This is a genomic window from Kineococcus sp. R86509, from assembly GCF_042466365.1.
Lineage (GTDB): Bacteria > Actinomycetota > Actinomycetes > Actinomycetales > Kineococcaceae > Kineococcus.
Genome location: NZ_JAXHCE010000001.1, coordinates 1,661,365 through 1,718,245, shown reverse-complemented (window position 1 = coordinate 1,718,245; position 56,881 = coordinate 1,661,365). Strand labels below are relative to the sequence as shown.

56 protein-coding genes and 2 riboswitches (2 of these 58 running past the window's edge) are annotated in these 56,881 nt (G+C 73.2%); of the genes, 33 read left to right on the top strand and 23 right to left on the bottom strand.

The window, feature by feature from the left end:
- Positions 1–447: the 3' portion of a LysR family transcriptional regulator ArgP gene (locus SJY07_RS08160; protein WP_380158308.1), read on the top strand. 408 nt of this gene lie to the left of the window's left edge; the window shows 447 of its 855 coding nt (coding positions 409–855); the start codon falls outside the window, past its left edge; it ends in the stop codon at positions 445–447.
- A gap of 26 nt (positions 448–473) precedes the next feature.
- The gene (locus tag SJY07_RS08155) at positions 474–956 is read left to right on the top strand and encodes a DUF427 domain-containing protein (RefSeq protein ID WP_380158306.1); all 483 of its coding nucleotides are present in this window, start codon (positions 474–476) and stop codon (positions 954–956) included.
- 20 nt (positions 957–976) lie between these two features.
- Here SJY07_RS08155 and SJY07_RS08150 read toward each other — a convergent pair whose 3' ends face one another.
- From SJY07_RS08150 to SJY07_RS08120, 7 genes are all read right to left on the bottom strand, one after another.
- A complete protein-coding gene (locus SJY07_RS08150) occupies positions 977–2,245 on the bottom strand; it encodes a cation:proton antiporter (RefSeq protein ID WP_380158304.1) in 1,269 nt (422 codons plus the stop codon).
- 5 nt (positions 2,246–2,250) lie between these two features.
- Entirely contained in the window at positions 2,251–2,517 is a 267-nt protein-coding gene (locus SJY07_RS08145) for a GlsB/YeaQ/YmgE family stress response membrane protein (RefSeq protein WP_380158302.1), read from the bottom strand.
- 187 nt (positions 2,518–2,704) lie between these two features.
- Positions 2,705–3,325, bottom strand: coding sequence for an L-threonylcarbamoyladenylate synthase (locus tag SJY07_RS08140; RefSeq protein ID WP_328294745.1), 621 nt, complete (start codon positions 3,323–3,325; stop codon positions 2,705–2,707).
- Between the two features lie 84 nt (positions 3,326–3,409).
- Positions 3,410–4,108, bottom strand: a complete 699-nt coding sequence (locus SJY07_RS08135; RefSeq protein ID WP_380158299.1) for a GNAT family N-acetyltransferase — start codon at positions 4,106–4,108, stop codon at positions 3,410–3,412.
- Positions 4,105–4,569, bottom strand: coding sequence for a hypothetical protein (locus SJY07_RS08130; RefSeq protein WP_380158297.1), 465 nt, complete (start codon positions 4,567–4,569; stop codon positions 4,105–4,107). The genes SJY07_RS08135 and SJY07_RS08130 overlap by 4 nt, the downstream gene beginning before the upstream one ends.
- Positions 4,566–6,548 (bottom strand): primary-amine oxidase, encoded by a 1,983-nt coding sequence (locus SJY07_RS08125; RefSeq protein ID WP_380158295.1) that lies wholly within the window; start codon positions 6,546–6,548, stop codon positions 4,566–4,568. Before SJY07_RS08125 ends, SJY07_RS08130 begins: the two co-directional genes overlap by 4 nt.
- Positions 6,545–8,056, bottom strand: coding sequence for an APC family permease (locus SJY07_RS08120; protein WP_380158293.1), 1,512 nt, complete (start codon positions 8,054–8,056; stop codon positions 6,545–6,547). Before SJY07_RS08120 ends, SJY07_RS08125 begins: the two co-directional genes overlap by 4 nt.
- A 223-nt stretch (positions 8,057–8,279) precedes the next feature.
- Between SJY07_RS08120 and SJY07_RS08115 the strand changes: the two genes are divergently transcribed.
- Together SJY07_RS08115 and SJY07_RS08110 are read left to right on the top strand one after the other, a co-directional pair.
- On the top strand, positions 8,280–9,710 hold the full coding sequence (locus SJY07_RS08115; RefSeq protein WP_380158291.1) for an APC family permease: 1,431 nt from the start codon (positions 8,280–8,282) through the stop codon (positions 9,708–9,710).
- The gene (locus tag SJY07_RS08110; RefSeq protein WP_328294751.1) at positions 9,707–10,333 is read left to right on the top strand and encodes a helix-turn-helix domain-containing protein; all 627 of its coding nucleotides are present in this window, start codon (positions 9,707–9,709) and stop codon (positions 10,331–10,333) included. The genes SJY07_RS08115 and SJY07_RS08110 overlap by 4 nt, the downstream gene beginning before the upstream one ends.
- A 9-nt stretch (positions 10,334–10,342) precedes the next feature.
- Here the strand turns inward: SJY07_RS08110 and SJY07_RS08105 are convergent, their stop codons facing one another.
- The 3 genes from SJY07_RS08105 to SJY07_RS08095 are packed head-to-tail and all read right to left on the bottom strand — an operon-like array spanning position 10,343 to position 14,364.
- Positions 10,343–11,272 (bottom strand): NAD-dependent epimerase/dehydratase family protein, encoded by a 930-nt coding sequence (locus SJY07_RS08105; RefSeq protein WP_380158288.1) that lies wholly within the window; start codon positions 11,270–11,272, stop codon positions 10,343–10,345.
- Positions 11,273–11,281: 9 nt separating this feature from the next.
- Positions 11,282–12,949 carry a dihydroxyacetone kinase subunit DhaK gene (locus tag SJY07_RS08100; RefSeq protein ID WP_380158286.1) on the bottom strand — a complete coding sequence of 556 codons (1,668 nt, stop codon included), beginning with the start codon at positions 12,947–12,949 and terminating at the stop codon, positions 11,282–11,284.
- Entirely contained in the window at positions 12,946–14,364 is a 1,419-nt protein-coding gene (locus tag SJY07_RS08095) for an aldehyde dehydrogenase (NADP(+)) (protein ID WP_380158284.1), read from the bottom strand. Before SJY07_RS08095 ends, SJY07_RS08100 begins: the two co-directional genes overlap by 4 nt.
- A 121-nt stretch (positions 14,365–14,485) precedes the next feature.
- On the opposite strand from SJY07_RS08095, the gene SJY07_RS08090 reads away from it, so the two are divergent.
- The 4 genes from SJY07_RS08090 to SJY07_RS08075 all read left to right on the top strand — a co-directional run bounded on the left by SJY07_RS08090 (position 14,486) and on the right by SJY07_RS08075 (position 18,834).
- On the top strand, positions 14,486–15,109 hold the full coding sequence (locus SJY07_RS08090; RefSeq protein WP_380158282.1) for a hypothetical protein: 624 nt from the start codon (positions 14,486–14,488) through the stop codon (positions 15,107–15,109).
- A 281-nt stretch (positions 15,110–15,390) separates the two neighbouring features.
- Complete coding sequence (sucC, locus tag SJY07_RS08085) at positions 15,391–16,563, top strand: ADP-forming succinate--CoA ligase subunit beta (RefSeq protein WP_380158280.1); 1,173 nt, start codon at positions 15,391–15,393, stop codon at positions 16,561–16,563.
- A gap of 3 nt (positions 16,564–16,566) precedes the next feature.
- Entirely contained in the window at positions 16,567–17,466 is a 900-nt protein-coding gene (gene sucD / locus SJY07_RS08080; RefSeq protein ID WP_328294757.1) for a succinate--CoA ligase subunit alpha, read from the top strand.
- A 120-nt stretch (positions 17,467–17,586) separates the two neighbouring features.
- Positions 17,587–18,834: a DUF6350 family protein gene (locus tag SJY07_RS08075; protein ID WP_380158278.1), complete on the top strand. Its 1,248-nt coding sequence runs from the start codon at positions 17,587–17,589 to the stop codon at positions 18,832–18,834.
- Here the strand turns inward: SJY07_RS08075 and SJY07_RS08070 are convergent, their stop codons facing one another.
- Positions 18,835–19,590, bottom strand: a complete 756-nt coding sequence (locus SJY07_RS08070) for a VOC family protein (RefSeq protein WP_380158276.1) — start codon at positions 19,588–19,590, stop codon at positions 18,835–18,837.
- Between the two features lie 47 nt (positions 19,591–19,637).
- On the opposite strand from SJY07_RS08070, the gene purN reads away from it, so the two are divergent.
- The 3 genes from purN to SJY07_RS08055 are packed head-to-tail and all read left to right on the top strand — an operon-like array spanning position 19,638 to position 22,119.
- Complete coding sequence (purN, locus tag SJY07_RS08065) at positions 19,638–20,213, top strand: phosphoribosylglycinamide formyltransferase (RefSeq protein WP_380158274.1); 576 nt, start codon at positions 19,638–19,640, stop codon at positions 20,211–20,213.
- 18 nt (positions 20,214–20,231) lie between these two features.
- Positions 20,232–21,812, top strand: a complete 1,581-nt coding sequence (gene purH, locus SJY07_RS08060) for a bifunctional phosphoribosylaminoimidazolecarboxamide formyltransferase/IMP cyclohydrolase (protein WP_380158272.1) — start codon at positions 20,232–20,234, stop codon at positions 21,810–21,812.
- Positions 21,813–21,834: 22 nt separating this feature from the next.
- Complete coding sequence (locus SJY07_RS08055; RefSeq protein WP_328294762.1) at positions 21,835–22,119, top strand: DUF3017 domain-containing protein; 285 nt, start codon at positions 21,835–21,837, stop codon at positions 22,117–22,119.
- 89 nt (positions 22,120–22,208) lie between these two features.
- On the opposite strand, the gene SJY07_RS08050 is transcribed toward SJY07_RS08055, so the two are convergent.
- From SJY07_RS08050 to SJY07_RS08040, 3 genes are read right to left on the bottom strand one after another with little or no spacing between them, the layout of a single operon-like run.
- Positions 22,209–23,123 (bottom strand): MetQ/NlpA family ABC transporter substrate-binding protein, encoded by a 915-nt coding sequence (locus tag SJY07_RS08050; RefSeq protein ID WP_380158269.1) that lies wholly within the window; start codon positions 23,121–23,123, stop codon positions 22,209–22,211.
- Positions 23,113–23,874: a methionine ABC transporter permease gene (locus tag SJY07_RS08045; protein ID WP_328294764.1), complete on the bottom strand. Its 762-nt coding sequence runs from the start codon at positions 23,872–23,874 to the stop codon at positions 23,113–23,115. Before SJY07_RS08045 ends, SJY07_RS08050 begins: the two co-directional genes overlap by 11 nt.
- Positions 23,871–24,866: an ATP-binding cassette domain-containing protein gene (locus SJY07_RS08040; protein ID WP_328294765.1), complete on the bottom strand. Its 996-nt coding sequence runs from the start codon at positions 24,864–24,866 to the stop codon at positions 23,871–23,873. Before SJY07_RS08040 ends, SJY07_RS08045 begins: the two co-directional genes overlap by 4 nt.
- A gap of 167 nt (positions 24,867–25,033) precedes the next feature.
- A riboswitch (SAM riboswitch) is annotated at positions 25,034–25,144 on the bottom strand.
- Between the two features lie 169 nt (positions 25,145–25,313).
- A riboswitch (SAM riboswitch) is annotated at positions 25,314–25,397 on the top strand.
- A 9-nt stretch (positions 25,398–25,406) separates the two neighbouring features.
- Between SJY07_RS08040 and sfnG the strand changes: the two genes are divergently transcribed.
- Complete coding sequence (gene sfnG, locus SJY07_RS08035) at positions 25,407–26,552, top strand: dimethylsulfone monooxygenase SfnG (RefSeq protein WP_328294766.1); 1,146 nt, start codon at positions 25,407–25,409, stop codon at positions 26,550–26,552.
- Positions 26,553–26,576: 24 nt separating this feature from the next.
- Here sfnG and SJY07_RS08030 read toward each other — a convergent pair whose 3' ends face one another.
- Positions 26,577–27,503, bottom strand: coding sequence for an alpha/beta fold hydrolase (locus SJY07_RS08030; RefSeq protein ID WP_380158266.1), 927 nt, complete (start codon positions 27,501–27,503; stop codon positions 26,577–26,579).
- Positions 27,504–27,543: 40 nt separating this feature from the next.
- On the opposite strand from SJY07_RS08030, the gene SJY07_RS08025 reads away from it, so the two are divergent.
- Both SJY07_RS08025 and idi read left to right on the top strand, forming a co-directional pair.
- Positions 27,544–28,356, top strand: coding sequence for an N-acetylmuramoyl-L-alanine amidase (locus SJY07_RS08025; RefSeq protein ID WP_380158264.1), 813 nt, complete (start codon positions 27,544–27,546; stop codon positions 28,354–28,356).
- Between the two features lie 19 nt (positions 28,357–28,375).
- On the top strand, positions 28,376–28,921 hold the full coding sequence (idi, locus tag SJY07_RS08020; protein WP_328294768.1) for an isopentenyl-diphosphate Delta-isomerase: 546 nt from the start codon (positions 28,376–28,378) through the stop codon (positions 28,919–28,921).
- Here idi and SJY07_RS08015 read toward each other — a convergent pair.
- The 4 genes from SJY07_RS08015 to SJY07_RS08000 all read right to left on the bottom strand — a co-directional run bounded on the left by SJY07_RS08015 (position 28,878) and on the right by SJY07_RS08000 (position 34,630).
- The gene (locus SJY07_RS08015) at positions 28,878–31,532 is read right to left on the bottom strand and encodes an AAA family ATPase (protein WP_380158262.1); all 2,655 of its coding nucleotides are present in this window, start codon (positions 31,530–31,532) and stop codon (positions 28,878–28,880) included. The two genes, idi and SJY07_RS08015, sit on opposite strands and share 44 nt — an antisense overlap.
- Entirely contained in the window at positions 31,529–32,668 is a 1,140-nt protein-coding gene (locus SJY07_RS08010) for an exonuclease SbcCD subunit D (protein WP_380162220.1), read from the bottom strand. Before SJY07_RS08010 ends, SJY07_RS08015 begins: the two co-directional genes overlap by 4 nt.
- 109 nt (positions 32,669–32,777) lie before the next feature.
- Positions 32,778–33,029 carry an acyl-CoA carboxylase subunit epsilon gene (locus SJY07_RS08005; RefSeq protein ID WP_328294771.1) on the bottom strand — a complete coding sequence of 84 codons (252 nt, stop codon included), beginning with the start codon at positions 33,027–33,029 and terminating at the stop codon, positions 32,778–32,780.
- Positions 33,026–34,630 carry an acyl-CoA carboxylase subunit beta gene (locus SJY07_RS08000; protein WP_380158260.1) on the bottom strand — a complete coding sequence of 535 codons (1,605 nt, stop codon included), beginning with the start codon at positions 34,628–34,630 and terminating at the stop codon, positions 33,026–33,028. Before SJY07_RS08000 ends, SJY07_RS08005 begins: the two co-directional genes overlap by 4 nt.
- A gap of 116 nt (positions 34,631–34,746) precedes the next feature.
- Here SJY07_RS08000 and SJY07_RS07995 point away from each other — a divergent pair, with 116 nt between their 5' ends.
- From SJY07_RS07995 to SJY07_RS07985, 3 genes are all read left to right on the top strand, one after another.
- Positions 34,747–35,961, top strand: coding sequence for an NADP-dependent isocitrate dehydrogenase (locus tag SJY07_RS07995; protein ID WP_328294773.1), 1,215 nt, complete (start codon positions 34,747–34,749; stop codon positions 35,959–35,961).
- A gap of 109 nt (positions 35,962–36,070) precedes the next feature.
- A complete protein-coding gene (locus SJY07_RS07990; RefSeq protein WP_380158258.1) occupies positions 36,071–37,063 on the top strand; it encodes a nucleoside hydrolase in 993 nt (330 codons plus the stop codon).
- The gene (locus tag SJY07_RS07985; protein WP_380158255.1) at positions 37,060–37,749 is read left to right on the top strand and encodes a tyrosine-protein phosphatase; all 690 of its coding nucleotides are present in this window, start codon (positions 37,060–37,062) and stop codon (positions 37,747–37,749) included. Before SJY07_RS07990 ends, SJY07_RS07985 begins: the two co-directional genes overlap by 4 nt.
- A gap of 3 nt (positions 37,750–37,752) precedes the next feature.
- On the opposite strand, the gene SJY07_RS07980 is transcribed toward SJY07_RS07985, so the two are convergent.
- Entirely contained in the window at positions 37,753–38,805 is a 1,053-nt protein-coding gene (locus SJY07_RS07980) for an ABC transporter substrate-binding protein (protein ID WP_380158253.1), read from the bottom strand.
- 134 nt (positions 38,806–38,939) lie between these two features.
- Between SJY07_RS07980 and corA the strand changes: the two genes are divergently transcribed.
- Positions 38,940–40,070 (top strand): magnesium/cobalt transporter CorA, encoded by a 1,131-nt coding sequence (gene corA / locus SJY07_RS07975; protein WP_380158251.1) that lies wholly within the window; start codon positions 38,940–38,942, stop codon positions 40,068–40,070.
- Here the strand turns inward: corA and SJY07_RS07970 are convergent.
- Entirely contained in the window at positions 40,048–40,863 is an 816-nt protein-coding gene (locus SJY07_RS07970) for a PrsW family intramembrane metalloprotease (protein WP_328294778.1), read from the bottom strand. The two genes, corA and SJY07_RS07970, sit on opposite strands and share 23 nt — an antisense overlap.
- Before the next feature lie 80 nt (positions 40,864–40,943).
- On the opposite strand from SJY07_RS07970, the gene yidD reads away from it, so the two are divergent.
- The gene (yidD, locus tag SJY07_RS07965; protein ID WP_380158249.1) at positions 40,944–41,246 is read left to right on the top strand and encodes a membrane protein insertion efficiency factor YidD; all 303 of its coding nucleotides are present in this window, start codon (positions 40,944–40,946) and stop codon (positions 41,244–41,246) included.
- 19 nt (positions 41,247–41,265) lie between these two features.
- Here yidD and purU read toward each other — a convergent pair whose 3' ends face one another.
- Complete coding sequence (gene purU / locus SJY07_RS07960) at positions 41,266–42,123, bottom strand: formyltetrahydrofolate deformylase (protein WP_328294780.1); 858 nt, start codon at positions 42,121–42,123, stop codon at positions 41,266–41,268.
- A gap of 24 nt (positions 42,124–42,147) precedes the next feature.
- On the opposite strand from purU, the gene SJY07_RS07955 reads away from it, so the two are divergent.
- The 11 genes from SJY07_RS07955 (at position 42,148) to SJY07_RS07905 (ending at position 53,656) form a co-directional block, all read left to right on the top strand.
- Complete coding sequence (locus SJY07_RS07955; protein ID WP_328294781.1) at positions 42,148–43,281, top strand: isochorismate synthase; 1,134 nt, start codon at positions 42,148–42,150, stop codon at positions 43,279–43,281.
- Between the two features lie 245 nt (positions 43,282–43,526).
- The gene (gene glyA / locus SJY07_RS07950; protein ID WP_328294782.1) at positions 43,527–44,825 is read left to right on the top strand and encodes a serine hydroxymethyltransferase; all 1,299 of its coding nucleotides are present in this window, start codon (positions 43,527–43,529) and stop codon (positions 44,823–44,825) included.
- Entirely contained in the window at positions 44,822–45,709 is an 888-nt protein-coding gene (locus SJY07_RS07945) for a bifunctional methylenetetrahydrofolate dehydrogenase/methenyltetrahydrofolate cyclohydrolase (protein WP_328294783.1), read from the top strand. The genes glyA and SJY07_RS07945 overlap by 4 nt, the downstream gene beginning before the upstream one ends.
- Positions 45,710–45,806: 97 nt before the next feature.
- On the top strand, positions 45,807–46,631 hold the full coding sequence (locus SJY07_RS07940) for an exodeoxyribonuclease III (RefSeq protein ID WP_380158245.1): 825 nt from the start codon (positions 45,807–45,809) through the stop codon (positions 46,629–46,631).
- Between the two features lie 61 nt (positions 46,632–46,692).
- Positions 46,693–47,376, top strand: coding sequence for a GntR family transcriptional regulator (locus SJY07_RS07935; RefSeq protein ID WP_380158243.1), 684 nt, complete (start codon positions 46,693–46,695; stop codon positions 47,374–47,376).
- A complete protein-coding gene (locus SJY07_RS07930) occupies positions 47,373–48,890 on the top strand; it encodes an MmgE/PrpD family protein (protein WP_380158241.1) in 1,518 nt (505 codons plus the stop codon). The genes SJY07_RS07935 and SJY07_RS07930 overlap by 4 nt, the downstream gene beginning before the upstream one ends.
- A 9-nt stretch (positions 48,891–48,899) precedes the next feature.
- Positions 48,900–49,811 carry a methylisocitrate lyase gene (prpB, locus tag SJY07_RS07925; protein ID WP_380158239.1) on the top strand — a complete coding sequence of 304 codons (912 nt, stop codon included), beginning with the start codon at positions 48,900–48,902 and terminating at the stop codon, positions 49,809–49,811.
- 16 nt (positions 49,812–49,827) lie between these two features.
- Positions 49,828–50,979, top strand: coding sequence for a bifunctional 2-methylcitrate synthase/citrate synthase (locus tag SJY07_RS07920; RefSeq protein WP_380158237.1), 1,152 nt, complete (start codon positions 49,828–49,830; stop codon positions 50,977–50,979).
- 106 nt (positions 50,980–51,085) lie between these two features.
- The gene (locus SJY07_RS07915) at positions 51,086–51,964 is read left to right on the top strand and encodes a heavy metal-binding domain-containing protein (RefSeq protein ID WP_380158236.1); all 879 of its coding nucleotides are present in this window, start codon (positions 51,086–51,088) and stop codon (positions 51,962–51,964) included.
- 85 nt (positions 51,965–52,049) lie between these two features.
- On the top strand, positions 52,050–52,823 hold the full coding sequence (locus tag SJY07_RS07910; protein ID WP_380162218.1) for a heavy metal-binding domain-containing protein: 774 nt from the start codon (positions 52,050–52,052) through the stop codon (positions 52,821–52,823).
- Entirely contained in the window at positions 52,820–53,656 is an 837-nt protein-coding gene (locus SJY07_RS07905; protein ID WP_380158234.1) for a hypothetical protein, read from the top strand. Before SJY07_RS07910 ends, SJY07_RS07905 begins: the two co-directional genes overlap by 4 nt.
- 17 nt (positions 53,657–53,673) lie before the next feature.
- Here the strand turns inward: SJY07_RS07905 and SJY07_RS07900 are convergent, their stop codons facing one another.
- Complete coding sequence (locus SJY07_RS07900) at positions 53,674–54,966, bottom strand: dihydrolipoyl dehydrogenase family protein (protein ID WP_380158232.1); 1,293 nt, start codon at positions 54,964–54,966, stop codon at positions 53,674–53,676.
- 82 nt (positions 54,967–55,048) lie between these two features.
- Between SJY07_RS07900 and SJY07_RS07895 the strand changes: the two genes are divergently transcribed.
- The 3 genes in view from SJY07_RS07895 to SJY07_RS07885 are tightly spaced (each overlapping or abutting the next) and all read left to right on the top strand, a layout consistent with a single transcriptional unit that may run on beyond the window.
- Entirely contained in the window at positions 55,049–55,996 is a 948-nt protein-coding gene (locus SJY07_RS07895) for an ABC transporter ATP-binding protein (RefSeq protein WP_328294793.1), read from the top strand.
- On the top strand, positions 55,989–56,873 hold the full coding sequence (locus tag SJY07_RS07890) for a hypothetical protein (protein WP_328294794.1): 885 nt from the start codon (positions 55,989–55,991) through the stop codon (positions 56,871–56,873). Before SJY07_RS07895 ends, SJY07_RS07890 begins: the two co-directional genes overlap by 8 nt.
- On the top strand, positions 56,870–56,881 hold the 5' portion of the coding sequence (locus SJY07_RS07885) for an ABC transporter ATP-binding protein (protein ID WP_380158229.1). 927 nt of this gene lie beyond the right edge of the window; only the first 12 of its 939 coding nucleotides appear in the window; its start codon is at positions 56,870–56,872; its stop codon lies beyond the right edge, outside the window. Before SJY07_RS07890 ends, SJY07_RS07885 begins: the two co-directional genes overlap by 4 nt.

Below are 56,881 nucleotides of genomic sequence, written 5' to 3'. Positions count from 1 at the left end.
GTCGTCGCGGCCGTCACCGCGCAGGCCGAAGCGGTCGCGGGGTGCTCGGTCACCCGCCTCGGGTCCGTGCACTACCAACCCTGCGCGTCGGTGGACTTCGCCCGCCGGTGGTTCCCCGGCGGGGTCGACCGGGACGCGCTGGCGCGGGCGCCCGTGGTGGTCTTCGACCGCGACGACGACCTGCAGGACGACTGGTTGCGCGGGTTCGGGCACCCCCTCCCGCCCCGTCACCACGTCCCGGCGACGGCGGACTTCGGCGAGGCCGTCCGGCGGGGCTTCGGCTGGGGGATGCTGCTCCCGGCGCAGATCGGGGCCGCCGGGGCGGGGGAGCTCGTCGACCTCGCGCCCGGCGGCGGGGTCGACGTCGTCCTGCACTGGCAGCGGTGGAAGATCCGTTCCCCGTCGCTGGACCGGCTCGGCGACGCCGTCCTCGCCGCCTGGCGCTGATCCCGTCCCGGCCGCACGCTGTGCGGGTGAGCGAATCCTGCTGGGACTACCCCCGTCCGCCGCGCCTGGAAGTCGCGACGCGACGGGTGCGGATCCACGACCCCGAGGGTCGGCTCCTCGTCGACGTGGCTCCCGAGGAGGGGCGAGCGTGGCGGGTCCTGGAGACCTCGCACCCGCCGACGTACTACGTCGCACGGGACGCGGTGCCCGCCGACGCGATCGCCCCCGGGGACGGCAGGTCGTGGTGCGAGTGGAAGGGACAGGCGTCCTACGTGGACCTGCTCGGCGCGGACGGGCAGGTGCTGCGACCCCGCGCCGCCTGGACCTACCCGCGGCCGACCCCGGGTTTCGAGGCCCTGACCGGCGCGCTGGCGTTCTACCCCTCCGGGGTGCGCTGCCTGCTCGACGACGAGGAGGTGCTGGCGCAGGAGGGCGACTTCTACGGCGGGTGGATCAGCTCCGAGGTGACGGGCCCCTTCAAGGGCGCACCGGGCACCATGGGCTGGTGATCGAGTAATTGGGTGACCCGTCAGAGGTGGGTGCCCGCGACGTCCCCGCGGTGGTCGGTGGGGGCGTGGCGGAACCTCGCCGCGTCGAGCCTGCGCACGATCGGGCCGGCCGTGAGGCCGTGGACGAAGACCGACAGGGCGATGGTGAAACCGACTGCGGCCCAGAGCTCCTCGCCGGGGAACTCGCCCTCCCCGAGGGCGTAGGCGAGGTAGAACAACGAGCCGATGCCGCGGACCCCGAAGCTCCCGATGACCCAGCGCTCGCGGGGTCCGCCGGCGGTGCGGGCCAGGCTCAGGTACCCCACGACGGGGCGGATCACGACGATGAGCAGCACGCCGACCAGGGCCAGGCGCCACGTGAGGGCAGCCAGCAACCCGTCGGTGAGGGCCGCACCGAGCAGCAGCAGCAGCCACGACGTGAGCATGCGCTCGATCTGCTCGACGAACTCGTGCGCCACCTTGTGCGCCCCGTGGGCCCGCTCGGCGGAGCGGATCGTGCAGGCGGCCACGAAGACCGCGACGAAGCCGTACCCGTGGACGAGTTCGGTGACCCCGTAGGCCAGGAAGGTCACGGCGAGGGCGGTGAACCCCTCGGCGTTGTCGGCGAGGCGCAGCGACGGGAGCGGGGAGTGGAAGAACAGTCGCCCCAGGACCCAGCCGATGAGCAGGCCGGAGGCCACGCCGACGACGCCACGGAGGGCGACGTCCTCGAGGAACCAGTCGCGCAGCGCCACGACGGACAGTCCCGTGCCCGCGAGGACGACGGCGAGGTGCACGATCGGGAAGGCCGCACCGTCGTTCAGGCCGGCCTCGCTGGTCAGGGCGAAGCGGACCTCGTCCTCGGTGTTGTCCTCGTCGGCGGGTTCCCCGACCTGGACGTCACTGGCGAGGACGGGGTCGGTGGGGGCGAGGGCCGCGCCCAGCAGCAGGGCCGCGGCCACCGGCAGACCGGCCAGCCACCCCGCCCACGCGACGGCCGCGATCGTCAGCGGCATCGCCACGGCGAGGAGCCGCCAGGTGGACGCCCAACGGCGCCACCCGACGGCTCGGTCGAGAGCGAGACCCGCCCCCATCAACGAGATGATCACGACCAGCTCGGTGACGTGCTGGGTGGCCTCGCGGTGCTTCAGCGGGTCGACCGACGGCAACCCCGGGACGAGGCCCAGCAGGACCCCGGCCCCGAGGAAGGCCATCGGCAGGTTGACCGGGAGCCGGTCCACCACCCGCGGCAGCAGGGCCGCGACGAGGGCACTGGCCCCCGCGAGGGTGAAGAGGACCGGCGACAGCACCTGGGTCAGCGACGACGGCCGCGGAGCGACCCGACGATCGTGACGCCGACGGCCGCGACGACGACCTGGAGGATGATCTCGATCCAGTCGATGCGCGGCGTGTTGTCCACGCCGATCGCGCGGGCCAGCGCCGTGCCGATGAAGGCCGCCACGATGCCAACGATGATGGTCAGCAGGATGGAGATGTTCTGGCGGCCGGGCAGGACCAGGCGCGCGAGGACGCCGATGATCGCTCCGATGACGATGGCCGAGATGATTCCGTCGACGTGCATGTGTTCCTCCAAGATCAGTTCAGCCCACGGGATCCTGTGGGCCTGGCGCAGAGACGGTGTTCGTCTCCGCGGCGCGGCCGAACCCTGTCACGAATTAGCCGTGATCGCCCGCTGAACCTGGTGTGACACACGCGGTCACGACTTGGTCACAGGTCCCGGCGACCCCCGTCGCCCGCCCGGACCCGGGTCAGGAGAAGCGGTCGGGGTCGCCGGCTCCGACCCGGACGACCTCGGGATATCCCTCCGACCAGTCCACGACGGTCGTCGGCGACGTCCCGCACTCACCGGCGTCGACCACCGCGTCGACGACGTGGTCGAGTTCCTCCTTGATCGTCCAGCCGTCGGTCAGGGGTTCCTCGTGGCCGGGCAGCAGCAGGGTGCTGGAGAGCAGGGGTTCGCCGAGTTCCGTGAGCAGCGCCCGGACGAACCGGTGGTCCGGGATGCGGACGCCCACGGTCTTCTTCTTGGGGTGCGCGAACCGCCGGGGGACCTCCTTGGTCGCCGGCAGGATGAAGGTGTACGGGTTCGGCGTCGCGGCCTTGATGGCACGGAACTGCGCGTTGTCGAGGTGCACGAACTGCCCGAGCTGGGCGAAGTCCGAGCAGATCAGCGTGAAGTGGTGCTTGTCGTCCAGCTGCCGGATGCGACGGATGCGGTCGGCGCCGGTGTGGCTGTCGAGGCGGCAACCCAGCGCGTAGCAGGAGTCCGTCGGGTAGGCGATGAGGCCGTCCTCCCGCAGCACCGCCGCGAGTTGCGCGATCGACCGGGGTTGCGGGTTCTCGGGGTGGACCTCCACGAAACGCGCCATGACCCGACTCTAGAGGAGTGCGGTCCGGGTCACCGCCGCGCCGGGACGGACACGGGCCTGCACCCACCGCCGCCTCCCGCTCGTTCAGGGAGCGGGCGTCCCGGGGGTGCGGACGGTGGCGAAGTCGAGCGTCCGTCGCAGGGCGAAACCCAGGCTCTCGTAGAGCCGGATCGCGCCGGTGTTGTGCGCGGCGGCGTGCAGGAAGGGGAGCTCGCCGCGGTCGCGGACGCCCTGGGCGACGGCCCGGACCAGCGACGTCGCCAGCCCGCGGCCGCGGGCGCTCGGATCGGTGCAGACGGCGCTGATCTCGGTCGCCCCGGTGGGGTGCAGGCGTTCGCCGGCCAGGGCCAGCAGCCGGCCGTCCTCCCGGATCCCGAGGTAGCGGCCCAGCAGCCGGGTCCGCCGCCCGAACGGGCCGGGTTGCGTGCGCGAGACCAGGTCGAGCATGTCGTCGACGTCCTGGTCGTCCAGTTCCACGGCGTGCGGCGAGGGTTCGGTCCGCAGCGCGTCGGTCGCCACCAGCTGCACGCCCGGGAGGCGGGCCGTCACCGTGAAACCCTCCGGCGGCGTCACGGCCAGGGCGGGGACGAGGAGCAGGACGCCCGGACCGGCGACGTCGGCGAGGTCGTGCCAGCCCCGGGGGTCGCCCTGGTCGGCGACCCCGGAGAAGGGGGACACGTCCACCGGGAACCGCCGGCCCTCGCCCGTCCCCTCGGCGAGGTGGGCGTGGGTCGTCGCCAACGACGACCAGACGGGGTTGTCGAGGGGGTGGTGCTGCGTCACCCCCGCATCGTTCCACGCTCCCGCAGGAGGTGGGGCCGGCCGACCAGGAGGTGGAGGCACGTCGCGACCTGGGCCAGCGTGAGGACCGACACCAGCGCGAGCAGGACGGGCGAGTGCCAGGGATCGGCGAGGGTCGTGGTGTGACCGGCGTGCCCGCGGAGGGAGAGCACCGATGCGGAGCCGCCGGCGGGGGTCACCAGCAGGGCCGCGTGGGTCAGCAGCACCACCGTGCCGACAGCGGCGACCAGGGCCCACGTCCGGTGGGACGGGCTGCGCCACAGGTGGCCCGCGCACGGCAGGCAGACCAGCGACATCACCAGCAGCACCCCCGCCAGGGGGAGGGAGGCTCCCGCGTGGGCGATCGCCAGCGGCACGTGCAGGACCGCTGCGACCACCCCGGTCACCGCGACCCACCGGGAGGCGTGGGCCTCCCGGTGGGTCGCGGAGCGCGGACGGTTCACGAGGTGCAGCATCCCCCTCCGCCCGACCCGTGGGAGGGCTTCGCCACCGGCACGCCGAGCGCGGGGTTGCGGTCGAAGAACCCGACCGGCTTCAGGGTGAACCCCGCGTAGTCGACCGGCATGATCGGCCAGTCCTCCGGGCGGGGGAAGTGCGTCAACCCGAACGTGTGCCACAGGACCAGGTCCTGGCCGTCGAGGTCGCGGTCACCCGCGACGAACGCGGGCAACCCGGCCCCGCCCGGGTTCTGGTTCACCAGGTCCCCCGCCGGGTAGCGCTCCTCCGGGTCGTACTGCGTCACCCACAGGTGCTTCGTGCCGAACGTCGCCCGGTCGTGGACCGAACTCGTCTCGTCGGCCAGCAGCAGCGGCTGGTGCTCGGGGTGCAGGGCGTAGCCGGTGGGCTGTCCCAGCGCGTTCTTCCGCTCGGTGTTCAGCACGTGCCACACCCGGCCCGCGGCGCCGTTGGCCTCGCGCTGGGCGTGGGCCTCGCTCGTCAGCCGGGTCGCCTTGCGGGCGAACGCGTTGCCGTAGGGGTTCCCCTCGCCGCGGGGGACCCGCACCGCGTCGACCTCCTCGACGGCGTTCGCGAGGCCGTCGACCATCATGTCGAGCCGGGCCGAGAAGAGGTGCTGGTGGAACGGTGCGGCCAGACCGGGGGCGATCTCGGTGGAGAACTCCAACCCCTCCTCGGGGTAGGCGGCGGTGAACACGACCCCGGTGGCCTTGGCCTCGAGCTCGATGGTGCCGTCGAGGTAGAGGTACCAGTAGAACCCGTAGTCGTAGTTCCCGATGGTGGTGAAGAAGGAGATCACCAACCGGCGCTGACGGCGGGTCTCGTTCATGCCGTTGAACATGTCGGAGTGCTTCCAGAGCACCCCGTAGTCCTCCTCGTGCAGGCAGATCGCGTTCTGCACGTCCTTCGGGTGACCCGTCTCGTCGGCCATCACGGCGTCGAAGTAGTGGATCTCGCCGAGGCAGTCGCAGCCCAGCGCGAGGGAGTTCACGAACCGGCCGAAGAGGTACTCGCCGGTGTCGAAGTAGTTCTGCCAGAACCGCACCGGCGACGGGTCGGCGTAGGGCACGACCATCTCCGCGATCGAGGCCCGGTACACCACGTCGCGACGGGCCTCCGGGTCCGGTCCGGTGACGTCGGCGACGGAGAGCTGGTGCAGGGTCAGCCCCTCTCGCGGGTCGAAACCGACCCGGACCTTCCAGCCCTGCCAGGTGACGACGTCGCCGTCGACGGAGAAGCTCGGACCCTCGGGCTGGGTGATCGAGATGGGTTTGAGGTCGGTGCGTTCCGGCTGGGCGTGCGGGGCCTCGTTCCAGTTCCCCGTCTGCTGCGGGACGGTGAACCGCTGGTGGTCCAGGACGTGCAGGACCTTCTGGGCGGAGAGGTCGACGTAGGCGACGACCCCGTCGACGGGGTGCGCCCAGGGCAGCGCCTGCGCGTCCGGCTGCTGGAACGCGAACACCCGCATGATGCGGGAGGCGCCCGGGTCGGTCGCGGGGATGTCGTCGTAGTGACCGGCCGAGAGCGGGACGGTCACGACGTCGGAGACGGTGAGGCCACGGGCGGCGAGGGCGGCGACCCAGCGTTCGTCGGCCGCGACGATCGGGTCGATCGCCGCGAACTCCTCCTCGAGGATCGGGACGTGTCCCTGCGTCGGGCCGTCGATCGTGTGGTCGGAGAGGACCCGGTGCTCCGACAGCGAGACCCGCACGTCGCGCCCGACGCCGGTCGCGGTGTCCAGCAGCAGCGCCCGGACGGTCCGCGAGATCGGGTCGCCGGGGGAGAACGCGAGGACCTCGGCCTTGGGGGGTTCCAGCAGCCCGAGGTAGGCGAACCGCGTCGTCGGGGTCAGGGTGTCGGCCAGCAGTTCGCGGGTCGCGTCGATCTCGCCCGCGCTCAGGCGGTCGAGGGGGTGGTCCGGACCCGAGGTCAGCGAGAGGTCGGTGGGGGTGTCGAGCAGGCTCATGCGTGGTCCTCCGTGGCGGACGTGGAACGGATCTGCGCGGGCACCTCGGCGCCCGCGTCGAGGGCGGCTTCGAACTCGGAGACGGCCATCGGGTCGGCGCTGGGTTTGAGCGCTCCGACGAGCGGGCCCACGAGGTAGGAGGCGATCGTCAGGACGAGGAAGACGGCACCGACGGTCCACCCGCCGACGAGCAACCCGAAGTTCGTCGCCGTGAGGTAGGCGGTGAAACCGAGCCCCACGACCCCGACGGCCGGGGCGACCCTGGTGTTCCAGACGCGGGTGTCGACGCGGTTGCGCGCGAAGAACACCAGGACGGCGACGCAGGTCAGCAGCATCAGCAGGATGAACCCGAGCGTCGCGACGCCCGACATCCACGTGTAGACCTGCAGGATCGGGTCCAGGCCGGCCGCGACGAAGACCGCGACGAGGACGACCGAGGCCCCCGTCTGCAGCAGCGAGGCGACGTGCGGGGAGTGGTGGCGGTGGTGGCTGCGCCCCCACGAGCGCGGCAGGACGCCCGTGTTGGCCATGGAGAACACGTAGCGGTTGATGACGTTGTGGAAGGACAGCACGCAGGCGAAGAGGCTGGTCAGCAGCAGCGCCTGGACCACGTCGCCGGCGACCCTACCCACGTAGTCGGTCGCGGTCCGCACGACCATGCCCTCGGGGTCGCTGCCCGCCTCCGCGACCGCCCCCTGGTCGCCCCAGGCCGAGACGATCGACCACGCGGACAGCGTGTAGAAGACCCCGATGAGGGCCAGCGAGGCGTAGGTCGCGCGGGGGATGGTCTTGTCGGGGTCGCGCGCCTCGTCGCGGAAGACCGCGGTGCACTCGAACCCGATGAACCCGGCGAGGGCGAACATCAGGCCGATGCCGGGGGCGCCGGACGCGATCCCGGACGGGGTGATCGACGCGGTCGAGAAACCCTCGTCCCCGCCGCCGGAGAGGACGACGCCCGCGTCGACCACGAGGACGATCCCGATCTCCGCGACGAGCAGGACGCCGAGGACCTTGCTGGAGAGGTCGATGTGGCGGAACCCGAGCAACCCGACGACGGCGATCGAGAGACCCGCCCACACCCACCAGGGGAGGTCGGGCCCGCCGAGGTCGTCGTGCACGACCCCACCCAGCGCCGCACCGAGGTAGCCGTACACCGCGGCCTGGATGGTCTGGTAGGTCAGCAGGGCGAGGAACGAACCGCCGAGGCCGTGCAGCCGGCCGAGGCCGGCGCCGATGTAGGTGTAGAACGCACCGGCGTTCGGGACGTAGCGGGTCATCGCCACGAAACCCACGGCGAAGAAGAACAGGATGACCGCGCCGATCGCGTACATCGCGGGGTACCCGGCGCCGTTGCCGATGCTGATGCCGATCGGGACGCTGCCGCCGACGACGGTCAGCGGGGCCGCCGCCGCGACGACCATGAAGACGATCGAGCCGACGCCGAGCTTCCCGCTCAGCCGACGTTCCTCGACCGGGGGCGCAACGGTGCTGTTCGTCGTGGACGCCATGACGCTCCTCAGGAGGGCCTGCGGGCGGTCGGCCGACCGCCCGCACCGATCCTCGCGGGCTCCGGTTTCCACGACGTTGCCCGCGTGTGACGAGGGGTTCCACCGATCGGGACGGGATCTCGCCCGCCGTCCCGTTCGCCGCGCACGAGGTGAAACACCCGCGCAACACCGACGAAACACGGGCCGGGCACGGTGCCCTCGTGAGGTCCTCGTGACGGTACCGGTGCTGCGTCCCACCTCCCCGGTCACCGGGTTGCGCCGTCGACGCCTCGGCCCGCTCGAGGTGCTCGCGCAGTCCGTCGCGGCCACCGCACCCGCCGCCGCGATGGCCACCTCGCCGGGGCAGGCGTTCGCCCTCGCCGGTGCCCCGCCCTCGGCCCTGGCCTACCTCGCGGCCACCGTCGTCGTGCTCCTCGTGAGTTCCTCCGTCGGGCAGTTCAGCCGGCGGATGGTCGCCCCGGGTTCGCTGTACTCCTTCACCGCCAAGGGGCTCGGCGGGACGGCGGCCACCATCGCGGGAGGTGCCCTCGTCGTGGGGTACGGGTTCCTCGTCGCGGGGGCGTTGACGGGGGCGGCGACCTCCGGCGTCGCGCTCGTGGAGGAGGTGGCGCCCGGGGTTTCCGGACCGGTTCCCGTCGTTCTCACGATCACGCTGCTCGGAGTTCTCGTCGCGGGTTTCTCGGTCCGGGGGGCGGGGGTCTCGGCCCGGCTGGGACTGGCCCTGGAGGTCGTCTCGATCTCGATCGTCGTCGTGGTCCTGGGGATCGCGCTCGCCGCGGCGTTCTCCCGGTACGGCGTCCCGCACCCCTCCGTCGTCCTCGACGGCGGGGGACACCCGTTCGGTCCCGGCGGACAGGGTCTGCTGCTGGCGGTCACGGCCTTCGTCGGTTTCGAGAGCGCCGGGTCGCTGGCCAGCGAGAGCCGTCGACCGCTCTCCGTCGTGCCCCGGGTGGTCCGCTGGACCGCGCTGACCTCCGGCCTGCTCTACGTCCTCGCCGCCGCCGCGCAGGCCGTCGTCTTCGCGGGCACCCCGGGGCTCGGCGGGGCACCGCTCCCGCTGGCCGCCGCAGTGTCGGTGCTCGCCGACCCGACGCTCGCCGCCGTCCTCGAACTCGGGATCCTCGCCTCCTTCGTCGGGTGCGCCTCCGGGTCGCTCACCGCCCTGGTGCGACTCGTGTTCACGATGGGCCGCGAAGGGGTCGTCCCCCGTGCGCTCGGGCGCACGGGACCGCGCGGGACCCCTGCCCTCGCCGTGGTCGTCGCGACGGCCCTCGCCGTGGCGGTCCCCGCAGGGGTCCTGCTGCTCGGGGTCTCCCCGGCCGACACGCTGCGGGGTCTGCTCGTCGTCGGCACCTGCGGCTACGTCGGCGGCTACGTCCTGGTCTGCCTCGCGGCACCGTTCTTCCTGCACCGCATCGGGGAACTGACCGCGCCGCCGGTGGTGGTCGCCGTCGTCGCCTCGCTCGCGCTGGTCGCGGTCCTCGGGGCCTGCACGGCGTGGGCCGTGTCCGCCGGGGGCGGGTGGGTGCTCACCGCGTCCGCGCTGCTGGGCCTCGGCGTCGTGCGGGCCGTCGTGCTGCGGGTGCGGCGGCCGTCGCTGGTCGCCGGGATCGGCCTCTACGACGAGACCGTCCGGCGGGACGTGCTGTCGTGAGCGACCTCACCGGACGCCAGCCGAAGGCGATCACCTCGGCCGTGCACCTGCTCGAGGCCGTCGCCCACGCCGGACCGGGGGTCAGCGCCGCGGAACTGGCCGCGGCGACCGGGATCCCCCGGGCGACGGCCTACCGGCTGCTGAACCTCCTGGTGGCCGAGGAACTGCTCGTCCGGATGCCCGACCTCTCGGGCTTCGCCCTCGGGGCGCGGGTCGGCGCGCTCGTCGACGCGGCCGCCCCGGTCGCTCTGGTGAGCGCCGTCCGCGAGGAACTCCGTCACCTGCGCAGCGGGGTCCGGGCGGCCGTGCACCTGCTCGTCGTCCGCGGCGGCCTCGTCCGGGTGGCCGACGCCGACCCCGACGTGGGCCTGCCCGTCGGCCACGGCGGTCCCGCCCCGCTCGGGTCGGCCGTGGCCGAGGTCCTCGCCGGCTGCGCCGAGTGCCGGTACGACGACGACCCCGTCCGCGGGCTCACGGCGCTCGCCGTCGCGGTGCGCAACCCCGACGACGAACTCGTCGCCGTCCTGCTCGCGACCTGCCCGACGACCGCGACGATCGGGGTCGCCGGCTACGCCTCGCGCCTGCACGGGGTGGCGAAGGCGCTCGGACCCCTGCTGGGTTGAGACCGGGGGTCAGCCGGGCAGCAGACCCATCGCCTCCACCGCCGCGCGGGCCGTCTCCAGCGAGCTGAACCCGGGGGAGTATCCGAGGAGGCGCCGGGCCTTCCCGGTGCTGGCGGAGTGGCTGCGCGACAGGTGCTCCCAGCTCGCGTCGGCGTGCTCGCCGTAGGCCCCGCGGAACTCCTCCCAGCTCACGAACCGCAGGTTCGCGGTCCGTCCCCACCACCCCGCGGCGGCCTCGGCGAAACCGTGCGCCGTCAGCGCCCGGTCGGAGACGACGTGGAAGCTCTCACCGGCGGCGGCCTCCGGGTTCGCCACGGCGAGCTCGAACCCCTGGGCCACGTCGTCGGCGTGGACGTGGTGCATCGTCTCCAGCCCGAGTCCGGGGACGAGGAGTTCCCCGCCGCTCGACAGCCGCTCCCACACGGCGGGGTCGAGGTTGCCCAGCGGGGTGATGACGGGCCAGCCCGGGCCGCTGATGTGGCCGGGGTGCAGGACGGTGCTCCGCAGCCCGCCGGAACGGGTCTCGGCGAGCAGCAGTTCCTCGATCGCGTTCTTCTGCGTCCCGTACTCCCCGAACGGCTCGCGGGGGTCGTCCTCGCGCAACGGCGAGAACGCCGCCCGGCCGTGGACCCAGATCGTGCCGCAGTGGGCCAGGAACGCGCCGGTCGGGCGCAACGCCTCGACCAGCCGGCGCGCGGAGTCCGGGGTGAAGCAGACCAGGTCGACGACGGCGTCGGGTCGCAGGTCCACGAGGTCCGCGCCGAAGGTGTCGGCGTCGCGGTCGAGGACGACCCGGTCGACCTGTTCCCAGGCCGGGTCGGGGTGGTAGGGCTCGCGGGTTCCGCGGGTCACCGCGCTCACCCGGTGCCCGGCCCGCACCAGGCGCGGGACGAGGTAGCTGCCGATGTGGCCGGTGGCCCCGGTGACGACGACGTGCACGGTTGCTCCTCAGGTCCAGGGGTTGACGAGTGCGGCCGCGTCGACCGTCGGGTCGATGACCTCGACGAGCGCGGCGAGCACGATCGCGACCCCGACGGCGCCGGGGTCGGGGGTTCCGAGGGCACGTTCGCCCAGGTAGCTCGCGCGGCCCCGGCGGGGCAGCAGGTCGGCCGTCGCGGCCGCCCCGTCCACCGCGGCCCGCAGCAGGTCCGCGGCGTCACCGCTCGAGTTCGCGGCCGCGTGCAGGGTGTCCGCCATCGTCCGGTCGCCCGGGCGGGCACCACCGACGCGCTGCACGGCCTCGAGCGCGGAACGCAGCCCGGCGCGCACGGCGTCCACGCCCGAACCGTCGGTCAGCGCGGTGCGCAGGTTCTGGAAGAGCAACCCGTAGAGCGGGCCGCTGGAACCCCCGACGTGGTCGAGGAACGCCTGCTCCACCGCACGCAGCCCCGGTTGCGGTTCGTCCTCGGCCACGCGCGAGGCGAGGGCCGTGCGGGTCCCGCCGTCGAGGTTGTCGCCGAAGTCGCCGTCGCCGGTGACCTGGTCCAGGCGCGTCAGCTCGGGTTTCGCCGCGCTCACGAGACGGCCGAGCGCGGTGAGGAACGGGTCGTCGCGGACCTCGCGTCCACCGGTGTCGGCCTGCGCCGCCGCCGCGACCACGGTGCCTACGGGTTCGGTGCTGGGCAGCGCGGGGGTGGCCGTGGGGGCGGCCAGGTGCTCGACCCACCCGGGTTCCAGGGCCGTCAGGGTGATCGAGAAACCCCGCATGTCCAGGGCCGCCACGTAGGTCCCGGCCAGTGCCGCCGCCAGCGTGAGACCCCGCTCGTCCAGTCCCTGCGCCACCCGGTCCAGCACCGAGTAGACCTCCAGCCCGGTCGCGGCGCCGAGACCGTTCACCAGGACCGCGTACCCGGTGGGGGTGGCGGGGACCGCGGCGAGGAGTTCCTGCAGCATGCGGTCCACGACCTCCTCGCTGCCGGGCCGGTCGATGGTGGAGACCGCCCGTTCGCCGTGGATCCCGACCCCGTACTCCAACTGCCCGGCGGGCAGGTCGAACGCGGGTCCGGTCCCGCCGGGAGCGGTGTGCGCCCGGGAGGCGACGGCGAGGCTGCGGGAGGCCGCGACGACGCGGCGGCCGAGGTCGGCGAGGTCGGCGAGCGACGCCCCGGAGTCGGCCGCGGCGGCGAGGACCTTCTCGACGAGGACCGTCGCCCCGGTTCCCCGCCGGCCGGTCTCCGCCGCCTCGTTCTCGGTCGCGAGGTCGTCGTCGACGAGGACCGTCTCGACGTCGATCCCCTCGGCGCGCAGTCGTTCCGCGGCGATGCGGAAGTTGATGACGTCCCCGGTGTAGTTCTTCACGACCAGCAGGACACCGCCGGGCAGGGCGGCCGCGCGGGCGCCGGCGAAGATCTGCTGGTTGTGCGGGGAGGCGAACACCTGACCGGGGATCGCGGCGTCCAGCCCGCCCCGGCCCACGAAGCCCGTGTGCAGCGGTTCGTGGCCCGAACCCCCGCCCGAGACGAGCGCCACCCGACGGGTGGGTGCGGGGTCGGCGGCGACCACGTAGGCCGGGTCGAGGCTGACCCGGACGGTGGCGCCGTGGGCGCGGGCGAAACCGGCGAGCGCCGAGGCGATCGGGTCGTCGCCGGTGCTGAACTGGTCGGGGCGGGTGCTCACGGGTTCCTCCGGTCCTCGGTCTGTTCCCCGTCGCGCAGCTGCGCGGGGAGGGCGGCGGTGGGAACCCCCTGGAAGGCCACGGGACGCTGCCACCGCTCGATCGCGGCCGTACCCACCGACGTCGACAACGGCGCGGTCGTGGCGGGGTAGGGACCGCCGTGCTGCTGGGCGGCGGCGACGGTGACGCCGGTCGGCCAGTCGTTCCAGACCACCCGGCCGACGTGGTCGGCGAGGACCAGGGCCACCTCGGCGGCGAGCTCGTCGTCGTCCGCGGCGTGCACGGACCCCGTGAGCTGGCCGGGGAAGACGTCGAGGACCTGCAGGAGTTCCTCCGGCGAGGAGTACCCGACGACGAGGCCGGCGGGGCCGAACGCCTCGATGTCGAGGACGTGGGGGTTCTCGAGGACCTCCGCCGCCGAGGTGGTGAGGACCTCGGCCCGGACGCCTTCGGCGCTGGGCTCGCCCTGCAGGGCCGTGCCGACCCCGGGCTGGGAGCGCAGTTCGTCCGTGCTGCGGGCGAAACCCTCGACGATGGCGGGGTTGAGCATCGGGCCGGGGACCGGGAGTTCGACCGCGGCGGTGAAGGCGTCGACGTCGGGGACCAGGACGACGCCGGGGTTGGTGCAGAACTGCCCGGCACCCAGGGTGAGCGACCCCGCCCACCCCTGCGCGATGTCGGCGGGCCGTTGCGCCCAGGCCGACGGGGTGACGACGACGGGGTTGACGCTGCCGAGTTCGCCGTAGAAGGGGATGGGGTCGGGCCGGGAGGTCGCGATGTCGAACAACGCCCGCCCGCCGCGCAGCGACCCGGTGAAACCCGCCGCCTTGACGCGCGGGTCGCGCAACGCCGCGACGGAGGCGTCGACCCCCTCGACGAGGGCGAAGGAACCGTCCGGGGCACCGGCCGCCCGCAGGGCCCCGACGACGAGGTCCGCCGTGCGGCGGGACAGCTCGGGGTGACCGGGGTGCGCCTTCACGACGACGGGACAACCCGCCGCGAACGCCGAGGCGGAGTCGCCGCCGAAGACGCTGAACGCGAACGGGAAGTTGCTGGCGGCGAAGACGAGGACGGGACCGATCGGCACGACCGTCCGCCGGATGTCGGGACGCGGGCCCATGCCCCAGTCCGGGTCGGCGTGGTCGACGGTGGCGGGGACGAGCGAGCCGTCGCGCAGGCCGGAGGCGAAGAGCCGGGCCTGGAAGGCGGTGCGGGTCAGTTCCCCGTTCAGCCGGGGTTGCGGCAGGTGCGACTCGGCGGCGGCGAGCGCCACCAGTTCGGTCCGGGCGTCCTCCAGGGCCCGGGCGACGGCGTCGAGCGCGTCGGCGCGCCAGGCGGGGGTGGTGCGGGCCAGCGGACGTCGTGCGGCGGCGGCGGTGGCGAGCACGGTTTCGAGGTCGGCAGCTGTGGTGTCCATGGTGTCGCCATCCTGGCGCGGTCGTCGGAGCGCCGCGAACGGGGTCCGTAGCCGACACGGTCGCGGCGACACCGCGCTGGACGACGTGGTGCACTGCCCGCCGACGGGAAGGGGTACCGACGTGGACGACGTCGTCGAACTGGAACTGGTCGTCGAGGCGCCTGCGGGCTGGGTCGCGATCAACCTCGACGAGGACTTCGACGCCCGGGAGTACGCCCTGGCCGTCCACCGCTTCCTCGCGGAGGACCTCGAACTCGCCGGGGAGATCGTGGACCGCGCCGCGGTCGACGCCGCCGCAGCGCCGCTCGCCGCCGTCACCCGCTGGGCCCGCGACCTCATCCGCGACCGGGGCGGGGTGGCCTTCGCCCACGTGGGCCACCCCGAGGACCCGACCCCGGTGTGGCTCGACGTCCTGGCCCGGCCCGAGGACGACTTCACGGCCTGGGCCGAGGAACGGTTCGGCGTCGGGATCCCCGGCGTCGACCCGCGCGCCGACGTCCGCGAGGTCGTGCTGCCCGCGGGGCCGGCGCTGCGGGTCCGCTCCGTCGTCGTCCCGCGGGAGGGGGAGTCCCCGGTCACCGAGGGGGTCGACGTGCTGGTGCGCCCGGACGGGGTCCCCGGCCGGGTGGTGCTGAGCTCCACCTGGATCGCCCTCGCCCACGGGAACCAGCTCGCCACGCTCGTCGACGAGTTCGCGGGCACGGTCCGGGTGCGGGTCGTCCCGCCGGGCGAGCACCGGGAGTGACCCTGCGGCTCGGGCCGTGGTCCTCGTCGGCTCCCGCTCTCGGGGCTGCCCCGCCGTCCGCGCGACGGCGTCGGGGGCGTCCGCGTCCTGCCCGGCGGAGGTTGATCACCGCTGTGACGGGGGTCTCCCGCCCTGGTCGCGAGCGTTGCCGGCCCCGGGGCTAGGGTGCTGAGCGCCCGGTGCCGGCCGACGAAGGACGCCCGACCAGTGACCCTGGAGAGGTGCCCGTCCGGCACGTCAGTTCAACTTCCGACCGAAGACGAGGAAGACGGAGAACACTGGTGGACCTCTTCGAGTACCAGGCGCGCGACCTCTTCGCGGCGCACGGCGTACCCGTGCTGGACGGCAAGGTCGCCACCACCCCCGAGGAGGCCCGGGCGGCCGCCGAGGCGATGGGTGGCGGCACGGTCGTGGTGAAGGCGCAGGTGAAGGTCGGCGGCCGCGGCAAGGCCGGCGGCGTCAAGCTCGCCCACAGCCCCGAGGAGACGGCCGAGAAGGCCGGCGAGATCCTCGGGATGGACATCAAGGGACACACCGTCCACCAGGTGATGATCGCGGAGGGCGCGAAGATCGCCGAGGAGTTCTACTTCTCGGTGCTGCTCGACCGCTCCAACCGCACCTACCTGGCGATGGCCAGCGTCGAGGGCGGCATGGAGATCGAGCAGCTCGCGGTGGAGCGCCCCGAGGCGCTGGCCCGGGTCGCCGTCGACGCGCTGACCGGCATCGACGCCGCGAAGGCCGCCGAGATCGCGGAGGCCGCCGGGTTCCCGGAGGAGCTGCGGGAGAAGGTCGCCGACGTGTTCGTGAAGCTCTGGGCGGTCTTCACCGCCGAGGACGCCACGCTCGTCGAGGTGAACCCGCTGGTGCGCACCGAGTCCGGCGACATCGTCGCCCTCGACGGCAAGGTGACGCTGGACGAGAACGCCGACTTCCGCCACCCCGCCCACCTCGAACTGGTCGACGCCGCCGCGGCGGACCCGTTGGAGGCCAAGGCGAAGGCGCTCAACCTCAACTACGTCAAGCTCGACGGTGCGGTCGGCATCATCGGCAACGGCGCCGGGCTGGTCATGTCGACCCTCGACGTCGTCGCCTACGCGGGGGAGAAGCACGGCGGGGTGAAGCCGGCGAACTTCCTCGACATCGGCGGCGGTGCCTCCGCCCAGGTCATGGCCAACGGCCTCGACGTCATCCTCAACGACACGCAGGTCAAGAGCGTGTTCGTCAACGTCTTTGGCGGCATCACCGCCTGCGACGAGGTCGCCAAGGGCATCGTCTCGGCGCTGGGGATCCTCGGCGACGAGGCCACCAAACCCCTCGTCGTCCGCCTCGACGGCAACAACGTCGAGGAGGGGCGCCGCATCCTCGCGGAGGCGGCCCACCCCCTCGTGACGGTCGTGGACACGATGGACGGTGCGGCCGACAAGGCCGCCGAGCTGGCGAACGTGGGGGCCTGAACGATGTCGATCTTCATCAACTCCGACTCCAAGGTCCTCGTGCAGGGGATGACCGGGTCCGAGGGACGCAAGCACACCCAGCGGATGCTGACCTCCGGCACGCAGATCGTCGGCGGGGTGACCCCCGGCAAGGGCGGTCAGTCCGTCGAGTTCACCGGGGCGGACGGCTCGCCCGTCCAGGTCCCGGTGTTCTCCTCCGTCGGTGAGGCCCGCGAGGCCACCGGCGCCGACGTCACGGTCATCTTCGTCCCGGCGAAGTTCACCAAGGGTGCCGTGGTCGAGGCCATCGAGGCCGAGACCCCCCTCGTCGTCGTCATCACCGAGGGTGTCCCGGTGCACGACTCGGCGGAGTTCTACGCGCTCGCGGCCGCCTCGGGCACGACGCGGCTGATCGGGCCGAACTGCCCCGGCCTCATCAGCCCCGGCAAGTCGAACGTCGGCATCATCCCGGCCGACATCACCCCGCCCGGACGCATCGGGCTGGTCTCGAAGTCGGGGACGCTGACCTACCAGATGATGTACGAGCTGCGCGACATCGGCTTCTCCTCCGCCGTCGGCATCGGGGGCGACCCGGTCATCGGGACCACGCACATCGACGCCCTCCAGGCGTTCCAGGACGACCCGGACACCGACGTCATCGTGATGATCGGTGAGATCGGTGGCGACGCCGAGGAACGCGCCGCGAAGTTCATCGAGGCCAACGTGACGAAGCCGGTCGTCGGCTACGTCGCCGGTTTCACCGCCCCCGAGGGCAAGACGATGGGCCACGCCGGCGCGATCGTCTCCGGCTCCGCGGGTACCGCCCAGGCCAAGCAGGACGCCCTCGAGGCGGCCGGGGTGAAGGTCGGGAAGACCCCGTCCGAGACCGCCAACCTGGCCCGGGAGATCTTCAAGGCCCTCTGAGGCCTCCCGCACGGACGTCGGCTCCACCCTCCGCCCGATCGGGGGCGTGGAGCCGACGGTCTCGACCCCGCGGGTGTCGGTCCCGCGGTTCGACCCCCCGCCGGGGGAGCATCGGTGGTGATGTCCACGCCCACCGACACCTCCGCTGCTCGCCGCTCCGCCAAGGTCCCCCGGACCACTCCGGCGGACCTGCTGCCCCTGCTCACCGCGTCCGTGCGCGCGGTGCTGACCCTGCTCGTGCCGATGGTGGTGCTGTGCGTCCTGGGGTGGATCGCCTCGGTGCGCTCCACCTCCTCCCTGGCCGCCGTGGCCCGGGTCGGGGCCGACCTCTGGCTGCTCGCGCACGGCAGTTCCGTCGCGATCGTCGGGGGCAGCGTCGGGATCGCCCCGCTGGGGCTCACCGTGCTCGCGGTCCTCTCCTCCCGGCGTGCGGTCCGGATGTGGCTGCGCGACCAGCTCGAGGCCGAACGTGACGTCCCGTTCTGGCGGGGTCTCGGGGTCTTCGCCGGCGGCTACGCCGTGTTCGCCGTCCTGCTGGCCCTGGTCTCGCGCAGCGGGGTCGGGGCGGCGTCGCTGTCGATGTCGCTGCTCGGTGGGTTCCTCGTCGCCGCGCTCGGCGCGCTCGTGGCCCTCTGGGCGCACCGACCCGCCCTGCCCGCGGCCGTCCCCGCCGTCGTGGTGGCCGCCCTGCGTCCGGCCGTGGCCGCCTGCGCGGGACTCGTCGGAGCCGGGACGCTGCTCGTCGCCGTGGCCCTCGTGCACGGTCGCAGCGAGGTCCTCGCCCTGCACGAGGCGCTGGACCCGGGGGTGTTCGGCGGGTTGCTGCTGACCCTCGCGCAGGCCCTGCTGCTGCCCACGTTCGCGGTCTGGGGCCTGTCCTGGGCCACCGGCGTCGGCTTCGCCGTCGGGACCGGGACGTCGGTCGCGCCCGGGGGGACGACGCTCGACACCCTGCCGACCGTGCCCCTCCTCGGCGCCCTGCCGACCCCCGGCGTCACCCCGGCGTGGGCATGGGCCGTCGTCGCGGTGCCGGTCCTCGTCGGTGCCGCCGCCTGGGTGCTGCAGAGCCGTCGCGGGCGTCCCGTCCACGGGCTCCTGACGCGCTGCGGCGCCGCCCTGCTGACCGGTGCGGGGACCGGGGTCCTGGTCGCCGGCCTGGGGTTCTTCGCCAGCGGAGCCCTCGGTCACGGCCGCATGGCCGACCTCGGACCCGACGCCCTGCTCACCGGAGCCGCGGCCGGCGGAGAGGTCGCCGCCGGAGCCCTGATCGCCGTCCTGCTCGGCCGCGCCTGGACGGCCTGGCGCGGGACGAAGGTCGTCGTGACGATGCCCGACGCCGGCGGTGGGGCACCCCGCAAGCTGCTCTGATCAGCGGTCCGGCTGCGGCGCACCGGGGAGCGGGGTGAAGACGGCGAACCCCGCACCCCACGGGTCGCGCACCTGCGCCATCCGGCCGAAGTCGCTGTCGTGGGCCGCGTGCACGACCTCACCGCCTCCCGCGAGCGCGGCCCGCACGGCGGCGTCGACGTCGGGGACGCCGAAGTACACCAGCCACCCGGGCGCCGAACCCCAGAGCGGGCCGACGCCACCGATCGGGTGCGGCGCGTCGACGTTGGCCGCGATGGCGTAGCCGTCGAAGAGCTCCCGGAAGGTCCAGCCGAACACGGCGGCGTAGAACTCCCGGGAGAGCGCCGGGTCGGACGAGCGCAGGTCCTCCCAGTTCAGACCGCCCGGGGCGTTGACCCAGCTCGCGCCGATGCGGGTCCCGGCCTCCCACAACCCGACGACGGCCCCGGTGGGATCGGCGACCACCGCCGAGCGTCCCGCGTCGTCGACGTCGCCCGGCCCGCTCAGGACCGACCCGCCCGCGGCCGTGACGGCGGCCACGGTCGCGTCGAGGTCCGTGGTCGCGATCGACAGCGTCCAGCCGGAGGTGGTGGCCGGGCCGGCTTCCGCGGCGACGGCGCCGTCCACCCCGAGCAGCAGGGAGCCGTCGGGATGGTGCCCGACGACGGTCCACCCGAGGACCGCCCCGTAGAAGGTCGCCGCCGCCCCGGGGTCGTCGGTCGCGAGGTCCGCCCGGGCCGGGACGCCGGCGGGCCAGGGGTGCGTGCGCAGGGTCATGCCACGAGTTTCTTCCCCGGCGACCGCGACGGCTAGAGTCTCGCCACGTGCCCGTACGAGTGGTCGTCCTCGCCTCCGGATCGGGCTCGACCCTGCAGGCGCTCCTCGACGCAGGCGACCCCGCCTACGAGATCGTCGCCGTGGGCTCGGACAAGCTCGGGGTGCCCGCGCTGGAGCGGGCCGCCGCCGCCGGGGCCGACACGTTCACCGTCGCCCCCGCCGACTTCGCCGACCGCCCCGCCTGGGACGCGGCGCTGACCGCCGAGGTCGCCCGTCGCGCCCCCGACCTCGTCGTGCTCGCCGGGTTCATGCGCATCCTCGGAGCGCCCATGGTCGAGGCGTTCGGCGGGCGCATGGTCAACACCCACCCCGCGCTGCTGCCGTCCTTCCCCGGTGCCCACGGCGTCCGCGACGCGCTCGCGCACGGGGTGAAGGTCACCGGGTGCACCGTGCACCTCGTCGACTCCGGCGTGGACACCGGCCCCATCCTCGACCAGGTCGCGGTCCGCGTCCTGGACGGCGACGACGAGCACTCCCTGCACGAACGCATCAAGAGCCACGAGCGCGAGCTGCTCGTCGACGTCGTGGGCCGACTGGCCCGCACGCTCACCACCCACCCCTGAGAGGACGGCATCCCGCCGATGGCACCGGAAACCCGCGAGGCACGCCAGGTCCCCGTCAAGCGCGCGCTGGTCAGCGTCTACGACAAGAGCGGCCTGGAGGAACTCGCCCAGGGGCTGCACGCCGCGGGTGTCGCGATCGTCTCCACCGGTTCGACGGCCTCGCGCATCGCCGCCGCCGGCGTGCCCGTCACCCCCGTCGAGGAGCTCACCGGGTTCCCCGAGTGCCTCGACGGCCGGGTCAAGACCCTGCACCCGCGGGTGCACGCGGGGATCCTCGCCGACCGCCGGCTGCCCGACCACGTGCGCCAGCTGGCCGAGCTCGACGTCGAACCCTTCGACCTCGTCGTCGTGAACCTCTACCCCTTCGCCGCGACCGTCGCCTCGGGCGCCGGCTACGACGAGGTCGTCGAGCAGATCGACATCGGCGGGCCGTCGATGGTCCGTGCGGCCGCGAAGAACCACCCGAGCGTCGCCGTCGTCGTCGACCCCGCCCGCTACGCCGACGTGCTGAAGGCCGTCGCCGACGGGGGGTTCGACCTGAGCGACCGCAAGCGCCTGGCCGCGGCCGCGTTCGCGCACACCGCCGCCTACGACACGGCCGTGGCCGGCTGGTTCGCGCAGCAGACGCTGGCCGCCGACGACGAGGGCTGGCCCGCGGTGACGGGGATGGCGCTGGAACGCAGCGCCGTCCTGCGCTACGGCGAGAACCCGCACCAGCAGGCCGCCGTCTACGCCGACCCGACCGCCGAACCGGGCATCGCGCAGGCCGTCCAGCTGCACGGCAAGGCCATGTCCTACAACAACTACGTCGACGCCGACGCCGCCCTGCGCGCCGCGTTCGACCTCGCCGGCCCCGCCGTCGCGGTGATCAAGCACGCCAACCCGTGCGGCATCGCGACCGGTTCCGACGTCGCCGACGCCCACGCCAAGGCGCACGCCTGCGACCCGGTCTCCGCCTACGGCGGGGTCATCGCCGCCAACCGCGTCGTGACCGCGGCCATGGCCGCCCAGGTCGCGCCGGTGTTCACCGAGGTCGTCATCGCCCCGGGCTTCGAACCCGAGGCGCTGGAGGTGCTGCAGGCCAAGAAGAACGTCCGGCTGCTGCAGCTGCCGGAGGGCTACGGCCGCCGCCCGCAGGAGTGGCGCATGGTGTCCGGCGGGGTGCTCGTGCAGAGCCTCGACCTCATCGACGCCGAGGGCGACGCCCCCGCGAACTGGACCCTCGCCGCCGGCGAGGCTGCCTCGCCCGAGGTCCTGGCCGACCTCGAGTTCGCCTGGCGCGCAGTGCGTTCGGTGCGCTCGAACGCGATCCTGCTGGCCAAGGACGGCGCCTCCGTCGGTGTCGGCATGGGTCAGGTCAACCGCGTCGACTCCTGCAAGCTGGCCGTGGAACGCGCCGGCGTGGAGCGGGCCACCGGTTCCGTCGCCGCCTCCGACGCGTTCTTCCCCTTCGCCGACGGGGCGCAGATCCTCATCGACGCCGGGGTGCGCGCCATCGTGCAGCCCGGCGGGTCGATCCGGGACGCCGAGGTCGTCGAGGCCGCCACGAAGGCCGGGATCACCATGTACTTCACCGGCGCGCGCCACTTCGCGCACTGAGCGACCCCGGTAGCGTCGATCCATGACCCAGGCCCCCGAGCGGGTTCCCACCCCGGGCAACGCGGTCCTGCTGACCCTCGTCGGCGGGGTCGTGCTGGCCCTGGGGCTGACCCTGCTCGCGGGGCCGACGTCGGGCGGGGTGCTGCTCGGCGCCGACCTCGCGGTCGCCGCCGTGCTGCGCCTCGTCCTGCCGGTGCGGGTGGCCGGATCGCTCGCGGTCCGCTCCCGCCCGGTGGACGTCGCCATCCTGCTGGTGCTGGCGGTGGCCTGCCTCGTGCTGGCCGGGCTGGTGCCGACCCCGCAGTAGTTCTGCAGCCTCGCGTCGACACGCCGACGTCCAGGCGGTGGCCGCCGGAGTGTCGACGCAAGGGTGCATCACTGCTGTGGGCGCCTGGCTCAGGTGGCGTCGAGGGGCAGCAGGACACCCTTCACGTCGGCGTCGTTCGAGAGGTACTCCTGGACCTTCGGGTCCTGGAACGTCGCGATGAGCGCCTTGACGTTGTCGGTGCCGATCCACTTCGTGCCCACCGTGAGCTGGCCCGCGAACTCGTCCGGGGCGGCGGGGGCGAAGATCTGCTGCTCGATCGGGATCTTGGCCGCGAGGTAGTACTCGGTGTAGCCGACGGCGGCGTCGAGGTCGGGCAGGGCGCGGGACTGCGCGCCGAAGTCCAGCAGCGTGAACTGCAGGCCCTTGGGGTTCTCGGCGATGTCGTCGACGGTCGCCGTCCCGATGTCCGTCCCCGGTTTGAGGGTGATGAGCCCCGCCTTCTCCAGGACGAACAACCCCTGCGACTCGTTCGCCGGGTCGGAGTACAGCGAGATCGTGCCGCCCTGCGGGATCTCCGCCGGCGTCTTCCACTTCGAGGACCACAGGCCGAAACCCCACCGGAAGACCGGCGTCGCCGCGGTCTCCTGGAACCCCGGGTTGGCCTGCAGGACCTGACCCAGCCACAGCTTGTGCTGGTAGATCGTGCCCGCGACCTCGCCGTCGTTCACCGCGCGGTTGATGGTGTTGCTGTCGGCCAGCGCCTTGAACTCGACGTGGATGCCGTGCGCGGGGGCGACGTCCTTCGCGATGTAGTCGATGAGGGCCTCCTCGCGGGCGTTGCCCTCGGCGGTCGCGACGTAGAGGGTGGCGCCCGCCTGGGTGTTGGCGGTGTCCTCACCGCCGAGACGGGGCACGACGACCGCGGCGGCGATCCCGAGCAGGACGACGGCACCGCCGGCCACGAACGGCCACAGTCGTCGGCGGCGGACCTCGAAACCGTGGTCGTCGGCGGGCTTGGCGTCGGGGCGGGTCTCAGTGGACAAGGGAGTTCTCCAGGTCTGCGGTGGGGGAGTTCGTGGGGGCGGCGCTGCGGCGACGGGCGCGCGGGTCCGCGAGGCGGGCCAGGGCGTCGCCGAGGAGTTGCACGGAGGCGACCAGGGCGACGAGGACGACGATGGTCGCGATCATCACGGCGTGGTCGAAGCGCTGGTACCCGTAGGTGATGGCGAGGTAGCCGACCCCGGGGGCGCCGATCGTCCCGGCGATGGCCGAGTACTCGATCATCGCGATGGTGTTGATGGTGAGGCCGCCGATGATCGAGGGCAGCGCCTCGGACAGTTGCACACTCGTGATGACCTGCAGCGGAGAGGCTCCCGAGGCCTTCGCGACGGCGACCACCGACGGGGGCACCGAGCGCAGCGAGTTCTCCACGATGCGGGCGAAGAACGCGGTGCCGGCCAGGACCATCGGCACGACGGCCGCCCGGATGCCGATGTTCGTACCCGTGACGAACCGGGTGAACGGCACGAGCGCCGCCATCAGCACCAGGAACGGCAGGGACCGCCCGGTGCTGACCACCCAGCCGAGGACGCGGTGGGCCGGGCGGTTCTCCAGCAACCCGTCCGGGGCGAGGTTGTGCAGCAGGACCCCCAGCGGGACCCCGAGCAGCACGACCAGGGCCATGACGATGCCGACCATCAGCAGGGTGTCGCCGAGGGCGGGCAGGACGAGCGCCGGGATCTGCGGCAGGGGCGTGTCCAGGTTCGAGGCCAGCGGGAGGGCGGCGGGGCTCACGGGACCAGCTCCAGGGTCGAGGGCGCCTCGGTGGCGCGGGTGTGCAGTCCCCGTCGCTCGAGGGCGGCGATCAGCCGCGCGGGGTCCACCGAGTCCGGCACCCCGAGGGTGGCGTGCCCGACGGTCCGCCCGGTGACGGCACTCACGGAGGCGCCGAGCAGGGCGAGGTCGTGACCGAGTTCGCGGGCCGTGCTGGTCAGCCAGTCCGCCGGCACGTCGTCGCCGCGGTAGTGCACCGTCCAGGTGACGAGCCGGGGATCGGTGGCGACCGCCCGTCGGGGCAGCAGCGCGGCCCCGACGGGCGACCCCGGGTCGCGCAGGACGTCCAGCAGGGGCGCCGACTCGACGATGCGGCCGTGCTCGAGTCGGGCCACGGAGTCCGCGACCTCGACGACCGTGTCCATCTCGTGGGTGATGAACAGGATGGACAGCCCGAGGTCGTCGCGCAGTTCGCGCAGCAGCGCCACGATCGAGGCCGTCGAGCGCGGGTCCAGCCCGGAGGTCGCCTCGTCGGAGAGCAGCACGCTCGGGCGCAGGGCCAGGGCGCGGGCGATCCCGACGCGCTGGCGCTGACCGCCGGAGAGCTCGTGCGGGTAGCGGCCGGCCAGGTCGGCCAGACCCACCCGCTCCAGCAGCTCGGCGACCCGGGCACGCCGCTCGCGGGGGACGACCCCGAGGTAGCGCAACGGGAGTTCCACGTTCTGGGCGGCGGTGCGCCGGGTCTGCAGCCCGTCGGACTGGAAGATCGTGCCGATGCGGCGACGGGCTTCGCGCAGCCGTCCCTCCCCGAGGTGGGTCAGGTCCTGGCCGCCGACGAGCACGGAACCCGACGTGGGCCGGGTCAGCAGCGTCACGCACTGGGCGAGGGTGCTCTTGCCGGCCCCGCTCGGCCCGACGACGGCGGTGATGCTGCCGGCGGGGACGAGCAGGTCGAGGCGGTCGAGGACGGTGGTGCTCCCGTAGGTCTTGGTGAGCTGTCTCAGCTCGATCATGGCTCGATCACGTCGTCTCCAGGGCGGCGTGGGGCGCGCGAGGGCGCGGCGGGGGAGCGTCGGGCGGACCGGCGCAGGGGGGACCGCCGGACGGGGTGGCCCGGGGTGTTCAGCGGGGAGTGCGGACGCTCAGCGTCGACAGGTCTGGTGGGACACGTGCGTCTCCTTCAACGTCCTTACCCGCGACACCCGCGGGTCGGGTCATCACCCGGAGCACCCCACGACGGAAGGAGGGTTGCCGACCAGCGAGCCGGGGCTTCGCGCTGGTACTCATGACCTGATTCGACAGTGACAGCCGAACCGGGGTCCGTCAAGCGGTTCGGGAAGGTACCGGATATCCGCACCCGGCTTCGAAATCGTTCGTGCGCAACGGCTTGCGCCGGACCCCTCCGGTGCCGGGCCGGCCCGAGTCGCTGCGGGGCCGCCCACGAGGCGTTACAGTTCGCAGGACCATCCAGAGCGGCCGAGAGATCTGGCTCGACGACGCCGCAGCAACCCGAACCCGGGTGCTACCGCCAGGACCGATGGAGGAGCACCACCATGTCCGTCAACGAGCCGCTGAAGTTCGCCTACTGGGTCCCGAACGTGTCGGGCGGCCTGGTCGTCTCCACGATCGAGCAGCGCACCAGCCACGACCCGGCCTACAACGTCGCCGTCGCCCAGGCCGCCGAACGCGTCGGTTTCGAGTACGCCCTGACCCAGGTCCGCTACCTCGCCTCCTACGGGGCGGACGCGCAGCACGAGTCGACGTCGTTCTCCCTCGCCCTGCTGCTGGCGACGCAGAAGCTCAAGGTCATCGCCGCGGTGCACCCCTTCTTCTGGCACCCCGGGGTCCTCGCGAAGTTCGCAGCGACCACCCAGGAACTCACCGACAACCGCCTCGCGCTGAACGTCGTCTCCGGCTGGTTCAAGAACGAGGCGACCCAGCTCGGGGTCACCTGGCACGAGCACGACGACCGCTACCGCCAGTCCGAGGAGTTCATCGCCCTGCTGCGCGGGGTGTGGACCGAGGACGGTTACAGCCAGCAGGGTGAGTTCTTCAACGCCGAGGACATCACCTTCCGCCCGCAGCCCAAGGTGCAGCCGGAACTGTTCCAGGGCGGCAACTCGACTGCCGCGCAGGCGATGGCCGGCCGGGTCAGCGACTGGTACTTCATGAACGGCAAGTCGATCGCCGCCGCCGCCGCCGGGGTGCGCGAGGTCAGCGCCCTCGCCGCCGGCAACGGCCGCTCGGTGCGGTTCGGGCTCAACGGTTTCGCCGTCGTCCGCGACACCCGCGACGAGGCCGAGGCCGTCCTCGAGGAGATCATCGCCAAGGCCGACCGCACCAAGGTCGAAGGTTTCGGCGCCGCCGTCCAGGAGGCCGGGAACTCGACCAGGGACGGCAAGGGCATGTGGGCCGACAGCGAGTTCCGCGACCTCGTCCAGTACAACGACGGTTTCCGCACCGGTCTGGTCGGGACGCCCGACGAGGTCGCCCGCCGCATCCTGGCCTACCGCCTCGTCGGGGTGGACCTGCTGCTGCTCGGCTTCCTGCACGTCAAGGAGGAGGTCGAGGCGTTCGGCGAGCTCGTCATCCCGAAGGTGCGCGAACTCGAGGCCCGCCTCGTCGCGGGTGAGGACCTGGACCTCGGCGCGGAACTCGACGAGGCCGTCGTCGCGGCGACTACCCCGGTCCCCGCCTGACGCTGCGCCCCGGAGCCGGGCGCCTCAGAGCTGCGCCACCAGGAAGGTCGCGATGCCGTCCTCGACCTCCGCGCGCAGGTCGGGCTCGTTGTGGATCTCGTGTCGGTAGCCGGTGTAGAGCCGGGTCGTGACCGTGTGACCGGTCTCGGCCAGCCAGTTCGCGGCCTGGTACGGCCCCTCGCCGTAGTTGCCGACGGGGTCCTGGTCGCCGGCGATGACGTACACCGGCACGCGGGTCGGCACCCGCTGCGCCCACTCGCGGGAGTGCACGTCGATCCACAGCGACGTGAAGTCGTGCAGGGCCTGGACGGTCGGCGGCCTCGTGAAGTTGTTCAACGGGTCCGCCCCGTGGTCACGGACGACGTCGGGGTCCAGTGCGATCCAGTCGTTCGCCGAGCGGACCGTCGGGTAGCGCGCCGTGAAGCCCTCGAGCAATTCGCCCACGAGTTCCGGCCGCACCTCCGCGGCGCGCCCGTCCGCGACGAGCCCGCCCAGTCGGCGGTGCAGCTCGACCGTGTTCTCGCGCACCCCCGAGGTGCCGCAGTACACGACGCCGCTCAGCAGGTGGCCGTGCTCCGCGGAGAAGTCGCGGGCGATCATCGAGCCCCAGCTGTGCCCGAACATGAAGAACGGCAGTCCGGGGAACCGCTCGACGACGATGTCGTGCAACGACTTCTCGTCCTCGGTCGTCGTGGCGTAGCCCCCGGAGCCGTAGTCGCCCCAGGTGTCGCTGAGGTGCGCGGTGAGTCCGTGGCCGACGTGGTCGTCGGCGGCCACGACGAACCCGTCGTCGAGCAGTCTCAGCACCAGGTGCAGGTAGCGGCGTGAGTGCTCCCCGAACCCGTGGACGATCTGGACGATCCCCCGCGGGGACCGGACCGGCGTCCAGATCCAGCCGTGGACCGTGTCGCGTCCGTTGCGGGACTCGAAGCTCACCTCGTGCATCGCCATGGCGGGAGGCTACCCAGGCCGTCCGTGACACGCTGGGGCCGTGCGGTGCCGACCGGGACTCCTCGCGACCACCGTCGCGGTGCTGGTGAGCGCGTGTTCCGCGCCGACTGCGCCCGCGCCCGCACCCGCGCCCACCGCGAGCGCGGAGGTCCGAGTGGCGGCCCCCTCGCCGAGCACCCCTGCACCCGTCGTCGTGCTCGACCCCGGCCACAACGGTGGGAACGCCGCGAACCCCTCGGTCGTCGACGCGCTGGTGCCCGCGGGCGGCTTCGAGAAGCCCTGCAACACGACCGGGACCAGCACCGACGCCGGCTACCCCGAGCACGCCTACGCCTTCGACGTCGCCCTGCGCACCGCCCACCTGCTGCGGGCCCGGGGCGTCACCGTCGTGCTGACCCGCGACGACGACACCGGCGTCGGGCCCTGCGTCGACGCCCGTGCCGCCATCGCCACCGCCGCCGGTGCGGCGCTCACGGTCTCCATCCACGCCGACGGGGCCGCGGCGAGCGCCCGGGGGTTCCACGTCGTCGAGCCCGCGCTCGCCCCCGACGGCGGCAACGCGGCCGTGCTGGCCGCCTCCGACGTCGCGGCGCGGGACCTGCTCGCGTCCTTCGGGACGGCCACCGGCCTGCCCCGGGCCGACTACCTCGGCGACCTCGTCGAACCGGGGCTGACCCGGCGTTCCGACCTCGCCGGGCTCAACCTCGCGCGGACGCCGTCGGCGCTGCTGGAGTCGGCCAACATGCGCAACGCCGAGGAGGCCACCCTCGTCTCGGACCCGGACTTCCGGGCCACCGCCGCCCGGGGAATCGCCGACGGTGTCACGGCCTTCCTTGCTCGCAACGGGTCCTGAGACCGTTTACCGTTCGGGGGTGACCCTCGCACCGACCGCCGATCTGACCGAACTCGTGGTCCTGCTGACCGAGGACGGCACACCGTGCGGGACCGCGCTGAAGTCCCAGGTCCACCACACCTCGACGCCGCTGCACCTGGCCTTCTCGTGCTGGCTGCTCGACGACGCCGGGCGCACCCTGCTGACCCGGCGGGCAGCGACGAAGCGCACCTGGCCGGGGGTCTGGACCAACTCCTTCTGCGGTCACCCCGGTCCGGGGGAAGAGCCCGCGGACGCCGTGGTCCGCCGCTCCGTCCAGGAGCTCGGGATCGAGGTGGAGGGCGTGACGTCGCTGCTGCCGAGCTTCCGCTACCGCGCGGTCATGGCGGACGGCACCGTCGAGAACGAGGTCTGCCCCGTCTTCACCGCGCGCATCGCCACCGGGTCGGGGGACCTGGTCCCCGACCCGGACGAGGTCGACGAGTTCCGCTGGGTCCACCTCGACGAGCTCCGCGAGCAGATCGCCGCGGACCCCTCGCCGTTCAGCCCGTGGATGCTGTGGCAGTGGGAGCAGTTCCCCCGCTGACCTCCGGGTCCAGGCGGATGACGGTCGCCCCCGCGATGGACGTGTGCACCCCCGGGCCGGGGGTGAGCAGCAGGACCTGGGTCGAGGGTGCGACCCGTTCGAAGACCACCCCGAGCCGTTGCAGCCGCAGCGGATCGGAGTGGCCGAGGGCGTCGTCGAGGACGACGGGAACCCCGTCGGCGGGGTCGACGAGCGTCGCGCACGCCAACCGGGTCAGCACGGCGAGCTGTTCGCGCGCACCCGTCGACAACTGCTCGTAGGGGACGGTGCGGCCCTCCAGCGTGCGGTCGAGGATGCGCAGTTCGTCGTCGAGGCCGATGCGGAAGCTCTCGCCGTAGACGGTGCGGCCGAGTTCCTCCAGCCGGTCGGCGAACGGTGACACGTAGCGGCGCCGCAACACCCCGCGGTGACGTTCCAGGGTGTCGCGCAGCAACCGGGCCGCGGCCGCCCGCCGGGTGAGGCTCTCGAGTTCCCCCTCGAGGCGGGCGACGCGGGACTCCGCCTCGTCCCAGACCTCCTGGCGGGCCTCACCGCCCATGACAGAGAGCCGGGCCTCCAGCCGCAGCAGGTCGCTGGTGAGCACGTCGCGCCGTCCCACCAGGTCGGTGAGCCTGGACTGGACCTGCTGCGCCCGCCGCAGGGTCGCGTCGGCGTCGCGGGCCGCGAGGTCGGCCTCGAGGTCCGCGACCTCCGCCGCCGTGGTGTCCGCGGCGGTGTCCGCGGCGGTCAGGGCCCGGGCCAGCGCGTCGTCGTCCTGCTCGGCGCGGGACTGCTCGAGCCGGAGCGCGGCCCCCTCGACCTCGGTGCGGGCGACCTCGAGAGCGGCCGTGCGGGTGGCGAGCTCACCGGCCAGGGCGTCGGCGTGCCGGGCGGCCGCGGCCGCCGTCGTGGCGGCCTCTCGGGCCGCGCGGCGGCTGCGCAGCGACGTCTCCCGGGTCTCGGCCTCCAGCGTCCGGGCCGCAGCCAGGTCGGGGACCTCACCGTCGCCGGTCACCAGGACGGCTGCGAGCCGGTCGACCTCGGCGCGCAGCTCGTCCGCACCGGCCTCCGCGCTCAGCTGGGTCAGGTGCGCGCGGGCCAGGTCGAGGGCGCTCTGCGCGCTGCGGCGCTCCTCGTGGGCGGCCCGGGCGGCGGCGACGTCCTCGACGCCGACGTCGTCCAGCCGCGCCGCGAGGTCCCGCTCGGCGCGTTCCAGGTCCTCGGCCAGGGGACCGGCGTCCGCACCGGGCAGCACCCGGACGGCGGCGAAACCCGCGACGTCGATCTCCAGCGGCCGCGTCGCGGAGAGCTCGGCCACGGTGCCGGCCGGGACGGGGACGCCGTCCACGAGGACCTCGACGGCGGTGGCCTCGACGACGACCCGGGCGGCGACGGCCTCGGCGCGGGCGCGCAACCCGCCGGCCGTGTCGGCGGCGACCTCGAGAGCGCGCACCGCGGCGGCGTCGACCCGGTGCCGGGCGAGCGCCTCCGTGGCCGCCCGGACCTCCTCCGCGGCGGTGGTGACGGCGGCGAGCCGCCGGCGCACCTGCCGCAGCGTCGCGCCGTCCTGACTGCGACGCAGCGTGTCCTGGGCCCTGTCGGCGGCGTCCTGGGCGTCGTCGGCGGCCTGCGCGGCCTCGGTGGCGGTGCTCGCGGCGGTGGTCGCGACCGCCCGGGCGCGCTCGGCCTCCTGGGTCAGGGTGGCGAGGCGGGTGGTCTCCTGCTCGACCGCGAGCGCCCGGGCGTGCACGTCCGCGACCGCACGCGAGCGACGCTCCTGCGCGCCGGCGACCTCGGCCCGGGCGCGAGCGGTGTGCTCGGCGCGGGTGCGGGCCCCGAGGAGCTTCGAGCGCCGGTCGCCGAGGTCGGCGACGAGCTGCACCAGCGACTCCGCCTCCGCGGTCGTGGCCTCCACCTCGGTCTGGAGCGTCCGGCGGGCGGCGCTGAGTTCGGCGTGCTCGCGCGAGTCCTCGGCGACGAGGTCGAGGGCCTCCCGGGCGTGCGTGGCCGTGACGCGCGCCTCGGCGAGTTCGTCCGCGCACGTGCGGTGCCGGGAGGTCGGACGCCCCGTGCTCGTCCAGAACTCCGCGTAGCGCTCGCCGACGGCGTCGAGCAGGGTCTGCGCCCCGTCCCCGTCGTGGTCCTCGCCGGAACCGGCGGCCGCGTCGAGGGCGGCGGCGAGCGCGGAACTGCCGCTGAGGCTCGCGTCGAGGGAGGCGCCCTGCAGCATCCGCAGCGCGTCCCAGAGCCGCGTGTCCAGGGTCTCGGTGAGGATGTCGCGGACGCGGCGGTGCGCGTCGTCCCCCGTCAGCTGCTCCAGCCGCGGGCGGTGGACGGTGAGCGTGGTCGCGGGCCGGCTGTGCCACTGCTTGCGCAGCGTGAAGCGGTAGGGGCCGGTGCTGATCTCGGCCTCGACGGCGCTCGGGGCGTCGCGGTGCACGGGTTTCACCGCGAGGACGGACGCCTTTTTCGAGGAGTGCTTCTCGGTGAGCAGCATGTCGAGCGCCTCGAGCATCGAGGACTTCCCGACCTCGTTCGCGCCCTCGAGGACGACGATCCCGGTGTCGGGCAGGGTCAGCTCGCGGTGCCCGACCCCGCGGAAGTCGTCGAGCACCAGGCGGTGGAGCCTCACGCGCGGGTCCCTCCGCCGGCCAGGCGGAACACCAGCGACAGCGCGTCGCGCGCGGCCTCCGCGTCCGGGCCGTCGCCCTGGGCGAGCGCGGAGAGCTCCGCGACCGCCGCGTCGGCGAACCCGCCGATGCCGAGGTCGGCGAGCTCGTCGGCGTCGGCGCGCACGACGAGGTCGCTGTGGCGCTCCCAGTGCTGCACCCCGGCCAGCAGGTCACCCTGCACGGCCAGCAGGTCGTCCAGCGTCGCCTTCGCCCCCACGGTGAGCGTGCCCGTGAGGCTGAGGGTGACGACGGTGCGGTCCTTGGCGGGCAACGCCTCCAGCTGCCGGCGCAGGGCCTCGACGTCGCTCGCGGAGTCCAGTTCGGCGCGGACGTGGGGGAACGCCCAGCGCCCCACCCGGACGGGTTCGACCTTCGGCGGGGAGGCGTCGCCGACCTCGACGACGAGGACGTTGCCCGGGTCGGTCTCCAGCCGGTCGGTGACCTCCTGGGTGCCCGCGTACCAGACCGCCCCGGACCGTCCGACCTGCGTCGTGGAGTGCCGGTCGCCCAGGGCGACGTAGTGGATGCGCCCGTCGGCGATCGCCTCCTCGAGGGGGGCCAGCGCGATGCGCGCCGGGTCGTCGCGGTCGGGGGAGAGCTCGTCGACCGCGCCGTGCCCGACGACGATGCGCAGGGTGCCGTCGTCGACGAGGCCCTCGGTGGCCTGCGCGAGCAGGTCCCCGGTCGGGTGCTTGGAGGTCCACGGGGCCGCGACGAGCTCGACGCCCGGGCGGACCTCGAGCGGGCCGGCGGTGTCGAGGACGTGCACGCCGGGGGTGTCGCGGACGGCGGGGGAGGCGAGCAGCGAGCTCGCGTCGAGCGGGTCGTGGTTGCCGGGGAGGAGGTAGACGGGGACCCCGACGTCGCTGAACGCGCGCAGGGCCTCCAGCGTGCGGGACAGGACCCGCGGCCCGACGGCGTTGGACTCCAGGACGTCACCGCAGACGACGACGAACTCGGCCCCGTGCTCGCGGGCCACCTCGGCGATGCGGTGCAGGGCGTCGATGCGGGCGGCGGTGTAGCGGGGCTGGGCGTCGGCGTCGAGGAAGTGCCGGGTCATGCCCAGCTGCCAGTCCGCGGTGTGCACGAAGCGCACCTCACGCACCGCGCCCACCCTGACCGCGCTGTCGGAGTTCCCGTTCGACGCCATGGGCACGACGGTAGGTCAGGGCTCCGACACGACCCCGCAGACGCGCCGCCACCCCTCAGCGGGGGAGGGCGCTGGCCCGCCAGCTGCCCCGGCCGGGTACCGGCGGCAGGCCGAGCACGTGACGCGGGTCGGCCCAGCGCGAGCGCGGCGCCGGGACCGGGGGAAACCCCTCCGGTGCGGACGGCTGCGACAACCGCGACGTCAGGACGACGGTCAGCGCCGCGAGTTCCTCCGGCTCTGGGTGGCCGCGCTCGATGCGCAGCGCGGTCAGCAGTTCCCGGACGGCCTGCGGGTCGTTGTCGGTCACAGCGGGATGTTCCCGTGCTTCTTGGCCGGCAGCGTCGCGCGCTTCGTGGCCAGCGCCCGCAGGGCCCGGATCACCTGGACCCGCGTCTCGCTCGGTGCGATCACCCCGTCGACGTAACCGCGTTCGGCGGCGACGTAGGGGTTGGCCAGCTGCAGCTCGTAGTCGTCGACGAGTTCGCGGCGCTTCGCCTCGACGTCCCCACCGGTCTCCGCGGTCTCCTTCAAGGTGCTGCGGTGCAGGATGTTCACCGCCCCCTGGGCGCCCATGACGGCGATCTGCGCGCTCGGCCAGGCCAGGCACACGTCGGCACCCATCTCCTTGCTGCCCATGACGATGTACGCGCCGCCGTAGGCCTTGCGGGTGATGACCGTGACCAGCGGGACCGTCGCCTCGGCGTAGGCGTAGAGGAGTTTCGCACCGCGGCGGATGATGCCGTTCCACTCCTGGTCGGTGCCGGGCAGGAAGCCCGGGACGTCGACGAAGGTGAGGACGGGGACGTTGAACGCGTCGCACAACCGGACGAACCGGGCGGCCTTCTCGGAGGCGTCGATGTCCAGGGTCCCCGCGAGCTGGGAGGGCTGGTTCGCGACGATGCCCACGGGACGGCCCTCGACCCGGCCGAAACCGGTGAGGACGTTGGGGGCGAAGAGTTCGTGGACCTGGAGGAACTCGCCGTCGTCGAGGACGGCGGCCAGCACCGCCGTCATGTCGTAGGGCTGGTTGGGGGAGTTCGGGACGATCTCGTCCAGGAACAGGTCCTCCTCGTCGACGTGCAGGCCGCGGACGTGCTCGGCCGGCAGCAGCGGCGCCTCTGAGAGGTTGTTCGAGGGCAGGAAGGACAGGAGCTCGCGCACGTAGGCGATCGCGTCGTCCTCGGACTCCGCCAGGTGGTGCGCGACGCCGGAACGGGTCGCGTGGGTGCGCCCGCCGCCGAGCTCCTCGAAGCCGACGTCCTCGCCGGTGACCGTGCGGATCACGTCCGGGCCGGTCACGAACATGTGCGAGGTCTCCTCGACCATCACGGTGATGTCGGTGAGGGCGGGGGAGTAGACGGCGCCGCCGGCCGAGGGGCCGAGGATGAGCGAGATCTGCGGGACGACGCCCGAGGCGTGCACGTTGCGGCGGAAGATCCGGGCGTACTGCACGAGGGAGGCGACCCCCTCCTGGATGCGCGCGCCGCCGCCGTCGTTGATGCCGATGACGGGGCAGCCCGTCGTCGCGGCGAAGTCCTGCAGCTCCGCGATCTTGGCGCCGTGCTCCTCGCCCAGCGACCCGCCGAAGGCCGTGAAGTCCTGGGCGTAGACGCAGACGGGACGACCGTCGACCGTCGCGTAGCCGGTCACGACCCCGTCGCCGTCGACGTGCTTGGCCGCCATCCCGAAGGCCGTCGAGCGGCTGCGGACGAAGCCGCCGCGCTCGACGAAGGAGTCCTCGTCCACCAGCGCCGCGATGCGCTCGCGGGCGGTCTTCTTGCCCCGCGGGTGTTGCTTCGCGGCGGCACGTTCGTCGGCGGCGTGCACGGCCGCGTCGGTCCGGTCGTGCAGCGCCGCGACCTGACCCGCCGTCGTCCGCAGGTCGTGGGGGGTCTCGAGACTGCTCACGGGGCGGCAGCGTACGGGACCGCGGGGGTGCCGTGGCAGGGACGCGGGCGGGGACCGGTAGCTTGACGTCGAGAAAGAGCTCCATGCAGCCGGGTGAAGTCGGAGGGGACAGCACAGTGGCCAAGATCAAGGTTCAGGGACCGGTCGTCGAGCTCGACGGCGACGAGATGACCCGGATCATCTGGCAGTTCATCAAGGACCGCCTGATCCACCCGTACCTCGACGTCGACCTGGAGTACTACGACCTCGGCGTCGAGCACCGCGACGCGACCGACGACCAGGTGACGATCGACGCGGCCCACGCCATCCAGAAGGCGGGCGTCGGCGTGAAGTGCGCGACGATCACGCCGGACGAGGCGCGCGTGGAGGAGTTCGGCCTCAAGAAGATGTGGCGGTCCCCGAACGGGACGATCCGCAACATCCTCGGCGGGGTCATCTTCCGCGAGCCGATCATCATCTCCAACATCCCGCGCCTGGTGCCGGGCTGGACGAAGCCGATCATCATCGGCCGTCACGCCTACGGCGACCAGTACCGCGCCACCGACTTCACGTTCCCGAGCGCGGGCACCCTCACGGTGACCTTCACGCCCACGGACGGCTCGGAGCCCATCGAGCACGAGGTCTTCCAGGCCCCCGGGGCCGGCGTCTCGCTCTCGATGTACAACCTCGACGCCTCGATCGTCGACTTCGCCCGCGCGTCCCTGAACTACGGGCTCTCGCGCAACTACCCGGTGTACCTGTCGACGAAGAACACGATCCTCAAGGCCTACGACGGCCGGTTCAAGGACATCTTCGAAGAGGTCTTCCAGAACGAGTTCAAGGACAAGTTCGCCGAGGCCGGCATCACCTACGAGCACCGCCTCATCGACGACATGGTCGCCGCGTCCCTGAAGTGGGAGGGCGGCTACGTCTGGGCCTGCAAGAACTACGACGGCGACGTCCAGTCCGACACCGTCGCACAGGGTTTCGGCTCGCTCGGGCTCATGACGTCGGTCCTCTCGACCCCGGACGGCTCCGTCGTCGAGGCCGAAGCGGCGCACGGCACCGTGACCCGTCACTACCGCCAGCACCAGCAGGGCAAGCCGACGTCGACGAACCCGATCGCGTCGATCTACGCCTGGACCCGGGGCCTCGCCCACCGCGGTCTGCTGGACTCGACCCCCGAGCTCATCGGGTTCTCCGAGACCCTCGAGGACGTCGTCATCAAGACCGTCGAGAGCGGCAAGATGACCAAGGACCTCGCGGCCCTCGTCGGCCCCGAGCAGGCCTGGCAGACGACCGAGGAGTTCCTCGGCAGCCTGGACGAGAACCTCGCGTCCCGCCTCGCCTGAGTCCCGCCTCGCCTGAGTCCCGCCTCTCAACTTCTGGGGAGCTTTCCACCTTTCCGCACCGCGGGAAGGGTGGGAATCTCCCCAGAAGTCGTTCTGGGAGACTCGACCGGTGACTGAGACCCCCGAACGTCGCCAGGTGATCGTCGACACCGACACCGGCCTCGACGACGCCCTGGCCCTGCTGCACCTCGCGGGGTCACCGCGGGCCGACATCGCCGCGGTCACGACCGTCTACGGCAACTGCCACGTCGAGGACTCGCTGCGCAACGCCGCCCACGTCCTGCGGCTGGCGGGCCTGGCGGACGTCCCGCTCTCCCGGGGCGCCGCGGGACCGTTGCGGGGCGAGGCGCACATCGCCGGCTACGTCCACGGCGACGACGGCCTCGGCGACCTGGGGTTCGAGCGTCCCGACCCGCGGACCACGCAACGCACTGCGGCGCAGCAGATCGTGGCGCTCGCCGACGAGGCGCCCGGCCGCTACGACGTCCTCGCCCTCGGGCCGCTGACCAACCTCGCCCTCGCCCTGCGCGAGGACCCCGACCTGCTGTTCAAGGTCCGCAGCGTCACGATCATGGGCGGTTCCGGTCCGTACCAGCCGCTCGGCCGCTCGCTGATGATCGACGCGAACATCCAGAACGACGGCGACGCCGCGCACGTCCTGTTCAGCGCCGCCCGTCCCGCCGACGACACCGTCACGATGGTCGGCGTCGACGTCACCGGCACGGTCGTCCTCGACGAGGCGATGACCTCGTCGCTGCGGCACGCCGGTACCGCGTGGGGCACCTTCGCGGCCGACATCCTCGACGCCTACTACCGCTTCTACGTCCACGAGTGGGGCCGTCGCGTCGCCCCCGTCCACGACCCGCTCGCCGCCGCGGTCCTGATCCACCCCGAGCTCGTCACCCGTCGGGTGAGCGCCCCCGCGGCCGTCACCAGCAACGGCTTCGCGACCCGGGCCCGACTGCTCGAACTCCCGGACGGCACGCCGCCGGCCCTGCCCCGCGAGATCGCCCTCGCGCCGGCCACGGCGGTCACCGACGTGGACCGCGACGCCTTCCTGGCCGAGTTCGTCACCGGGCTGGCGCACGGGGTCGCCCGGTGAGCGAGCAGGTCGCGAACCTGCGCGACGTCGCCCACGCCGACGCGCGGCTGCGCCCGGACGTGCTGTGGCGCAGCGCCCAGCCCCTGGCGGGGGACGGTCCGCCGCGCGAGGTGACGAGCTGGCCGCCGGCGACCGTGCTCGACCTGCGCTCGGCCGCGGAGATCCCCGCCGGCCCGCACCCGCTGCCCGGGGCGGGGGTGCACCACGTCGCGCTGCTCGACCACGCGGGGGACCCGGGCGCCAACGCGCAGCGCCGTCGTCCCCTGGTCGAGGTCTACCGCTCGATGCTGGAACCCGGGACCGGGCTGCTGCGGGCCGTGGCGCTCGTCGCCGCCGAGCCCGCTCCGGTGCTCGTGCACTGCGCCGCGGGCAAGGACCGCACCGGACTGGTGGTCGCGCTGGTGCTGCGGTTGCTCGACGTGCCCCGCGAGGCCGTGCTGGCCGACTTCGCCCTGACCACCCAGGCGATGCCCGAGGTGATGCGCCGGCTGCTGGCGAGCTCGCCGCTGCCCGCGGGGGCCGACCTCTCGACGCTGCCGGCGGAGTACTTCACGGCCCCCGTGGAGGCGCTGGCGGCGGTCCTCGACGTGTGGGACGCGCACGCGGGCGGCACCGCGGGCTGGGCCCTGGCCCACGGCGCGGCCGGCGACCTGCTCGACCGGCTGCGGGAACGGCTGCTGGCCTGAGGGTCACGCCGGGAGCGTGGCCTCGAGCTCGTCCAGCACCAGCCGCGCGGCCGTGGGGCCGGTGTTGAGGTAGAACGCGTCGTCGTCGACCTCGACGGCCCTCCCGGCGGTCACGACGGGCAGCGGGTCCCACAACGGCAGCGAGGTCAGTTCCGTCGCGTCGCCGCCCTGCACGCCGAAGAACAACCAGTCCGCGTCGGCGAGGGGCAACTGCTCGGGACTGAGGTCGCGGGACGTGTCGTCGGTGAAGCTCTGCGTCGGCGGCCGGCCCAGGCCCGCGTCCTCGGCCACCGAACCGCTGAACGAGGCGACGCCGAACACCCGGGTCCGGTCACCGTTCCTGCGCAGGAAGGAGACGGTGGGGACGGGGGAGAGGCGGGCCCCGAGACCGGCGGCCCGGTCCTGGTGGTCGGTGAGCCAGCGCTGCGCCTGCTGCCGCCGGCCGAGGGCGTCGGCGAGCAGCTGGAAGTCCTGCTTCCAGTACAGCCCCGTGCCCCGGGTGACGACCGTCGGGGCGATCGCCGACAGCGTGCCCAGGAGCTGCTCGGCGTCCTTGGCCGCGGAGTTCACGAGGATCAGGTCCGGGGCGAGGACCGCCAGCGCCTCCAGGCTCGGTTCGGTGCGGACGCCCAGGTCCGCGACCTGCTCGAGCACGGCCCGGTCCTCCGGGAACGCGTCGAAGAGGTAGTCCGGGACCCGGTCCGCACCGTCGCCCGCGGTGGAGCCGGCGGGGACGACCCCGAGGGTCAGCGCCGCGTCCACCTGCCCGGTCGAGAGGACGGCGACCCGGGTGGGGGCGGTCGCGATGACCGTCGAACCCAGGGCGTGGACGACGGTGCGCGGGAACACCCCGTCGTCCTCGCCGCTGCCCCAGCCGTCGGGCAGGGCGCGGGGCGTCACCCAGGTCCCCGTCACCCCGGAGGCGGTGGACGCGGGGGCGGGGGCGGGGGCGCCGGCGGTCGACTCGCCGGTGCTGCAGCCCGCGAGCGCCCACAGTCCGGCGACCCCGCCGCCGGCACCCAGCAGGGTTCGACGGCTGAGGGAGGGGAGCGTCATGACCTGGAGGTTAGCCTCACCACAGTTGGACCTCGGTCAGGGCCCGGGACCGTGGGGAGCCCGGGGGCGGCACACTGGCTGCTGCTGCACCACACGTCCCGGTCGCGAGGCCGGGGGAACGCCGGAGGTCCGCCATGGCCAAGCGCCGACTGTCGTTGCCGTCGATGGGACGTCGTGGGATGGCCCCTCCCTCACGCAACCTCTCCCTCGACGGGGCGATCCCCGCGAAGGCCGAGACCCGGGGCAGCAGCCTCGTCGACAGCGGCGTCTACCTCCACGGCGAGCGGGTGGCCTCGCCGCGCGACCTCGCCGGCACCCTGACCTCGTTGCGCGAGGAGGAGGGTCGCATCGCCTGGATGGGGCTCTACCGCCCCGCCGAGGAGGAGCTGAACACCCTCGCCGCGGAGTTCGACCTGCACGAACTCGCCGTCGAGGACGCCGTCCTGGCCCACCAGCGGCCCAAGCTGGAGCGCTACGGCGCGACGTTGTTCGTCGTGCTGCGGGCCGCCCGCTACCTCGACGAGCGCGAGGAGGTGGAGTTCGGCGAGCTGCACCTCTTCATCGGCCGCGACTTCCTCATCACCGTGCGCCACAGCGAGTCCCCGAGCCTCTCCGACGTGCGCCGCCGCATGGAGGCCGACCCGGAACTGCTGGGCCGGGGGACCGAGGCGATCCTCTACGCGATCCTCGACGCCGTCGTCGACGGGTACGGGCCGGTTCTGCACGGCCTGGAGAACGACATCGACGAGATCGAGACCCAGGTCTTCACGGGCGACCCGACGGTGTCCCGGCGCATCTACGAGCTCTCCCAGGAGGTCTCGGACTTCCAGCGCGCGGTCACCCCGTTGCCGGCGATCCTGGCCGGGCTCAGCGGCGGGTTCCAGAAGTACCGCGTCGACGAGGAGCTGCAGCGCTACCTGCGCGACGTGGCCGACCACGTGACCGTCGCCGTGGAACGGCTGGAGAACTACCGCAGCCAGTTGCGCGACATCCTCACCGTGAACGCGACCCTCGTCGGACAGCGCCAGAACGAGGAGATGCGCTCGCTCACCGAGGCCAGCTACGCCCAGAGCGAGGAGGTCAAGAAGATCTCGTCCTGGGCGGCGATCCTGTTCGCGCCCAGTCTCGTCGGCGGCGTCTACGGCATGAACTTCACGCACATGCCGGAGCTGAACTGGGTCCTCGGCTACCCCTTGGCGCTGCTGCTGATGCTGGCGCTCAGCGTCACCCTCTACACGATCTTCAAGCGGCGCGGCTGGCTGTGAGGCGGTCCCGCGGGGCCCGGTCGACGTGGGCCCGGTGGGTGAGGACCAACAGCACGGTGACGCTCACCACCACGACGACGACGTGGACGGACAGGGCGCTGGAGTCGTCCCAGACGGTGTGCAGGACGACGGCCGCGAGGTAGGCCCCGACGAACTTCACGAGGGCCCGGCCCCGGTGCGCCGCCGTCGGCACGCGCCACAGCATCGCGACCGTGAGCCCGGTCCAGGCCACGTGCCCGGCGGGGGAGAGCAGGGCCCGCAGCAGCAGGGTGTCCTCGACGGCGGCGAGGTTCCCGGCCCGCAGCAGTTCCTGGAACCCGTACCCCATGGTCTCCAGCGCGGCGAAGCCCATCCCGGAGGCCACGCCCACCACGATCCCGCCGCGGGGGTCGCGCGGCCGGGTCACCAGCAGCACGAGGAGGGGGACGACGAGCTTCGCGGCCTCCTCGATGAAGCCCACCAGGAGCATCGCCCCCGCGCCGAGCTCGCGCTCCGCCCGGTACTCCAGGACCCCGGCTGCCACCGTGCCCACGATGCCGCCGGCGATCGCGGTCGCCGCGACGACCCCGCCGCGGACGGGGATCCGCCGGCCCCCGCTCTCGGCGAAGACGAGCACCGTCATGGGGACGGTGATCGCGCCGACGAGCAGCAGCGACGGGAAGTAGTTCAGGTTCTGCGTGCGGACCATGACGTCGAGCAGGACGACGTAGGCCACGACCCCGCCCACGAGGACCCCGAGCCAGGCCGCGCGGCGCACTCGGGAGGACGGCGGGGAGGTGGTGGTTCCGCTCACGGACCCACGGTGGCGCAGGTCGCCCGGAACCGCCTCCCGGTGGACGCGCCGCCCGCGGCGAACCGTCCTAGCGTGGCGCCGTGGAGCTGCTGAGCGTCCCCCGACGACTCGTCGAGACCGCCATCGTGGGGTACCAGCGCAGCCTGTCGCTGCGCAAGGGCTACTCCTGCGCGCACCGCCTCGCCCACGGCGGGGCCTCCTGCTCGGTGGCCGTGCGCGAGCACGTGCACCGCGACGGGGTGCTGCGGTCGGTCCTGCCGAGCGCGGTCCGCTTCCTCGCCTGCTACCGCGCCGTGGCGCTGCTCGCCCCGATGGAGACCAGCGGCGTCTGCTGCATCGGCCCGATCCCCATCCCCTTCCGCTTCGGCGGCCGGGGGCGCTGACCCGGCGGTCCCCGCAGTCCTAGCGGAAGACCACGGTCCGGTTGCCGTCCATCAGCACGCGGTGCTCGGCGTGCCAGCGCACCGCGCGGGCCAGCGTCCGCGCCTCGACGTCCTGCCCCTGGCGCACCAGCTCGTTCGCGGAGTGGCGGTGGTCGACGCGCTCGATCTCCTGCTCGATGATCGGGCCCTCGTCGAGGTCGGCCGTCACGTAGTGCGCCGTCGCCCCGATGATCTTCACGCCGCGGGCGTGCGCCTGGTGGTACGGCCTGGCGCCCTTGAAGCTCGGCAGGAACGAGTGGTGGATGTTGATGGCCTTGCCGGAGAGGTTGCGGCACAGGTTGTCCGACAGGATCTGCATGTACCGGGCCAGCACGACGAGTTCCACGTCGAGTTCCTCGACCAGCTCCAGCAGCCGCGCCTCGCCCGCCTCCTTCGAGGCCGGGTCGCCCGTGGTGACCGGGACGTGCACGAACGGGATCCCGTAGAACTCCGCCAGCGGGGCCAGGTCGGTGTGGTTGGAGACGACCGCCGCGATCTCGATGGGCAGACCGCCCGAACGGTGGCGGAAGAGCAGGTCGTTGAGGCAGTGGCCCTGCTTGGAGCACATCACCAGCGTGCGCATGGGCTCGTCGGCGGCCGAGAGCTTCCAGGTCAGCCCGAACCGCGCCGCGACCACCTCGAGGTTGGCGCGCAGCGCCTCCTCGCCGGCGGCGGCGTCGAAGGCGACCCGCATGTTGAACAGGCCCGTGTCGGGGTCCCCGTACTGCTGGCTCTCGGTGATGTTGGCGTCGAGGGCGACGAGGGCTCCCGTCACGGCGTGGACGATGCCGGGGCGGTCGGGACAGGACAGGGTCAGGACCCTCGGGCGCGTGCTCACGACACGTGAGCCTAGGCTGCAGACGTGTCAGAACCCGAGGCGGCAGCTCTCGCGGTGCGCGCAGGGGCCACCGTCTTCTCCGGCGAGAAGTCCACCCTGGTCCAGAGCGGACCCCGGCCGCTCGTCCCCGGCGTCAGCGGACTGGAACAGCTCCGGCGCACCGTCGCGGCCCTCGAGGGCGCTCCCGCCGGGGTCATCGTCGCCGGCGCCGTCCCCTTCGACCTGCGCACGCCCGGGGCCCTGCGCCTCGGCGTCGGGGAGACGACCCCGGGCCCGCTGCAACTGCCGCTCGCCGGTGGCCGCCGGAAGGTCACCGTCGCGCGCAGCCGTCCCCGCCCCTCACCCTCCGGCTACGCCGACGCCGTGCGGACCGCCCTGGGGCGCATCGCCGAGGGCGAGGTCGACAAGGTCGTGCTGGCCCGGACCCTCGAACTCGAAGCCCTCGACGACTGGTCGGTGCCCGAACTCGTCGCCGAGCTCGTCGCCCGCAACCCCGCCGCCACGACGCTCGCCGTCCCCCTCGACGACCCCGCCGACAGCCAGGCCCGGTGGCTCGTCGGCGCCAGTCCGGAGCTGCTGCTGCGGCGCCGGGGCCCGAGCGTGCTGCTGCGCCCGCTGGCGGGGTCGATCCCGCGCTCCCCGGAACCCGACGAGGACGTGCGCCGGGCCGACGCCCTGATGGTCTCCGACAAGGACCGCCGCGAGCACGCCTTCGTCGTCGACGCCATCGTCGAGGCGCTGACGCCGTTCTGCCGCACCATCACCACCCCCGAGCCGGAGCTCATGGCCACCCCGGCCGTGTGGCACCTCGCGACCCGGATCAGCGCGCTGCTCAACGACACCGCCACCACCTCCGTGGACCTCGTCTCGGCCCTGCACCCCACCCCCGCGGTGGGTGGTTCCCCGCGGGCGGCGGCCATGCGGGTGATCGACGAGGTCGAGGGTCTGGACCGCGGGTGCTACGCCGGGGCGGTCGGCTGGCAGGACGTGCACGGGGACGGCGAGTGGGTCGTCGCCGTGCGCTGCGCCGAGGTCAGCGGCCGTCGGCTGCGGGTCTTCGGCGGCGCCGGGATCGTGCAGGGCTCCGACCCCGACCTCGAGGTCGCGGAGACCGCCGCCAAGATGCGCACCGTCCTCGATTCCGCCATCCCGCGCTGACCGACCTCCCTGCGGAAACAACACTTTCCGCCCTCGAGACAGGTCCGTGAGGGGCGGAGAGTGTTGTTTCCGCGGCCCATACACTGCCCGTCCTGGGCTAACCTGAGCACGGCCGCGACTGGCGCTGGGTGGGTCACCACCGGGGAGCGGCCACGGGCACCGTCCGAACGGGCGGGTCCCGCCGTTCACGGGGTCGTCCGCCTGGGCCTCGCGTCGCGACCACCGCCGCCGTACGAGGAGCGAACGTGACCGACGTCCAGCCCATCACCAGCCAGGGTGTGACCGACCGCCCCCTCTCCGAGGTCGACCCGGAGATCGCCGCCGTGCTCGACGCCGAACTCGGCCGTCAGCGCGACACCCTCGAGATGATCGCGAGCGAGAACTTCGCCCCGCGCTCCGTCCTCGAGGCACAGGGGTCCGTCCTCACCAACAAGTACGCCGAGGGCTACCCCGGCAAGCGCTACTACGGCGGCTGCGAGCACGTCGACGTCGCCGAGGACCTCGCGCGCGACCGCGCCAAGGCCCTCTTCGGCGCCGAGCACGCCAACGTCCAGCCGCACTCCGGCGCCACCGCCAACGCGGCCGCCATGCACGCCTTCATCCGCGGCGGCGACGGCATCCTCGGCCTCGAGCTGGCCCACGGCGGCCACCTCACGCACGGCATGAAGATCAACTTCTCGGGCCGCATGTACGACGTCTCCTCCTACGGGGTGGACCCGACGACGTTCCGCGTCGACATGGACGTCGTGCGCGCCACGGCGCTGCAGGCCCGGCCCAAGCTGATCATCGCGGGCTGGTCGGCCTACCCCCGCCAGCTCGACTTCGCGGCCTTCCGCTCCATCGCCGACGAGGTCGGCGCCCACCTCATGGTCGACATGGCGCACTTCGCCGGCCTCGTCGCGGCCGGTCTGCACCCCTCGCCCGTCCCGTACGCCGACGTCGTGACCACCACGGTCCACAAGACCCTCGCCGGCCCCCGCTCGGGTCTCATCCTGACCAAGCAGGAGTTCGCGAAGAAGATCGACTCCGCGGTCTTCCCGGGCCAGCAGGGTGGCCCGCTGATGCACGTCATCGCCGCGAAGGCCGTCGCCTTCAAGGTCGCGGGCTCCGAGGAGTTCGCCGAGCGTCAGCGCCGCACCCTCGAGGGCGCCAAGATCGTCGCCGAGCGCCTCACCGCGGCCGACGCGAAGGAGGCCGGCGTGTCCGTCCTCACCGGCGGCACCGACGTCCACCTCGTGCTCGTCGACCTGCGCGACTCCCAGCTCGACGGCCAGCAGGCCGAGGACCGTCTCCACGAGGTCGGCATCACCGTCAACCGCAACGCGGTGCCCTTCGACCCGCGTCCGCCGATGGTCACCTCCGGCCTGCGGATCGGAACCCCGGCGCTCGCGACCCGTGGTTTCGGGGCGGCGGAGTTCACCGAGGTGGCCGACGTCATCGCGCTCGCGCTCAAGCCGGAGTTCGACGCGGACGCCCTGCGCGCCCGGGTCGCGAAGCTGACCGCCGAGTTCCCGCTCTACCCGTCGAACAAGGGCTTCCTGTGACGGCGACGGTCCTCGACGGCAAGGCCGCTGCGGCGGCGGTGAAGGCGGACCTCGCCGAACGCGTCGCCGTGCTGCGCGAGCACGGCATCGTCCCCGGCCTGGGCACGGTCTTGGTCGGCGACGACCCGGGGTCGGCCAGCTACGTCCGCGGCAAGCACCGCGACTGCGCCGAGGTCGGCATCGCCTCGATCCAGGTCCAGCTGCCGGCCACGGCGACGCAGGCCGAGATCGAGTCCGAGATCGCCCAGCTGAACGCGAACCCGGAGTGCACGGGGTTCATCGTCCAACTGCCGCTCCCCGACGGCATCGACGCCAACCGCGTGCTCGAGATGGTCGACCCCGACAAGGACGCCGACGGGCTGCACCCCACGAACCTCGGTCGTCTGGTGCTGCGGGTGCGCGAGGAGATCACCTCCCCGCTGCCCTGCACCCCGCGCGGGGTCATCGACCTGCTGCTGCGCCACGACGTCCCGCTCGACGGGGCCGAGGTCGTCGTCGTGGGTCGCGGGGTCACGGTCGGTCGCCCCATCGGGCTGCTGCTGACCCGTCGCCACCCCAACGCGACGGTCACGTTGTGCCACACCGGGACCAGGGACCTGGCGAGCCACCTGAAGCGGGCCGACGTCATCGTCGCCGCGGCCGGGGTCCCGGGCCTGGTCACGAAGGAGGACGTCAAGCCGGGGGCCGCGGTGCTCGACGTCGGCGTCTCCCGCGTGCTCGACCCCGAGACGGGCAAGAACCGGCTGACCGGCGACATCGCCCTGGACGTCGCCGAGGTCGCGGGGTTCATGGCCCCCAACCCCGGTGGGGTCGGTCCGATGACCCGGGCGCTGCTGCTGACGAACGTGGTCGAGTCCGCCGAACGCGCCGCCGGCCTCCGCTGACCGCCACTCCTGGGAGCCTTTCCACCCTTCCTGGCCTTCGGAAGGGTGGAAAGCTCCCCAGGAGTTGGTGTCGGAGGGGGCGGGTAGGGTCCGCGGCGTGCCTCGGAAGAAGAAGTCGATCACCGTCGCGACGATCAACGTCAACGGTGTCCGCGCCGCCGTCCGGCGCGGGATGCACCCCTGGCTGGAGAGCCGCGACCCCGACGTCGTGCTGCTGCAGGAGGTCCGCGCCCCCGACGAGGAACTGCGCAAGGCCCTGCCGGGCTACGCGCACGTCGCGCACACCGAGGCGGCCGCCAAGGGGCGGGCCGGGGTCGCGATCGCGTCGAGGGCGGAGTTCTCCGCCGTGCGCATCGGGTTCGCCCACGACCCCCACTTCGAGACCTCCGGCCGCTGGATCGAGGTCGACGTCGACACCGCCGTCGGGCCGATGACCTTCGTCAGCGCCTACGTCCACTCCGGCGAGGTCGGAACCCCCCAGCAGGACGACAAGTACCGCTTCCTCGACGCCATGGACGTCCGCTTCGCCGAACTCGGCCGGATCGCGCAGGAGAGCGGCCGGGAGGCTCTCGTCGCGGGTGACCTGAACGTCGGGCACACCGCACGCGACATCAAGAACTGGAAGGGCAACCGGAACAAGGCCGGGTTCCTCGACGACGAGCGCGCCCACTTCGACCACTGGTTCGACACCCTGGGCTGGGTCGACACCCAGCGCAGCGTCGCCGGTGACGTCGACGGTCCGTACGCCTGGTGGTCCTGGCGCGGGCAGGCCTTCGACAACGACACCGGCTGGCGCATCGACTACCAGCTCGTCACCCCCGGTCTCGCAGCGCGGCTGACCTCCGTCGAGACCGACCGCGCGGCGACCTACGCCGAGCGGTTCTCCGACCACGCCCCGGTCGTCGCCACCTACGGGCCCTGACGCCTGCTTCTGCATGCACTGAGTGCTTGACGACCGCAGATCGGGGGTCCATGGTGCTCGTGTGCATGCACAGCGGCGGGGAGGGACGACGGAGCGGGTCTACGGCCGGCTCCGTCAGGACGTCCTCGACGGGGTCCTGGCCCCGGGGGCGCCGCTCGCCGAGGTGGACCAGAGCGTCCGCCTCGAGGTGTCGCGCACCCCGGTCCGCGAGGCCTTCGCCCGCCTCGTCGCCGACGGTCTCGCGCAACCACTGCCGGGTCGCGGTCTCGTCGTGGCCCCCCTCGACCCGGGCGCGGTCGAGCAGCTCTACGACGTGCGCGAGGCCCTGGAGGTCAAGGCCGCGCGGCTCGCGGCCCAGCGCCGGGACGCCGCGGAGTTCACGGAGTTCGCCCACGGGTTCGCCCGGGCCCCCGAACTGCTCGGGGCGGGCGAAGCGGGTCTCGACCGCTACTACGAGCTGACGGCCCGCTTCGACGAGGCCATCGACGCCGCCGTCGCCAACCCCTGGTTGCAGCAGGCGCTCGCCTCGGTCCGCACCCACCTGGTGCGCATCCGCCGCCTCGCCCGCCACGACCCGGCGCGGTTGTCGGCCGCAGCGGCCGAGCACCAGCTCATCGCCGAGGCGATCGCTCTCGGGGACGCCGACCTGGCCGCCCACGCCGTGCACGTCCACCTGCACCGCAGCAGGTCCCACTTCAGCTCCGCGCTCCGGCACGGATCCATCGAGGAAGAGGTCAGTGCGTGAAGCAGCACGAGGTCAGGGTCCACCGCAGCGACGAGGACTTCGCCCGCGAGGACGAACTTGCCTGGCAGTTGGCCCGGGTCGCCACCGACCCGGTCGCGGTCGAGGACGACGTGGCCGAGATGGTCGTGAACCGGGTCCTCGACAACGCGGCCGTGTCCGCGGCCTCGCTGCTGCGGGCGCCGGTCGTCGCGGCCCGGTCCCAGTCGCTGGCCCACCCGCCCTCGCGCGGGGGGCGCGGGGCGCTCGTCGTGGGGACCGGTGAGTCCGTGTCCCCGGAGTGGGCGGCCTGGGCCAACGGGGTCGCGGTCCGCGAACTCGACTTCCACGACACGTTCCTCGCCGCGGAGTACTCCCACCCCGGCGACAACGTCCCCGCCCTCGTCGCGGTGGCCCAGCACCTCGGCCTCGACGGGGCGGCCCTGCTGCGGGGGATCGTCACGGGCTACGAGGTGCAGGTGGACCTGGTGCGGGCGATCTCGTTGCACCGGCACAAGATCGACCACGTCGCGCACCTCGGGCCGTCCGTCGCGGCGGGTCTCGGCACGATGCTGGGGTTGTCCCAGGAGGTCGTCCACCAGGCGATCGGTCAGGCGCTGCACACGACGACGGCCACGCGGCAGTCCCGCAAGGGTGCGATCTCGACGTGGAAGGCCCACGCCCCGGCGTTCGCGGGCAAGGTCGCCGTCGAGGCGGTGGATCGCGCGATGCGCGGGCAGACGAGCCCGTCACCGATCTACGAGGGCGAGGACGGGGTGATCGCCTGGCTGCTGGACGGGCCGGACGCGGTCTACGAGGTGCCGCTGCCGGAACCCGGTGAGGCGAAGCGCGCGATCCTCGACACCTACACGAAGGAGCACTCCGCGGAGTACCAGGCGCAGGCGATCATCGACCTCGCCCGCCGGTTGCACCGCGAGCACCCCGAACTGGCCGACCCGGCGAACGTGGTCTCGATGGTGCTGCACACCAGCCACCACACCCACGTCGTCATCGGGTCCGGCGCGAACGACCCGCAGAAGTACGACCCGACGGCGAGCCGGGAGACGCTGGACCACTCGGTGCCCTACATCTTCACCGTCGCCCTGCAGGACGGGACCTGGCACCACGCCGACTCCTACGCCCCCGAGCGGGCCCAGCGCCGCGACACGGTCGCCCTGTGGCGCAAGGTGTCGACGACGGAGGATCCCGTCTGGACCGCCCGCTACCACTCCACCGACCCGGCGGAGAAGGCGTTCGGCGGTCGCCTCGTCGCGACGCTCACCGACGGTTCGACCGTCGTCGCCGAGATCGCCGTCGCCGACGCGCACCCGCTGGGGGCGCACCCCTTCACCCGGGAGCAGTACAGCGCGAAGTTCGCGACCCTGGCCGAGGGGGTCCTCGACCCCTCCGAGGTCGAGCGGTTCACCCGGCTCGCCACCGAACTCCCGGACCTCGACGCCGCCGGGGTCCGGGCGCTGAACATCACCGCCCCGGCGAGCTACCTCGCCGGGGTCCCGCTCCCCACCGGTCTGTTCTGAGGAGGCCCTGTGCTGTTCTCCACCACCACCCCCACGGCGAAACGCGCGGCCTTCCGCGCGGCGTTGTCTTCCGGTGACCTGCTGAGACTGCCGGGCGCCTTCAACCCGTTGTCCGCCCGGCTGATCCAACGCAAGGGGTTCGAAGGGGTGTACGTCTCCGGGGCCGTGCTCGCGGCAGACCTGGGGTTGCCCGACATCGGCCTCACGACCCTCACCGAGGTCGCGGGCAGGTCCGCGCAGATCGCCCGGGTCACCGACCTGCCCGTCCTCGTCGACGCCGACACCGGTTTCGGCGAACCCCTCAACGTCGCCCGCACCGTCCAGACCATGGAGGACGCCGGGGTCGCCGGGATGCACGTCGAGGACCAGGTGAACCCGAAGCGCTGCGGGCACCTCGAGGGCAAGGCCGTCGTCGACGAGGCGACGGCGTTGCGCCGGATCCGGGCCGCCGTCGACGCCCGGCGCGACCCGGACTTCCTCGTCGTCGCCCGCACCGACGTCCGCGGGGTCGAGGGGATGGACGCGGCCGTGCAGCGGGCGAAGCAGCTCGCGGACGCGGGGGCCGACGCGATCTTCGCCGAGGCCATGGCGGACCTCGCCGAGTTCGAGGCGATCTGCGCGGCCGTCGACGTCCCGATCCTCGCGAACATGACGGAGTTCGGCCGCAGCGACCTCTTCACCCACGAGCAGTTGCGCGACGTCGGCGTGCGGATCGTCATCCACCCGGTCTCGTTGCTGCGCCTGGCGATGGGCACGGCCGACCGGGCCCTCGACGACCTCGTCGCGACCGGTTCCCTCAAAGGACAGGTGCCCGGGATGCAGACCCGGGCGCAGCTGTACGACCTCGTCGACTACGCCGGGTACGGCGACTTCGACTCCGGCGTCTACGACTTCAGTCTCGAAGGCAACCGATCGCGATGACGCGGAGGAACCGACCATGACGACCACACCCGATCCCGATCCCACCCCGCCCGAGATCCACAAGGGGCTCGCGGGTGTCGTCGCCGACACGACCGCGATCTCCAAGGTGAACCCCGCGACGAACTCGTTGCTCTACCGGGGCTACCCCGTCCAGGAACTCGCCGAGCACTGCTCGTTCGAGCAGGTCGCCTGGTTGCTGTGGCGCGGTGACCTGCCCGACCGTGAGGAACTCGAGACGTTCTCCGCGACCGAGCGGGCGGGGCGGACGCTGGACGCACGGGTCCGCCGGGTCGTCGACGAACTCCCGCTCGCCGCGCACCCCATGGACGTCCTGCGGACCGCGGTCAGCGTCCTCGGCGCCCTCGACCCGCAGGCCGGGGACTCGGCTCCCGACGTCGAGTTCGCCAAGGCGCAGCGGTTGTTCGCGGCGCTGCCGGCCGTCGTCGCCCACGCCCAGCGCCGCACCCGCGGTCTGGAACCCGTCCCGTCGCGCGAGGACCTGGGCTACGCAGCGAACTTCCTCTGGATGACGTTCGGGGAGGAACCCGACGCGGGCGTGGTCCGCGCCTTCGAGGTGTCCCTCGTCCTCTACGCCGAGCACTCCTTCAACGCCTCGACGTTCACGGCCCGGGTCGTGACCTCGACGTTGTCCGACCTGCACTCCGCGGTGGTCGCCGCGATCGGCGCGCTCAAGGGACCGCTGCACGGCGGCGCGAACGAGGCCGTCTGGCAGGTGTTCGAGGAGATCGGCCTGGGCGAGGGGTCCGGCGACCGGGCGCGGGCGTGGCTGGACGCCGCGTTGGCGCAGCGCCGCAAGATCATGGGTTTCGGTCACCGGGTCTACCGGTCCGGGGATTCCCGGGTACCCAGCATGCACGCCGCGCTGGAGGTGTTGGCGGGGGAGATGGGACGCCAGGACGTCCTCGACCTCTACGACGCGCTCGAAGAGGCGATGACCTCGGCCAAGAACATCCTGCCGAACCTGGACTACCCCTCGGGCCCGGCCTACCACCTCATGGGGTTCGACACCGCGCTGTTCACACCGATCTTCGTCGCGGCGCGGGTCGTGGGCTGGACCGCGCACGTCGTGGAACAGCGCGCGGCGAACTCCCTCATCCGCCCGCTCTCCGCCTACGACGGTCCCGCCGAGCGGCACCTGTCGCTCTGACCGGGGGTTTCCTGCGCATCGGCTGGGAGTTCCGCGGAAAGGCTTGCCCTCGCCGGGCGCCTGCCTAGGCTGGGTGGATGGTCTTCCGGCCCGGTACGGCGAACACGTGAGTCCCTGGGCGGGTGGCCTGCCCCCGGCGGCCCTGGCCCGCGTCGCCCGGCAACGGGCCGGCGGGGCCACCGGCTCGTTCCTCTCCGCACCCGGCGCCGCCGCCGTCGCGGCCGCGGGCCTGGCCCCGGTGGGGGAGGTGTTCGGGTGCCTGGTCATGAACCTCGGCTGGAGCGGGGGTTTCTGCGGTGCGTGGGCGACCACCTCCGGTCCCGGGGCCTGGGGGTGGACGAGCCCGGTCGTGACCACCGGTGACCCCGGCGGACTCCGGAACGGCTCGGGCCCCTACGTGCGCGCCGTCGACGCCGCCTGGCACGGGGCGTTGGACCGGATGCTGACGGAGGCGCGCACCCTCGGGGCCGACGGTGTCGTGGGGGTCCGCACCACCCGCGCCCACCTCGACGGCAGCGCCGTGGAGTTCACCGCACGGGGGACGGCGGTCCGAGAGATCGCCCGCACGGTCCCGGGAACGCTCTGGTGCGCCGGACTCAGCGCCGAGGACGTCGCCGCCGCGAGGGGGTCGGGCTTCGCCCCCCGGGCGCTGGTGCGGGGCGTCTCGGTCGCCACGAAGCACGAGGACCCGTTGATGATGCAGCAGCGGAGCAGCTGGAGCGGCAACGAGGTCGACGGGCTGACGGAACTGCTCACCCGCGCCCGCGCCGACGCCCGCCGCGGTCTGACGCTCGACGCCCGACGCCACGGGAGTGGCCACGTGGTGGTCGACGACGTTCGCCTCGGGACCTTCGAGACCCAGTGCGGCGACGGGAAGGACCTGCACGCCGAGGCCTCCTTCACCGGGACCCTGCTCACCGAGGTGGGACCCCCCGGCGCCGGGCGGGCCCCCGCCGTCCTGACCGTCCTACCCCTGAACCGTTGAGGAGCACCCCGTGAGCACCGGATCCGACGTCCCCCCTCTCGCCGACGTCCACCTGCCCCCCGACGCGCGTGAACGCCTCAAGGGGATGCGCGGTGACCACGGCCGGGCCCTGTTCACCTCCGACCTCAGCGTCAACGAGTTCCTGCTCGTCCGCGAGGCCGGGTTCCGTCCCGTCGGGCTCGTGCTGGGTTCCAGCGTCTACCACGTCGGGCTGCAGGTCGGACGCTGGAGCAAGAACATGGAACTCGACAAGCTCACCCAGGCGATGTACCACGCGCGGGAACTCGCGATGACGCGGATGGAGGCCGAGGCCGCGGAACTCGGCGCCGACGGCATCGTGGGGGTGCGCCTGGAGATCGAGTTCAAGGAGTACGGTAACGACCTCGCGGAGTTCCTGGCCATCGGCACCGCCGTCGTCGCCGACGAACCGCCGCCCAGCGGGACCTGGCGCACCGTGCACGGGCTGCCCTTCACCTCCGACCTGTCCGGACAGGACTTCTGGACGCTCGTGCAGGCCGGCTACGCCCCGCTCGGCCTGGTGATGGGTACCTGCGTCTACCACATCGCCCACCGCGGGGTCCTCGCCTCGATGAGCACCGTCGGCAGCAACGTCGAGATCGAGCAGTACACCGAAGCCCTCTACGACGCCCGTGAGCTCGCGATGAGCCGCATGCAGGCCGAGGCCGAGGCGCTGCAGGCCGAGGGCATCGTCGGCGTCCAACTGATGTCCCTCCCGCACCGCTGGGGCGGGCACACCACGGAGTTCTTCGCGATCGGCACCGCCGTCCGCCCGTTGCGTGCGGACCACACCATCGCCAAACCGTCCCTGGTGCTGCCCCTGACGGACGGGCCGCGGTGAGTTCTCCTCTCGCGCTGCCCGGCACACCCGGCGCTGCGGCGGAGTTCCTGGAACGTCTGGCCGGATCGCTGGCGCGGGTGCTGCCGCCCGGGACGGCGGGCACCCTCGTCGTGGAGCGCCACCGCTCGCTCGCGGACCGGGTGGCCGGGCGACCCGGCCCCCCGCGGTCCCTGCGGCTCAGCCTGCCCTCCGCCCTGCTGAGCCTGCAGGTCGCGGGTCAGGGGCTGACGGCGACGGCGCAGCGGGTGGTGCGGGGGGTGACGATCGCGCGCCGCGACGTCCCGGTGGGGGAGTTCCTCGAACTGCTGGCCGCCGGGGTGGCCGACGTCACGGCGACCACGGCGGGAAGTTCCGCCGCCGCAGCCCGTGCGCTCGCCGCCCTCGGTCTGGCGCCGGCGGCCGACGCGTTGCTCGTCGACCCCGCGGACGTCATCGCCAGTCTGCGGTCCCTACCCGCCCGGGCCCGGGGGCTGGTGCCCGACGCGGCGCTCCCGCTGGTCCAGGCTCTCGTGGACCTCCTGCTGGACACGCTCCCGCGCGTCGCCGGCGGGGCGGTCGATCCGGCCCGGCTGGCGGTGCGGAGCGCGGCGGTGGACTACCTGCCGGACACGTTGCGGGCCTTCGCCGTCCTGCCGCCGGAGTGGGCCCGCAACCACGTCCTGCCCGGTGCGGGAACGGCCGAGCAGCTCCTGCTGGACCAGCTCGGGGTCCTGCTCGAGGCCGTCACCCGCCTGCACGACGCGGCGGTGCTCGAGGACGCCTCCGGCCTGGTGGTCAACGGGTTGTTCCTCACCGACCGCTTCGCCGGGTCCAGCCTCGACCTGCCCGACTGAGCGTCCCCGCGCCGGGTTCAGCCCTGCAGTTCCTCCAGGGCCGGGAAGACCGCCTCCGACCACGTCGGGAACGCCCGGACGTGGTGGGCGAGGAGGTCGACGGTGAGCCGGGCCCGGACGGCGAGGGAGAGTTCCGCACCCCAGGAGTCGGCCTCCGGGCCCAGGCAGGCCGCGCCGACGAGGATCCCGTCGCGGGCGAAGAGTTCCACCGCACCGGTCAGCGCCCGGCGCTGGTCCCGCGGCGCCGACAGCTCCAGCAGGTTCGCCCGCTCCACCTCGGTGACGGAGAACCTCGCGCTGCGGGCACCGTCCCCGCTGGTGTCCCCGGTGCTGAACACCGGCGGGTGGGTGTACACCGCGCGGGGGATCGCGGAGTAGTCCGCGTCACGGCCCCGGCCGAGGAGTTCGTCGACGACCGTCCGGGCCTGGTGGTTGGCGGTGTGGGTGTACGGCGAGATGCCCGTCACGTCGCCCACGGCGAACAACCCCTCGACCGGCGAACCCGAGGCGTCCACCACCCGGCAGCGCCCGTCGGTGCGCACGGCCCCCGCGGACGTCAGCCAGTCCTCGTCCAGGCCCAGCCCGGAGGTGGCCGGGGTCCGGCCGGTGCCCAGCAGGACGCGGTCCACGTCGAGGTCGGCGAGTGCGTCGAGGGAGGTCGAGGTCCGGACGTCGACCCCGTCGCCGCGCAGGACGTCGGCGAGGGCCTCACCCACCCAGGACGGTTCCCCGGAGAGCAGGTGCTCACCGCGCACCAGCATCGTCACGCGGGAGCCGAGCCCGGCGTAGGCCTGGGCGAGTTCGCAGGCCACCGGTCCGCCGCCGACGATGGCCAACCTCGCGGGGAGCTCGTCCGCGGCCAGGGCCTCCTCCGAGGTCCACGTCGCCACGTCGACGGGCAGCTCGGGCCGGACCGGGGAACTGCCCGTGCCGATGACCACGGTCCTGGCCGTGATCCTCGCCGGGGTGGTGGGCCCGTCCTCCACCAGCACCCGTCCCGGTCCGTCCAGCCGGGCGGTGCCGCGGACGATCTCGACGCCGTCGTCCGTGAGGCCCCTCGCCGCACCGGAGTCGTCGCGGCCGCCGACGGCCTCGTCGCGCAGGGCCCGGGCCGCCGGCCACGAGAGACCGGCCGCAGCCGAGAGCAGCAGCGACTTCGCCGGGACGCACGCCACGTAGGGGCAGAACCCGCCGACGTAGCCGCGTTCGACGAGGACCACGCGCCGCCCGGCCCGGGCCAGTCGTTGGGCGACCATCTTCCCGCCCGACCCGGAACCGATGACGCAGACGTCCGCTTGGCTGGTGAACACCCGGTGATGGTTCCCGAAGGATGGACGCGCCGCGCGTCGAAGGAAGGACGCACCGCGTGGCTGTGAGTGCTCTGATGGGCGCGTGAGTGATCAGGGTTCACCGGGACTGGAGTGCCTCGACGTCGGCAAGCGGTTCGGCACCGTCCAGGCCCTCGACGGTCTGACGATGTCGCTGACCGCGGGGGCCACCGGGTTGCTGGGCGCCAACGGGGCCGGGAAGTCGACGCTGCTGCGCACCGCCCTCGGGTTGACGCGCCCGGACACGGGGACGGTGCGGGTGCTGGGCCTCGACGCGGTCCGCCAGCGCGACGAGGTCCGCCGCCGGGTGGGGTTCATGCCCGAGCACCCGTGCCTGCCGGCCGACATGTCCGCCCAGGACGTCTGCGTCCAGCTCGCCCGGATGCGGGGTCTGGGTCGTCGTGACGCGGTCCGGCGCACCAGCGAGGTCCTCTTCGCGGTGGGGTTGGAGGAGGAACGCCGTCGTCCGGTCGGCTCGTACTCCCTCGGCATGCAGCAACGCACGAAACTCGCCCAGGCCCTCGTCCACGGACCCGACCTCGTCCTGCTCGACGAACCCACCTCCGGCCTCGACCCGGCCGGTCGCGAGGAGATGCTCGCCATCGTGCGCCGGTTGTCGCTCGAACTCGGCATCCGGGTCATCGCCAGTTCGCACGTCCTCGACGACATCGAACGGACCTGCGACGAGGTCGTGGTGCTGCGCTCGGGAACCCTGGCCGCGCAACGGCTCGTCGTCGTCGGGCACGACCCGTCGGGCGCGGTGGAACTGCGGGTGACCGGTGACGTCGGCGCGTTCGCCGCGGCCCTGGAACCCCGGGTCGCGCAGCACGGGGTGCAGCTCGCCCCCACCACGACAGGAGACATCGGCATGAGTTCCAGCCCGGACGCGGCCCTGGACCAGGTGCGGGACCTCGCCGCAGAACTCGGAGTGGGCGTGGAACGGCTGGTTCCCGCCTCGCGGGGTCTCGAGGACCTCGTCGTCGACGCGATGGGCGGGGGACCCCGTGGCTGAACCGCGTGACGTCCTGCAGGAGACACCCCGTGCCGTCCTGCACGACATCCGCTACTCGCGCTACTCCGGAGCGCTGAAACCCCGCAGTTCCGCGGTGGGGAGTTTCGTGGCGAGCGGGATCCGCCGTCCGCTCGGGTTGCGGCGCAGTGCGAGTGCGAAGATCTGGCCCTTCCTGCTGCTGGCCGTGGCCTACCTGCCGGCGCTGGCCGTCGTCGCCGTCCCGTTGCTCGTCCCGGCGGTCGACGTGCAACCCACCGACCTCATCGGCTACCCGCAACTGCTGACGACGAACTCGGTCGTGCTGCTGGCCTTCGTGGCGACGTCGATCCCCTCGATGCTGACCCGCGACCGGCGCGACCGGGTGCTGTCGCTGTACTTCGCCACCGCGTTGTCCTGGTTCGAGTACGTCGCCGGGGTCGTCCTCGCCGCGGTCTCGCTGCTCGCGATCATCGTGCTGGGGCCGATGCTCGTGCTGTTCGTCGGTTCCATCGCGACGGCCGACGCCCCCGGCGCGTGGTTCTCCGACCACGTCGGCGACCTGCCGAAGATCGTGGCCGCGGCGGCGATCGTCGTGCTGTTCCACACCAGCCTGGGTCTGGCGGTCGGGTCGCTGACCTCGCGCCGGGTGTTCGCCGTCGGTGGGTACCTCGCGGTGGTCCTCGTCGGCCCGGCGCTCACCGGGGTCCTCGCCCTGGTGACCGGTGACGAGTGGCCGTTGTCGCTGGACCCCTCGAGCGGGCCGGTGCGGTTGGCGGCCTCCATCGTGGGGCTGAGCGTGGCGAACCCCGGCGCGCTGGCCTGGGTGGTCTGGACGGTCGTGGTCGTCGGCGGACTCGGGGTCCTCGCCGGTCGCTACGCACGGGGGAGCGACGCGTGAGCGCCATC

Bases quoted from the DNA above. Each gene is read 5' to 3' on its own strand.
- SJY07_RS08145 (WP_380158302.1), bottom strand. From the start codon at position 2,517: ATGCACGTCGACGGAATCATCTCGGCCATCGTCATCGGAGCGATCATC.
- SJY07_RS08140 (WP_328294745.1), bottom strand. From the start codon at position 3,325: ATGGCGCGTTTCGTGGAGGTCCACCCCGAGAACCCGCAACCCCGGTCG.
- SJY07_RS08125 (WP_380158295.1), bottom strand. From the start codon at position 6,548: ATGAGCCTGCTCGACACCCCCACCGACCTCTCGCTGACCTCGGGTCCG.
- SJY07_RS08120 (WP_380158293.1), bottom strand. From the start codon at position 8,056: ATGGCGTCCACGACGAACAGCACCGTTGCGCCCCCGGTCGAGGAACGT.
- SJY07_RS08095 (WP_380158284.1), bottom strand. From the start codon at position 14,364: ATGGACACCACAGCTGCCGACCTCGAAACCGTGCTCGCCACCGCCGCC.
- sucD (WP_328294757.1), top strand. From the start codon at position 16,567: ATGTCGATCTTCATCAACTCCGACTCCAAGGTCCTCGTGCAGGGGATG.
- SJY07_RS08075 (WP_380158278.1), top strand. From the start codon at position 17,587: ATGTCCACGCCCACCGACACCTCCGCTGCTCGCCGCTCCGCCAAGGTC.
- SJY07_RS08070 (WP_380158276.1), bottom strand. From the start codon at position 19,590: ATGACCCTGCGCACGCACCCCTGGCCCGCCGGCGTCCCGGCCCGGGCG.
- purH (WP_380158272.1), top strand. From the start codon at position 20,232: ATGGCACCGGAAACCCGCGAGGCACGCCAGGTCCCCGTCAAGCGCGCG.
- SJY07_RS08055 (WP_328294762.1), top strand. From the start codon at position 21,835: ATGACCCAGGCCCCCGAGCGGGTTCCCACCCCGGGCAACGCGGTCCTG.
- SJY07_RS08040 (WP_328294765.1), bottom strand. From the start codon at position 24,866: ATGATCGAGCTGAGACAGCTCACCAAGACCTACGGGAGCACCACCGTC.
- sfnG (WP_328294766.1), top strand. From the start codon at position 25,407: ATGTCCGTCAACGAGCCGCTGAAGTTCGCCTACTGGGTCCCGAACGTG.
- SJY07_RS08030 (WP_380158266.1), bottom strand. From the start codon at position 27,503: ATGGCGATGCACGAGGTGAGCTTCGAGTCCCGCAACGGACGCGACACG.
- SJY07_RS07980 (WP_380158253.1), bottom strand. From the start codon at position 38,805: ATGACGCTCCCCTCCCTCAGCCGTCGAACCCTGCTGGGTGCCGGCGGC.
- corA (WP_380158251.1), top strand. From the start codon at position 38,940: ATGGCCAAGCGCCGACTGTCGTTGCCGTCGATGGGACGTCGTGGGATG.
- SJY07_RS07920 (WP_380158237.1), top strand. From the start codon at position 49,828: ATGACGACCACACCCGATCCCGATCCCACCCCGCCCGAGATCCACAAG.
- SJY07_RS07910 (WP_380162218.1), top strand. From the start codon at position 52,050: ATGCGCGGTGACCACGGCCGGGCCCTGTTCACCTCCGACCTCAGCGTC.